This window comes from Paenirhodobacter sp. YD-8 (assembly GCF_056590935.1).
On the sequence record NZ_CM152649.1, the window covers coordinates 2,989,050 to 3,043,512 of the forward strand.

54 protein-coding genes and 2 riboswitches (2 of these 56 only partly in view) are annotated in these 54,463 nt (G+C 69.2%); of the genes, 17 read left to right on the forward strand and 37 right to left on the reverse strand.

Features of this window, described 5'->3' with window-relative positions:
- Window positions 1–1,717, reverse strand: the 5' portion of a protein-coding gene (scpA, locus tag AC0QTQ_RS14490; RefSeq protein WP_480257154.1) for a methylmalonyl-CoA mutase. It extends 413 nt beyond the left edge of the window; 1,717 of the gene's 2,130 nt are visible here — the first part of the coding sequence; the start codon lies at window positions 1,715–1,717; the stop codon falls past the left edge of the window.
- A 268-nt stretch (window positions 1,718–1,985) separates the two neighbouring features.
- On the opposite strand from scpA, the gene AC0QTQ_RS14495 reads away from it, so the two are divergent.
- Window positions 1,986–2,426: a DUF4174 domain-containing protein gene (locus AC0QTQ_RS14495; protein ID WP_480257155.1), complete on the forward strand. Its 441-nt coding sequence runs from the start codon at window positions 1,986–1,988 to the stop codon at window positions 2,424–2,426.
- Window positions 2,427–2,541: 115 nt separating this feature from the next.
- Here AC0QTQ_RS14495 and AC0QTQ_RS14500 read toward each other — a convergent pair whose 3' ends face one another.
- The 5 genes from AC0QTQ_RS14500 to AC0QTQ_RS14520 all read right to left on the reverse strand — a co-directional run bounded on the left by AC0QTQ_RS14500 (window position 2,542) and on the right by AC0QTQ_RS14520 (window position 8,198).
- On the reverse strand, window positions 2,542–4,548 hold the full coding sequence (locus tag AC0QTQ_RS14500) for an acetyl-CoA carboxylase biotin carboxylase subunit (protein WP_480257156.1): 2,007 nt from the start codon (window positions 4,546–4,548) through the stop codon (window positions 2,542–2,544).
- Between the two features lie 164 nt (window positions 4,549–4,712).
- Complete coding sequence (locus tag AC0QTQ_RS14505) at window positions 4,713–4,925, reverse strand: hypothetical protein (protein WP_128149400.1); 213 nt, start codon at window positions 4,923–4,925, stop codon at window positions 4,713–4,715.
- Window positions 4,926–5,277: 352 nt separating this feature from the next.
- Entirely contained in the window at window positions 5,278–5,673 is a 396-nt protein-coding gene (locus AC0QTQ_RS14510; protein WP_480257157.1) for a hypothetical protein, read from the reverse strand.
- A gap of 538 nt (window positions 5,674–6,211) precedes the next feature.
- Window positions 6,212–6,655, reverse strand: coding sequence for a DUF6497 family protein (locus AC0QTQ_RS14515; protein WP_480257158.1), 444 nt, complete (start codon window positions 6,653–6,655; stop codon window positions 6,212–6,214).
- Between the two features lie 10 nt (window positions 6,656–6,665).
- On the reverse strand, window positions 6,666–8,198 hold the full coding sequence (locus AC0QTQ_RS14520; RefSeq protein WP_480257159.1) for an acyl-CoA carboxylase subunit beta: 1,533 nt from the start codon (window positions 8,196–8,198) through the stop codon (window positions 6,666–6,668).
- Window positions 8,199–8,483: 285 nt separating this feature from the next.
- On the opposite strand from AC0QTQ_RS14520, the gene AC0QTQ_RS14525 reads away from it, so the two are divergent.
- From AC0QTQ_RS14525 to AC0QTQ_RS14535, 3 genes are all read left to right on the forward strand, one after another.
- Entirely contained in the window at window positions 8,484–8,834 is a 351-nt protein-coding gene (locus AC0QTQ_RS14525; protein ID WP_121532871.1) for a DMT family protein, read from the forward strand.
- An 83-nt stretch (window positions 8,835–8,917) separates the two neighbouring features.
- Entirely contained in the window at window positions 8,918–10,114 is a 1,197-nt protein-coding gene (locus AC0QTQ_RS14530; protein WP_480257160.1) for a multidrug effflux MFS transporter, read from the forward strand.
- Window positions 10,115–10,162: 48 nt separating this feature from the next.
- On the forward strand, window positions 10,163–11,557 hold the full coding sequence (locus AC0QTQ_RS14535; RefSeq protein WP_480257161.1) for a helix-turn-helix domain-containing protein: 1,395 nt from the start codon (window positions 10,163–10,165) through the stop codon (window positions 11,555–11,557).
- Between the two features lie 53 nt (window positions 11,558–11,610).
- Here AC0QTQ_RS14535 and AC0QTQ_RS14540 read toward each other — a convergent pair whose 3' ends face one another.
- The 6 genes from AC0QTQ_RS14540 to betI all read right to left on the reverse strand — a co-directional run bounded on the left by AC0QTQ_RS14540 (window position 11,611) and on the right by betI (window position 17,022).
- Window positions 11,611–11,856 carry an HP1242/YdcH family protein gene (locus tag AC0QTQ_RS14540; RefSeq protein WP_480257162.1) on the reverse strand — a complete coding sequence of 82 codons (246 nt, stop codon included), beginning with the start codon at window positions 11,854–11,856 and terminating at the stop codon, window positions 11,611–11,613.
- Between the two features lie 68 nt (window positions 11,857–11,924).
- Window positions 11,925–12,464, reverse strand: coding sequence for a DUF1003 domain-containing protein (locus tag AC0QTQ_RS14545; RefSeq protein ID WP_480257163.1), 540 nt, complete (start codon window positions 12,462–12,464; stop codon window positions 11,925–11,927).
- Between the two features lie 74 nt (window positions 12,465–12,538).
- Window positions 12,539–13,129, reverse strand: a complete 591-nt coding sequence (locus AC0QTQ_RS14550; protein ID WP_480257164.1) for a thermonuclease family protein — start codon at window positions 13,127–13,129, stop codon at window positions 12,539–12,541.
- A gap of 108 nt (window positions 13,130–13,237) precedes the next feature.
- Window positions 13,238–14,893 (reverse strand): choline dehydrogenase, encoded by a 1,656-nt coding sequence (gene betA / locus AC0QTQ_RS14555; protein WP_480257165.1) that lies wholly within the window; start codon window positions 14,891–14,893, stop codon window positions 13,238–13,240.
- A 99-nt stretch (window positions 14,894–14,992) separates the two neighbouring features.
- Window positions 14,993–16,444, reverse strand: coding sequence for a betaine-aldehyde dehydrogenase (gene betB, locus AC0QTQ_RS14560; protein ID WP_480257166.1), 1,452 nt, complete (start codon window positions 16,442–16,444; stop codon window positions 14,993–14,995).
- A complete protein-coding gene (gene betI / locus AC0QTQ_RS14565; protein WP_121532855.1) occupies window positions 16,441–17,022 on the reverse strand; it encodes a choline-binding transcriptional repressor BetI in 582 nt (193 codons plus the stop codon). The genes betB and betI overlap by 4 nt, the downstream gene beginning before the upstream one ends.
- A gap of 117 nt (window positions 17,023–17,139) precedes the next feature.
- On the opposite strand from betI, the gene choX reads away from it, so the two are divergent.
- The 3 genes from choX to choV all read left to right on the forward strand — a co-directional run bounded on the left by choX (window position 17,140) and on the right by choV (window position 20,013).
- Window positions 17,140–18,069, forward strand: a complete 930-nt coding sequence (gene choX / locus AC0QTQ_RS14570) for a choline ABC transporter substrate-binding protein (protein WP_121532853.1) — start codon at window positions 17,140–17,142, stop codon at window positions 18,067–18,069.
- 73 nt (window positions 18,070–18,142) lie between these two features.
- A complete protein-coding gene (gene choW / locus AC0QTQ_RS14575; RefSeq protein WP_121532851.1) occupies window positions 18,143–18,979 on the forward strand; it encodes a choline ABC transporter permease subunit in 837 nt (278 codons plus the stop codon).
- Window positions 18,976–20,013 (forward strand): choline ABC transporter ATP-binding protein, encoded by a 1,038-nt coding sequence (choV, locus tag AC0QTQ_RS14580; protein ID WP_480257167.1) that lies wholly within the window; start codon window positions 18,976–18,978, stop codon window positions 20,011–20,013. The genes choW and choV overlap by 4 nt, the downstream gene beginning before the upstream one ends.
- A 142-nt stretch (window positions 20,014–20,155) precedes the next feature.
- Here the strand turns inward: choV and AC0QTQ_RS14585 are convergent, their stop codons facing one another.
- The gene (locus AC0QTQ_RS14585; RefSeq protein ID WP_480257168.1) at window positions 20,156–21,076 is read right to left on the reverse strand and encodes a DMT family transporter; all 921 of its coding nucleotides are present in this window, start codon (window positions 21,074–21,076) and stop codon (window positions 20,156–20,158) included.
- A gap of 50 nt (window positions 21,077–21,126) precedes the next feature.
- On the reverse strand, window positions 21,127–21,744 hold the full coding sequence (locus AC0QTQ_RS14590; protein WP_480257169.1) for a LysE/ArgO family amino acid transporter: 618 nt from the start codon (window positions 21,742–21,744) through the stop codon (window positions 21,127–21,129).
- A gap of 80 nt (window positions 21,745–21,824) precedes the next feature.
- On the opposite strand from AC0QTQ_RS14590, the gene AC0QTQ_RS14595 reads away from it, so the two are divergent.
- The gene (locus tag AC0QTQ_RS14595; protein WP_480257170.1) at window positions 21,825–22,685 is read left to right on the forward strand and encodes a LysR family transcriptional regulator ArgP; all 861 of its coding nucleotides are present in this window, start codon (window positions 21,825–21,827) and stop codon (window positions 22,683–22,685) included.
- On the opposite strand, the gene AC0QTQ_RS14600 is transcribed toward AC0QTQ_RS14595, so the two are convergent.
- The 7 genes from AC0QTQ_RS14600 to mgtE form a co-directional block, all read right to left on the reverse strand.
- The gene (locus tag AC0QTQ_RS14600; RefSeq protein WP_121532841.1) at window positions 22,686–22,865 is read right to left on the reverse strand and encodes a hypothetical protein; all 180 of its coding nucleotides are present in this window, start codon (window positions 22,863–22,865) and stop codon (window positions 22,686–22,688) included.
- Window positions 22,866–22,994: 129 nt separating this feature from the next.
- The gene (locus AC0QTQ_RS14605; protein ID WP_121532839.1) at window positions 22,995–23,735 is read right to left on the reverse strand and encodes a YebC/PmpR family DNA-binding transcriptional regulator; all 741 of its coding nucleotides are present in this window, start codon (window positions 23,733–23,735) and stop codon (window positions 22,995–22,997) included.
- A 97-nt stretch (window positions 23,736–23,832) separates the two neighbouring features.
- Window positions 23,833–24,216: a lipoprotein gene (locus AC0QTQ_RS14610; RefSeq protein WP_480257172.1), complete on the reverse strand. Its 384-nt coding sequence runs from the start codon at window positions 24,214–24,216 to the stop codon at window positions 23,833–23,835.
- Between the two features lie 4 nt (window positions 24,217–24,220).
- Window positions 24,221–26,005 (reverse strand): SLC13 family permease, encoded by a 1,785-nt coding sequence (locus tag AC0QTQ_RS14615; RefSeq protein WP_480257173.1) that lies wholly within the window; start codon window positions 26,003–26,005, stop codon window positions 24,221–24,223.
- A 134-nt stretch (window positions 26,006–26,139) separates the two neighbouring features.
- Window positions 26,140–26,955, reverse strand: coding sequence for a TIGR00282 family metallophosphoesterase (locus AC0QTQ_RS14620; protein ID WP_121532833.1), 816 nt, complete (start codon window positions 26,953–26,955; stop codon window positions 26,140–26,142).
- Between the two features lie 153 nt (window positions 26,956–27,108).
- On the reverse strand, window positions 27,109–27,666 hold the full coding sequence (locus AC0QTQ_RS14625; protein ID WP_480257174.1) for a 5-formyltetrahydrofolate cyclo-ligase: 558 nt from the start codon (window positions 27,664–27,666) through the stop codon (window positions 27,109–27,111).
- Window positions 27,663–29,048 (reverse strand): magnesium transporter, encoded by a 1,386-nt coding sequence (mgtE, locus tag AC0QTQ_RS14630; protein WP_480257175.1) that lies wholly within the window; start codon window positions 29,046–29,048, stop codon window positions 27,663–27,665. Before mgtE ends, AC0QTQ_RS14625 begins: the two co-directional genes overlap by 4 nt.
- A 61-nt stretch (window positions 29,049–29,109) precedes the next feature.
- Between mgtE and AC0QTQ_RS14635 the strand changes: the two genes are divergently transcribed.
- Entirely contained in the window at window positions 29,110–30,048 is a 939-nt protein-coding gene (locus AC0QTQ_RS14635; RefSeq protein ID WP_480257176.1) for a hypothetical protein, read from the forward strand.
- Window positions 30,049–30,147: 99 nt separating this feature from the next.
- Entirely contained in the window at window positions 30,148–31,428 is a 1,281-nt protein-coding gene (gene guaD, locus AC0QTQ_RS14640; RefSeq protein ID WP_480257177.1) for a guanine deaminase, read from the forward strand.
- Between the two features lie 31 nt (window positions 31,429–31,459).
- Here guaD and tenA read toward each other — a convergent pair whose 3' ends face one another.
- The 6 genes from tenA to AC0QTQ_RS14670 all read right to left on the reverse strand — a co-directional run bounded on the left by tenA (window position 31,460) and on the right by AC0QTQ_RS14670 (window position 36,079).
- Window positions 31,460–32,137 (reverse strand): thiaminase II, encoded by a 678-nt coding sequence (tenA, locus tag AC0QTQ_RS14645; RefSeq protein ID WP_480257178.1) that lies wholly within the window; start codon window positions 32,135–32,137, stop codon window positions 31,460–31,462.
- A complete protein-coding gene (gene thiD, locus AC0QTQ_RS14650) occupies window positions 32,134–32,937 on the reverse strand; it encodes a bifunctional hydroxymethylpyrimidine kinase/phosphomethylpyrimidine kinase (RefSeq protein WP_480257179.1) in 804 nt (267 codons plus the stop codon). Before thiD ends, tenA begins: the two co-directional genes overlap by 4 nt.
- A complete protein-coding gene (thiE, locus tag AC0QTQ_RS14655) occupies window positions 32,934–33,545 on the reverse strand; it encodes a thiamine phosphate synthase (RefSeq protein ID WP_480257181.1) in 612 nt (203 codons plus the stop codon). The genes thiD and thiE overlap by 4 nt, the downstream gene beginning before the upstream one ends.
- Window positions 33,542–34,330 carry a hydroxyethylthiazole kinase gene (thiM, locus tag AC0QTQ_RS14660; RefSeq protein ID WP_480257182.1) on the reverse strand — a complete coding sequence of 263 codons (789 nt, stop codon included), beginning with the start codon at window positions 34,328–34,330 and terminating at the stop codon, window positions 33,542–33,544. The genes thiE and thiM overlap by 4 nt, the downstream gene beginning before the upstream one ends.
- A 67-nt stretch (window positions 34,331–34,397) precedes the next feature.
- A riboswitch (TPP riboswitch) is annotated at window positions 34,398–34,492 on the reverse strand.
- A gap of 30 nt (window positions 34,493–34,522) precedes the next feature.
- Complete coding sequence (gene bluB / locus AC0QTQ_RS14665; RefSeq protein WP_480257183.1) at window positions 34,523–35,248, reverse strand: 5,6-dimethylbenzimidazole synthase; 726 nt, start codon at window positions 35,246–35,248, stop codon at window positions 34,523–34,525.
- Between the two features lie 49 nt (window positions 35,249–35,297).
- Window positions 35,298–35,481, reverse strand: a riboswitch (cobalamin riboswitch).
- On the reverse strand, window positions 35,477–36,079 hold the full coding sequence (locus tag AC0QTQ_RS14670; protein ID WP_480257184.1) for an exonuclease domain-containing protein: 603 nt from the start codon (window positions 36,077–36,079) through the stop codon (window positions 35,477–35,479). Its footprint overlaps the riboswitch before it by 5 nt.
- A 233-nt stretch (window positions 36,080–36,312) precedes the next feature.
- Between AC0QTQ_RS14670 and AC0QTQ_RS14675 the strand changes: the two genes are divergently transcribed.
- The gene (locus AC0QTQ_RS14675; protein WP_480257185.1) at window positions 36,313–37,593 is read left to right on the forward strand and encodes a solute carrier family 23 protein; all 1,281 of its coding nucleotides are present in this window, start codon (window positions 36,313–36,315) and stop codon (window positions 37,591–37,593) included.
- Window positions 37,594–37,740: 147 nt separating this feature from the next.
- Here the strand turns inward: AC0QTQ_RS14675 and AC0QTQ_RS14680 are convergent, their stop codons facing one another.
- Window positions 37,741–39,939 carry an autotransporter domain-containing protein gene (locus AC0QTQ_RS14680; protein ID WP_480257186.1) on the reverse strand — a complete coding sequence of 733 codons (2,199 nt, stop codon included), beginning with the start codon at window positions 39,937–39,939 and terminating at the stop codon, window positions 37,741–37,743.
- Window positions 39,940–40,087: 148 nt separating this feature from the next.
- On the opposite strand from AC0QTQ_RS14680, the gene AC0QTQ_RS14685 reads away from it, so the two are divergent.
- Window positions 40,088–42,211, forward strand: a complete 2,124-nt coding sequence (locus AC0QTQ_RS14685; protein WP_480257187.1) for a sensor histidine kinase — start codon at window positions 40,088–40,090, stop codon at window positions 42,209–42,211.
- 69 nt (window positions 42,212–42,280) lie between these two features.
- Window positions 42,281–42,934 (forward strand): LuxR C-terminal-related transcriptional regulator, encoded by a 654-nt coding sequence (locus AC0QTQ_RS14690; RefSeq protein WP_480257188.1) that lies wholly within the window; start codon window positions 42,281–42,283, stop codon window positions 42,932–42,934.
- A 6-nt stretch (window positions 42,935–42,940) separates the two neighbouring features.
- Here the strand turns inward: AC0QTQ_RS14690 and AC0QTQ_RS14695 are convergent, their stop codons facing one another.
- The 3 genes from AC0QTQ_RS14695 to AC0QTQ_RS14705 form a co-directional block, all read right to left on the reverse strand.
- Window positions 42,941–44,278, reverse strand: a complete 1,338-nt coding sequence (locus AC0QTQ_RS14695) for an 8-oxoguanine deaminase (protein WP_480257189.1) — start codon at window positions 44,276–44,278, stop codon at window positions 42,941–42,943.
- 106 nt (window positions 44,279–44,384) lie between these two features.
- On the reverse strand, window positions 44,385–45,206 hold the full coding sequence (locus AC0QTQ_RS14700; RefSeq protein ID WP_480257190.1) for an inositol monophosphatase family protein: 822 nt from the start codon (window positions 45,204–45,206) through the stop codon (window positions 44,385–44,387).
- Between the two features lie 77 nt (window positions 45,207–45,283).
- Window positions 45,284–45,652, reverse strand: coding sequence for a helix-turn-helix domain-containing protein (locus AC0QTQ_RS14705; protein WP_121532801.1), 369 nt, complete (start codon window positions 45,650–45,652; stop codon window positions 45,284–45,286).
- A gap of 366 nt (window positions 45,653–46,018) precedes the next feature.
- On the opposite strand from AC0QTQ_RS14705, the gene AC0QTQ_RS14710 reads away from it, so the two are divergent.
- On the forward strand, window positions 46,019–47,005 hold the full coding sequence (locus AC0QTQ_RS14710) for an NADPH:quinone oxidoreductase family protein (protein ID WP_480257192.1): 987 nt from the start codon (window positions 46,019–46,021) through the stop codon (window positions 47,003–47,005).
- Here AC0QTQ_RS14710 and AC0QTQ_RS14715 read toward each other — a convergent pair.
- Complete coding sequence (locus tag AC0QTQ_RS14715) at window positions 46,978–47,844, reverse strand: LysR family transcriptional regulator (RefSeq protein ID WP_480257194.1); 867 nt, start codon at window positions 47,842–47,844, stop codon at window positions 46,978–46,980. The two genes, AC0QTQ_RS14710 and AC0QTQ_RS14715, sit on opposite strands and share 28 nt — an antisense overlap.
- A 112-nt stretch (window positions 47,845–47,956) precedes the next feature.
- Between AC0QTQ_RS14715 and AC0QTQ_RS14720 the strand changes: the two genes are divergently transcribed.
- Window positions 47,957–48,178: a DUF1127 domain-containing protein gene (locus AC0QTQ_RS14720; protein WP_121532797.1), complete on the forward strand. Its 222-nt coding sequence runs from the start codon at window positions 47,957–47,959 to the stop codon at window positions 48,176–48,178.
- A gap of 145 nt (window positions 48,179–48,323) precedes the next feature.
- Window positions 48,324–49,043, forward strand: a complete 720-nt coding sequence (locus AC0QTQ_RS14725) for a Bax inhibitor-1/YccA family protein (RefSeq protein WP_480257195.1) — start codon at window positions 48,324–48,326, stop codon at window positions 49,041–49,043.
- Window positions 49,044–49,112: 69 nt separating this feature from the next.
- On the opposite strand, the gene AC0QTQ_RS14730 is transcribed toward AC0QTQ_RS14725, so the two are convergent.
- The gene (locus AC0QTQ_RS14730) at window positions 49,113–50,099 is read right to left on the reverse strand and encodes a type I glyceraldehyde-3-phosphate dehydrogenase (RefSeq protein ID WP_480257196.1); all 987 of its coding nucleotides are present in this window, start codon (window positions 50,097–50,099) and stop codon (window positions 49,113–49,115) included.
- A gap of 87 nt (window positions 50,100–50,186) precedes the next feature.
- On the reverse strand, window positions 50,187–51,179 hold the full coding sequence (locus tag AC0QTQ_RS14735) for an MDR family oxidoreductase (protein ID WP_480257197.1): 993 nt from the start codon (window positions 51,177–51,179) through the stop codon (window positions 50,187–50,189).
- A gap of 167 nt (window positions 51,180–51,346) precedes the next feature.
- On the opposite strand from AC0QTQ_RS14735, the gene pth reads away from it, so the two are divergent.
- Window positions 51,347–52,057 (forward strand): aminoacyl-tRNA hydrolase, encoded by a 711-nt coding sequence (gene pth, locus AC0QTQ_RS14740; protein ID WP_480257198.1) that lies wholly within the window; start codon window positions 51,347–51,349, stop codon window positions 52,055–52,057.
- A gap of 6 nt (window positions 52,058–52,063) precedes the next feature.
- Here the strand turns inward: pth and AC0QTQ_RS14745 are convergent, their stop codons facing one another.
- The 3 genes in view from AC0QTQ_RS14745 to AC0QTQ_RS14755 are tightly spaced (at most 50 nt apart) and all read right to left on the reverse strand, a layout consistent with a single transcriptional unit that may run on beyond the window.
- Window positions 52,064–52,492, reverse strand: coding sequence for a VOC family protein (locus AC0QTQ_RS14745; RefSeq protein WP_480257199.1), 429 nt, complete (start codon window positions 52,490–52,492; stop codon window positions 52,064–52,066).
- 50 nt (window positions 52,493–52,542) lie between these two features.
- Complete coding sequence (locus AC0QTQ_RS14750; protein ID WP_480257200.1) at window positions 52,543–53,976, reverse strand: hypothetical protein; 1,434 nt, start codon at window positions 53,974–53,976, stop codon at window positions 52,543–52,545.
- A gap of 5 nt (window positions 53,977–53,981) precedes the next feature.
- Window positions 53,982–54,463, reverse strand: the 3' portion of a protein-coding gene (locus tag AC0QTQ_RS14755; RefSeq protein WP_480257201.1) for a HupA family protein. Its footprint extends 439 nt past the window's final position; only the last 482 of its 921 coding nucleotides appear in the window; the start codon falls outside the window, past its right edge; it ends in the stop codon at window positions 53,982–53,984.

A 54,463-nucleotide genomic window follows, 5' to 3' on the forward strand; every position in this document is an offset into this window, starting at 1 on the left:
CGAAGGTCTCGACGTCCTTCTGGATCTGCTCGAAGCCCGCATCGCCCTCGTAGGCCGCGCCATAGACGCCGGCGAGCGTCTTCACCTCGGCCCGGTGACGGCCGAACACCTCTTCCATCGCCATCGAGATCTCTCCAACCGAGGCGCGCGCACGCGCCGCATCCACCGCGGCCTCCAGCAGGTTGCCGCCTTCCTTGGCACGCCGGGTGATCTCGGCGAGCGCCGCCTGGCAGACCGCCTCGTCCCGCGTCGCCCGCATCTTGGTCAGCCGCGCGATCTGCGCCTCGCGGACCTTGACGTTGTCGATGTCGAGAATGTCGATCGGCTCTTCCTTGGCGAGACGATACTTGTTCACGCCGACGATCACTTCCTCGCCGCGGTCGATCATCGCCTGGCGCTTGGCCGCCGATTCCTCGATCTTCAGCTTCGGCATGCCCGAGGCCACGGCCTTGGTCATGCCGCCCATTTCCTCGACTTCCTCGATCAGCTTCCACGCCTCGTCGACCAGCTGCGCGGTCAGGCTTTCGACGTAGTAGCTGCCCGCGAGCGGATCGACGACATGGGTGATGCCGGTCTCTTCTTGCAGGATGAGCTGGGTGTTGCGCGCGATGCGGGCCGAGAATTCGGTCGGCAGCGCGATCGCCTCGTCAAGCGCGTTGGTGTGCAGCGACTGCGTGCCGCCAAGCGCCGCGGCCATCGCCTCGTAGGCGGTACGCACGACGTTGTTGTACGGGTCCTGCTCCTGCAGCGAGACGCCCGAGGTCTGGCAGTGGGTGCGCAGCATCGACGAGCCCGGCTTCTTCGGGTTGAACTCGGCCATGACACGCGACCACAGCAGACGCGCCGCGCGCAGCTTCGCCACTTCCATGAAGAAGTTCATGCCGATCGCGAAGAAGAACGACAGACGGCCGGCGAAGGCGTCGACGTCCATGCCGCGGGCGAGCGCCGTGCGGACATATTCGCGGCCGTCGGCGATGGTGAAGGCCAGCTCCTGCACCAGGTTCGCGCCGGCTTCCTGCATGTGGTAGCCCGAGATCGAGATCGAGTTGAACTTCGGCATCTCGTTCGAGGTGTATTCGATGATGTCCGCGATGATCCGCATCGAGGGTTCGGGCGGATAGATGTAGGTGTTGCGGACCATGAACTCCTTGAGGATGTCGTTCTGGATCGTGCCCGAGAGCTTCTCGCGCGGCACGCCCTGCTCCTCGCCGGTGACGATGAAGTTCGCCAGCACCGGGATAACGGCGCCGTTCATCGTCATCGAGACCGAGACTTTTTCCAGCGGGATGCCGTCGAACAGGATCTTCATGTCCTCGACCGAGTCGATCGCGACGCCCGCCTTGCCGACGTCGCCGACGACGCGCGGGTGATCGCTGTCATAGCCGCGGTGCGTCGCGAGGTCGAAGGCGACCGAGACGCCCTGCTGCCCGGCGGCCAGCGCCTTGCGGTAGAAGGCGTTGCTCTCCTCGGCGGTCGAGAAGCCCGCATATTGCCGGATCGTCCAGGGACGGCCCGCATACATCGTGGCGCGCACGCCGCGGGTGAAGGGCGAGAAGCCCGGCAGGGTGCCCAGATGCGGCAGCTCTGCGGTGTCCTCCTCGGTATAGAGGGGCTTCACCTCGATCCCTTCGAGCGTGTTCCAGGTCAGGCTGTCGAGCGGCCGGTCCTTGAGCTCCTTCTGGGCAAGTTTGGCCCAATCCTCTTTCTTGTTCGTCATCGAACGATCCCTTCTCTCAGCACCGCCCGGCCGGGGCCGGGTGGCGTCCCTTCAACCCTGCAGCCGCAGCGACGCCTTGCGCCACGGTCACGCTCCTCACCCCCGGCCCCGTCAACGGGCGGCCGGAAAATCCTTCGGCCCCCGCGCCGGGCCATGGCCCCCGCGCCGGCAAGCCCCTATAGTTGCCCCGAGGAGGCCCCGCATGAGACCCCGCATCAGACCCCGCATCAGACCCTTGTGCCTTTTGGCAGCAGCATCTTTCGCGCTGATGACGGTGCTGGCCCCGGCCCGTGCCGAAGACCCCGCCGACACCCCCGCGGCCGCGCCCGCCTTCGCCCCGGTGCCCGGGGCCGAAGCCGATCTTGCCACGTATGTCTGGAAAAAGCGCCCCGTCGTCGTCTTTGCCGACAGCACGGCCGACCCGGCCTTCGCCGAGCAGATGACCGCGATTGCCGAGCGCTGGCCGGATCTGGCGGCGCGCGACGTCGTCGTCATCACCGACACCACGCCCGAACCGATGAGCGCGCTGCGCCGCAAGCTGCGCCCGCGCGGCTTCTCGCTGGTGCTGATCGAGAAGGACGGCACCATCGCGGCGCGCAAGCCCCTGCCCTGGAGCGGGCGCGAGATCATCGGCGCGATCGACAAGATGCCGATCCGGCGCGAGGAGATCCGGCGCGGTGCCGGCAGCGGCATGACCACGGGATACTGACCCGAAAATGACGCCGGGGGCCTTGCGGCCCCGCGGCAGGTCGGAACGCATGCGCCGGCGGCCGCCGGGGCGGCGGGGCACTCGGCCCCCCTCCTCCGCGACGACCGCCGTTGCATCATTCGAACTCCATGATGATGTCGTCGACCTTGAGCGAGGCGCCGGGCGCCGCGTTGATCTTCTTCACCACGCCCGCACGCTCGGCCTTGAGGATGTTCTCCATCTTCATCGCCTCGACGGTGGCCAGCGCCTGACCTTCCTGCACCTCCTCGCCCTCGGCGACCGAGATCTTCACGATCAGGCCGGGCATCGGGCAGAGCAGATACTTCGAGGTGTCCGGCGGCAGCTTCTCGGGCATCAGCTGGGCAAGCTCGTGGGCGCGCGGGGTGCGGATGTGCACCTTCAGATCCGCGCCGCGCACACGCACGCGGAAGCCCATCGGGATCAACCCGACCTTCAGCACCAGCGGGTGGCCGCCGACGTCGAGCGTGGCGAGCGAATGGCCCGGCACCCAGTCCGAGGTGACGCGCTTGTGGCCGCCGTCATCCTCGAAGGTGATGGTCGAACCGTCGCGGTCCGCCGCCACGTTCAGATGGTATTCGCGGCCCTGCAGCGTCACCACCCATTCGTCGCCGACCTTGCGCTCGTGGTTGCCGAGCGTGCCCGAGATTCGGGTCTGACGGATTTCGGTGACGCGGTTCATCGCCGCGACCGCCGCTGCCACGTTGCGCAGCGTCTCCTCGTCGAGCTCGACGCCGTGGAAGCCGTCCGGATATTCCTCGGCGATGAAGGCGGTGGTGATGTTGCCCTTGATGAAGCGGTCATGGTCCATCACCGCCGCGACGAAGGGCAGGTTGTGACCGATGCCCTCGACCTCGAAGGTGTCGAGCGCAAGCCGCATCTCCTCGATCGCCTCGAGGCGCGTCGGCGCCCAGGTGCAGAGCTTGGCGATCATCGGGTCGTAATACATCGAGATCTCGCCGCCCTCGAACACGCCGGTGTCGTTGCGCACGATGCCACCGCGCGGCGTCGGGCCCTCGACCGGCGGGCGGTACTGGGTCAGACGGCCGATCGACGGCAGGAACTTGCGATAGGGGTCTTCGGCATAGAGCCGGCTTTCCATCGCCCAGCCGTTGATCTTCAGGTCGGCCTGCTTGAACGGCAGCTCGCGGCCATAGGCGACGTTGATCATCTGCTCGACCAAGTCGATGCCGGTGATCAGCTCGGTGACCGGATGTTCCACCTGCAGACGGGTGTTCATCTCGAGGAAGTAGAAGTTCTTGTGCCCGTCGACGATGAATTCCACGGTGCCGGCCGAGGTGTAGCCCACGGCCTTCGCCAGCGCCACGGCCTGCTCGCCCATCGCCTTGCGCGTCGCCGGGTCGAGGAAGGGCGAGGGCGCCTCTTCGATGACCTTCTGGTTGCGGCGCTGGATCGAGCATTCGCGCTCGTGCAGATAGACGCAGTTGCCGTGCTTGTCGCCGAGCACCTGGATCTCGATGTGGCGCGGCTGGGTCACGAACTTCTCGATGAAGATGCGGTCGTCACCGAAGCTCGACGCGGCCTCGTTCTTCGAGCTTTCAAAGCCTTCGCGGGCTTCCTGCTCGTTCCAGGCGATGCGCATGCCCTTGCCGCCGCCGCCGGCCGAGGCCTTGATCATCACCGGATAGCCGATCTCGTTCGAGATCTTCACCGCTTCCTCGGCGTCGGCAATGAGCCCCATGTAGCCCGGAACGGTCGAGACGCCGGCTTCCTTGGCCAGCTTCTTCGAGGTGATCTTGTCGCCCATCGCCTCGATCGCGCCCGAGGGCGGCCCGATGAAGACGACGCCTTCCTTCTCCAGCGCCTCGGCGAATTTCATGTTCTCGGACAGGAAGCCATAGCCCGGGTGCACCGCTTCGGCGCCGGTCTTGCGGATCGCGTCCATGATCTTGTCGATCACGATATAGGACTGGTTCGCCGGCGACGGGCCGATATGCACCGCCTCGTCGGCCATCTTCACGTGCAGCGCGTTCGCGTCAGCGTCGGAATAGACGGCAACCGTCTTGATCCCCATCTTGCGCGCCGTCTTGATCACGCGGCAGGCGATCTCGCCGCGGTTTGCGATCAGGATTTTCTTGAACATGTCAGTCCCTTCCCTCCAGGCGCGGGAAATCGTTCCGCGCCTTCTCAACATGATTGGTGATGTGATCCCCGAGAACGCACAATGCCACCGGGGGCTGTCCCCCGGTGGCATTGCTGGTCGGATGGCGTCGAGCGGCCGCGCCGGGGCGGGCCGTCAGAATGGTCTCAGTAGCCGCGCTTGTTGCACAGGCCCACGTCGTCGCACAGCGCACCGCCGGCCGCGCCGATCGCCGCACCGGCGATCGCGTTGTTGTCGGTCGCATCGGCGACGACGGCACCCGCCGCGGCGCCGGCAAGGGCGCGCTGGCCGTCGGTTTCCATGCAGCCGGCCAGAGCGGCACCAGCGAGCAGGGCGAGAAGAATCGGGGATTTGCGCATGTCGGAACACTGCCTCCATCGGGGGTTGTTATTGCGACGGAACCTAACGCAGCCCGATGTGAAGAAAAGTGCAATTCGCGCTCCCCCTCGGCCCGATCGGCAAGCCACCGCCGATGCGCGTCGGCATCGGCAAGGCGGCGCCGATCGGCGCGGAAACGGGGGTGCGGTCCGGCCGCAAGGCCGAACCGCGACGTCAAGGAAGGGGTGGGGATGTGAGACCGGGCGCCCGACTGGAAACGGGGGCTGGCCATGGGACGAGACTGCGCCGCCCGCACGGCTTTGGCAAAGCCATTCCGCCCGGCGAAAAGCCGGTCGGCGGCAAGCTGCCCATGGTGCGGAAGGAGCGGCGTGCTCATGACCAGTCGTCCTCGTCGTCGCCCTCGTCCCAGCTGAACGCGTCGGGATCGGAGAAGACCTCGGGGAACGAGGCCTGCGCGCGTTTCACGTCGATCTGCAGCAGCTGGTCATAGGACGCCGGGTCGAAGGGTTCCTCGGCGGCCACGACCTCGCGCCCGATCAGCCAGCTCAGCCGGCCGGCGTCGAGATTGCCACGCTCGAAGGGTTCCTCGCCGAAATAGTCCCACAGCGCGGCCATGAAGCCCGCGTCCGCCCGGCGGTCGGCCGGGGCGCGATCCTTGTAGCGCTCGCGCCGGATGATCTTCGTCGGGCCTTCCTTGTTCGCCCGCCGGATCGTGAAGTGATAGTCGGTGCCGGGCAAACGCCCGGGAAATCCGCGATGTTTCAGCATGTTCTGCCCTCCTGACGGATCAGTTCGCACGTCCGCGGTGCCGAAGGCAACCATTGCGACGCGCGACGGGAGGGCAGCCGGTCGCCGCGGCACAAGGCCTGGGCGGCGACCCGCGAAAAGCCGGGGGCGGCAGCGACGCCCCGCCCCCGGATCAGATCACTTGTATTTGCCGGTGTAGGTCGGTTCGGTCGTGACGGCCGGAGCGACCGGCTCGGTCTTCGGGGCGCAGGCGGCGACGAAGGCGAGCAGAGCAACAGCGATGAGAGCTTTCGACATTTTGTTCTCCAATGGGGCTGGAGCTGCCGCGGCGCAATCTTCCGCGGTTCCTTTTCCCCGATCATGCCAAGAGCCGGATGATTCCGGCCCGGTGTCACAATATCTTGCGTTTTCAGGGCGAAGAAGTGGCAAGATGCAATCTGCAGCCGCTGTGGCGCGGCCGCATCATTCCGATGCGGAAAAGCCGCAAGGCAAGCCGGCATGCGGCGCGGCGCCCGCGCGCCCGCCCCCTGCCCTGCTTTCCGGCTCCTCCCGCCACGCATCAGAACAACTCCCAAACGCAGGCCCCGTCCTCGATGGAATAGGCCTCGAAATACTGCACCGCGTCGTCATCGGTCTCCCCGAAGGGGACAAGCCGGTCCGACAGGCTGATGATGATCTGCGCCGGCCTCGATCCGGTTTCGGGCACGCGGGACAGTGCGAATCCATCGCACAACGCCTGCATGTCCGCCTGGGCCGCCTCCTGCGAGATCGGGCTCCCGCCCCCGATTCCGGGAGCGAGAAAGCGGAACCGAAGGGTCAGCCCGGCGGGCCCCTGCGAATCCCGGATCGTCTCGATCCAGTGCACCTCCTCGCCGGAAGGCACCGGAACCGGTGCGCCCTCCCCCGCCGCCCCGGCGGAGGCGGGCCAGGCAGGCACGATCCCGGTCAGGATGACGAGTGCCATCCCGCTCAGGCGTCGCATCTGCCCGGCCACGCGCCCCATTCCGCGCCCCTCAGAGCGGAATGTTGTCGTGCTTCTTCCAGGGATTCGCGAGCTTCTTCGAGCGCAGCGAGGCGAAGGCCCGGGCGACACGGCGACGGGTCGAATGCGGCATGATCACCTCGTCGATGAAGCCACGCTCGGCCGCCACGAAGGGGTTCGCGAAGCGGTCCTCGTAATCCTTGGTGCGCGCCGCGATCTTCTCGGCATCGCCCAGTTCCGAGCGATAGAGGATCTCGACCGCGCCCTTGGCGCCCATCACCGCGATTTCGGCGGTCGGCCAGGCATAGTTGAAGTCGCCACGCAGGTGCTTCGAAGCCATCACGTCATAGGCGCCGCCATAGGCCTTGCGGGTGATGACGGTGACCTTCGGCACGGTCGCCTCGCCATAGGCGAAGAGCAGCTTCGCGCCGTGCTTGATGACGCCGCCATATTCCTGGCCGGTGCCGGGCAGGAAGCCGGGCACGTCGACAAAGGTCAGGATCGGGATCTCGAACGCATCGCAGAAGCGCACGAAACGCGCGGCCTTGCGGCTCGAATCGATGTCGAGGCAGCCCGCCAGAACCATCGGCTGGTTCGCGACGACGCCCACGGTCTGGCCCTCGATGCGGATGAAGCCGGTGATGATGTTGCCGGCGTAATCCTTCTGGATCTCGAAGAAATCGCCCTCGTCGGCGATCTTCAGGATCAGTTCCTTCATGTCGTAGGGCTGGTTCGGGTTCGCCGGGATCAGGGTGTCGAGGCTTTCCTCGACGCGCTTCACGTCGTCGAAGAAGGGACGCACCGGCGCCTTCTCGCGGTTCGACAGCGGCAGGAAGTCGATCAGGCGGCGGGTCTCGGCGATCGCCTCGACGTCGTTCTCATAGGCGCCGTCGGCGACCGAGCTCTTGCGGGTATGGGTCGAGGCGCCGCCCAGTTCCTCGGCGGTGACGATCTCGTTCGTCACGGTCTTCACCACGTCGGGGCCGGTCACGAACATGTAGGACGAATCCTTCACCATGAAGATGAAGTCGGTCATCGCCGGCGAATAGACCGCGCCACCGGCGCAAGGCCCCATGATCAGCGAGATCTGCGGCACCACGCCCGAGGCCATGATGTTCTTCTGGAAGACCTCGGCATAGCCCGCGAGCGAGGCGACGCCTTCCTGGATGCGGGCACCGCCCGAATCGTTCATGCCGATCACCGGCGCGCCGTTCTGCAGCGCCATGTCCATGATCTTGCAGATCTTCTCGGCATGGGTTTCGGAGAGCGAACCGCCGAACACGGTGAAGTCCTGCGAGAAGACATAGACCATGCGGCCGTTCACCGTGCCCCAGCCGGTGACCACGCCGTCGCCCGACACATGCTCGGCTTCCATGCCGAACTCGGTGCAGCGGTGCGTCTTGAACATGTCGAATTCTTCGAACGAGCCTTCGTCCAGCAGCAGTTCGATACGCTCGCGCGCGGTCAGCTTGCCCTTCTTGTGCTGGGCGTCGATGCGGCGCTGCCCGCCGCCAAGACGCGCAGCCGCGCGCCGATCTTCAAGCTCGCTCAGGATATCTTTCATGGGGTCCCCTCCGACGTTTGGCGCACCGTATACTTGCGCAAGATTATTACAAAGCGGATTTGCGAAAATTTGCAAATTGTTGGCAGCGCCTCGCGTGCGAATTGCATATTCGCGAATTTCGGCGCCGACTCCTCCCGCCTTCCGCTTCGACCTGACGCAAGGTGATCCTGCCGGAAAGGACATGCAACCCCTTGCTTGCACGTCGCTCTCCGCCGTTGCGAAGGCTCTGGCGAGAGCGGCCGCGGCGCGCTAAGCCGAGCTGTCTCCCCTCGTCGCAGGTCCGCCATGTCGCTTCCCGCTCCGCTCATCACCGTGCTGCTGCTCACCGCCTCGAACCTGTTCATGACGGTCGCCTGGTATGGCCATCTGCGCTTCAAGTCGGCGCCGCTGATCGTCGCGATTCTGGTCAGCTGGGGCATCGCCTTCTTCGAATACCTGCTGCAGGTGCCGGCGAACCGGATCGGCTATGGTGCCCTGTCGGCGGCGCAGCTGAAGACCATCCAGGAGGTGATCTCGCTCACCATCTTCGTGCTGTTCAACGCCGTCTGGCTGGGCGAGGCGATCACCTGGCGCACCGTCGCGGGCTTCGTGCTGATCGTCGCGGGCGTCGCGGTGATCTTCACCGGCCGCAGCTGAGCCTCCCTGCCCCGCGCCCAGGCATCTTGTGCCGACACATTTCCGCGATGGACAAAGCCCGCCCCGGCCCCTAGCGCTGAGCCATGGCCTTCCTGAACCGTCGCTCCCCGCCCCAGATCGTCACCCTCGTGCTTGTCTCCGGGCTTGCCGCGCTCAGCATGAACGTGTTCCTGCCCTCGCTGACCGGCATGGCGCGGCATTTCGGCGTGGATTACGCGGTGATGCAGCTCGCCGTCTCGGCCTATCTCGGGGTCTCGGCGCTCCTGCAACTGGTGATCGGGCCGATCTCCGACCGCTTCGGCCGGCGCCGGGTGCTGCTCGCGGTCTATGCCGTCTTCACCCTCGCCTCGCTCGGCACGCTTCTGGCGCCCTCGGCCGAGACCTTCCTGGCCGCGCGTTTCGCGCAGGCGGTGATCGCCACCTCCTTCGTGCTGTCGCGCGCCGCGGTGCGCGACATGTTCCCGGGGCCCGAGGCCGCCTCGATGATCGGCTATGTCACCATGGGCATGGCGCTGGTGCCGATGGTCGGGCCGGTGGTGGGCGGCTTTCTCGACGTCGCCTTCGGCTGGCGGGCAAGCTTCCTGCTGCTCTTCGTTCTCGGCGCCCTCACCCTTGCCCTTGTCTGGGCCGATCTGGGCGAGACGCTGAGCGCAGGCGGCGTTCCCTTCCGCGACCAGCTGGCGGGCTATCCGGTGCTGCTGCGCTCGCACCGGTTCTGGGGCTATAGCCTGTCCGCGGCACTCGCCTCGGCGGTCTATTTCGCCTATCTCGGCGGCGCCCCCTTCGTCGGCGCGCAGGTCTTCGGGCTCAGCCCGGCCGAGGTCGGCTATTTCTTCGCAGTGCCCGCGAGCGGCTATGTGATCGGCAATTTCCTCTCGGGCCGCTTCGCCACGCGGCTCGGCATGGACCGGATGGTGCTGATCGGCTCCGCCTTCGCCACTGCCATTCTCGCGCTCTCGCTCGCGGCCGAGGCGGCGGGCCTGCACCACCCGGTGCTCTTCTTCGGCACCGTCGGGCTGACCAGCATCGGCAACGGGCTGTCGCTGCCCTCGGCCAATGCCGGGATGATGAGCGTGCGGCCCGAGCTTGCCGGCACCGCCTCGGGCCTTGGCGCGACGCTGACGATCGGTGGCGGCGCCATCGTTTCCTCGGCCGCCGGGCTGATCCTCGGCCCGGGCACCGGCGCGCTGCCGCTTGTCATGCTGATGGGGCTGTGCTCGGCAGGCTCGGTCGCGGCGATCGGCTGGGTCTATCACCGCCGTCGCCGCCTCGGGATTTGACGCCGAAGTTTTGCAAAGCTACGACTCGCTTTGCAAAGGGAGGGCGCGATGGCGACTCAGAAACTTTACGCCGGGGTGAAGCTGCGCGAGACGCGGGCGCGACTCGGTCTGACGCAGAAGGCCTTCGCCGACCGGCTGGGCGTTTCGCTGCCCTATCTGAACCAGATGGAGAACAACCACCGCCCGGTCTCGGCCACGGTGGTGCTGGCGCTGGCGGGCGAGTTCGGGCTCGATGTGACCGAGCTGTCGGCAGGCGATGCCGAGCGGCTGGTCAGCGACATGCGCGAGGCGCTCGCCGATCCGGTCTTTGCCGATGGCGCCCCGCCGCTCGCCGATCTGCGGCTTGCCGCCTCGAACGCGCCGGCGCTGGCGCGGTCGTTTCTCGAGCTGCACCGCGCCTATCGGCAGGCGCATGAACGGCTTGCCTCGCTCGACGAGGCCCTGGGCCGCGAGGGCGCGCAGACGGTCGTCAGCCCCTGGGAAGAGGTGCGCGACTTCTTTCACTATTGCGACAATTACCTCGATGCGGTCGACCGCGCGGCGGAACGCTTTTCCTGCCCCGGTGGCAACAGGATGGACCCGATCCCCCGGGCCATCGAAGCGCTGGCCAAGCGTGGGGTCGACGTGCAGTTTTCCGACATTTCGGCGCTGCGCACCCGCGAAGGCGAGACGCTGCGCATCTCCTCGCATGCCGTGCGGCCGACCCAGGCCTTCCAGCTCTTGCATCAGGTCGCGCTCATCACCCAGAACGAGCTGATCGACGCCACGCTCGACCTTGCGCGCTTCCAGTCCGAGACCTCGCGCGCCATCGCCAAGATCGGGCTGGCGAACTATTTCGCCGGCGCCGCGCTGATGCCCTACCGCGCCTTCCTCGAGGCCGCGCAGGAGACCCGCCACGACCTCGAGCGCCTCGCCGACATCTTCGGCGCCTCGATCGAGCAGGTGGCGCACCGGCTCTCGACGCTGCAGCGGCCGGGGGCGAAGGGCATCCCCTTCTTCTTCGTCCGCGTCGATCAGGCCGGCACCATCACCAAGCGTCACTCGGCGACACGGCTGCAATTCGCCCGCTTCGGCGGCGCCTGCCCGCTGTGGAACGTGCACCAGGCCTTCGAGACGCCGACCCGCTTCCTGCGCCAGCTTGCCGAGACCCCCGACGGCGTGCGCTATCTGTGCCTGGCGCGCGACGTGTCGAAACCCGGCGGCTCCTTCACCGCGCCGGTGCGGCGCTATGCGATCTGCCTTGGCTGCGAGGTCAGCCATGCCCGCGGCCTCGTCTATGCCGACGACATGGAACTGACGAACCCCCGCGCCTATCAGCCGATCGGCATTTCCTGCCGGATCTGCGAGCGCAAGGATTGCCACCAGCGCTCGGTGCCGCCGCTGGAACGGCGCCTGCGCGTCGACCCGGACCGGCGCGGCCTGCTGCCCTATGACATCGCCTGACGGAAAAGGCCCCGGGTTTCCCCGGGGCCTTGCCGTTTCGCCAAGCTGTCGTCTCAGACGTCGGCCAAGGCCAGTGCCCGCGCGATCTCGTCCTTGATCGCGGCACGCTGCTTGCGCAGCGCCACCTCGGCCAGCTCGTCCATCGCATCGACATGGGTTTCCGCGCGGTGCACACGGTCATTGATCGCGTCATAATCCTCGAGCAACTTCGCAAAGCGCGGGTCCGCGCCCTTGAGCGCGCGCAGCTTGTCGATCGCGAAGGGGAATTCTTCCTGCAGCGTGTGCGGCGTGTTGGACATCTGGCCTCTCCCTCTCTTAAGGTCACGAGAACCCTAGCCGGAAAGCGCCCGCCCCGCCTTGACCCGGGTCAAACCTGCGGCGGATTGCGCAACGCCGCGGCAATCTCGTCGAGCCGCCCCTCGAGTTCCTTGAACCGCCCCTCGATCGCCACCATCCGCATGTCGTCGATCTTCTCGTGCAGCCGCATGATCTCGAGCTCGGATTTCAGGTTCACCTCATAGTCATGCGCCGCCGCCTCCCGGTCCTTCTCGGCCTGACGGTTTTGCGACATCATGATCACCGGCGCCTGAAAGGCCGCGACCATCGACAGGATCAGGTTCAGGAAGACGAAGGGGTAAGGGTCGGGCGGCGCCATCAGCAGCACCGCGTTCAGCACCACCCAGGCCACGAGGCACCCGAGGAAGATGAAGATGAAGGTCCAGGAGCCGCCGAAGGCCGCCACCCGGTCGGCGACGCGCTCGCCAAGGCTGCCGTGCTCGACGCTCAGATCGCGCGAGATCGTCGCCTTCTCGGCCACCCGCTTCAGCACGCGCCGGTCGCGCTCGCTCAGCTCCTCGACCGGCTTGCCCAGAAGGCGCTCGGCCAACGCGCGCAGCTTTGCATCCATGACAGTCTCCCGAAACGACGTCCGGCAACTCTGCGCTGCGGCGCGGCCCTTGTCCACGTCGCCGTCGCGGTGCCTCAGTCGCCGGCGTGGCGCCAGCCCGCGGCGCGTGCCTCGGCCTCGGTGCAGAACCAGCGCTCGCCCGTCGCGGTGTTGATCCGGGTCCTGGCATAGCTGCGATCGTCCGGCAGGTGATAGATCCGCCCGCGCGACGAGATGTTGCCCTTGATCGCGCAGCCCTTGGGCACCGCCTGCACCGGCCGGGCGCCCGCACGCACCGCGGCGGGGTTCTCGGCCGCACCGGCCCAGATCCCGCGTCGGGCCGCCTTCGCCCGCCCCTCCTCGGCGACGTAATCGAGCGAATAGCGGCGATAGGCGAAGGCCATGCCGTCACGCACCATCGCCGCGCCAAGGTCGCGCCCGGCGACGGTGCAGCGCGCCACAAGCCGGCCGAAGCGGTCCTGCTCCTCGCCCGAACAGCGCACGGCCCGGCCCTGGACCAGGTCGCGCAGTGCCTCGGTCGCGCGTGTGCCACAGGCCCAGGGCCGGCCGGCCGCATCGGTGCAGCGCTGGTCACGTTCGGGCGCGTCGATGCCGAAAAGCCGCACCCGCTCGCCGGAAATCTCCAGCGTGTCGCCGTCGATCACCCGCACCGGGCCGTCGAGCATCGCCCCGAAGGCCGGTCCGGCGCAGAGGGCAAGGAGTAAACAAAACCTGAACATGCCCCAGATATGGCGGAACGCCCCCGGGATGCAAGCAAGATCCTGTGGAGCCCCTCAGCGCTGCGCGTGCCCCCAGGCGGGGTTGATCCAGGGTTCGAGGTTCTCGGCCGGAAGGCGCCGCCCCAGGATGTGATCGGCCATCTTCTCGCCGGTCATGATCGAGGGCCCGTTCAGGTTGCCGTTGGTGATGCGCGGGAAGACCGAGCTGTCGGCGACGCGCAGGCCCCGCACGCCGATCACCCGCCCCTCTGGGTCGACCACCGCCATCGGGTCCTCCGCCCGCCCCATCCGCGCCGTGCCGCAGGGGTGGAAGGCGCTCTCGGCATGTTCGCGGATGAAGCCGTCGATCTCGTCATCCGAGGCAACGGCCCGTCCCGGCTGGATCTCATGCTTCACATGACCGGCCATCGCCGGCTGGGCGAAGATCTCGCGCGTCAGGCGGATGCACTTGCGGAATTCGGCCCAGTCGTCGGGGTGCGACATGTAGTTGAAGCGGATCACCGGGTTCTCGCGCGGATCGGCCGAGCGCAGGGTGACCGCCCCGCGCGACTTCGACCGCATCGGCCCGACATGGACCTGGAAGCCATGCCCCTCGGCCGCCGCGCGCCCGTCATAGCGCACCGCGATCGGCAGGAAGTGATACTGGATGTCGGGGTATTTCACCCCGGCGTCCGAGCGGATGAAGCCGCAGGCCTCGAACTGGTTCGAGGCGCCGAGACCGCGCTTCGTCAAAAGCCATTGCGCGCCGATCGCCGCCTTGCCCCAGAGGTTCCAGTATTTGTAAAGCGTCACCGGCTGTTTTGCCGCGAACTGCATGTAGACCTCGAGGTGGTCTTGCAGGTTCGCCCCCACACCGGGCCGGTCCGCCACCACCGCGATGCCGTGCCCGGCCAGATGCGCCGCCGGCCCGATGCCCGACAGCATCAACAGCTTCGGCGTGTTGAGCGAGCTTGCCGCCAGCACCACCTCGGCGCGCGCGCGCAGCACCTCGACCTTGCCGCCGCGCTCGTATTCGACGCCCACGGCGCGGCCGTCCTCGATCACCACGCGCCGCGCAAGGCCGCGCACGATGGTCAGATTGCCGCCCTTCAGCGCCGGGCGCAGATAGGCATTGGCCGCCGACCAGCGCCGCCCCTGCCAGATCGTCGCCTCCATCGCGCCGAAGCCTTCCTGCTGACGACCGTTGTAATCGCCCGTCACCGGATAGCCCGCCTGCGCGCCCGCCTCGACGAAGGCGCCGAAGAGCGGATTTGCACGCGGGCCACGGGTGACATGCAGCGGCCCGGAATGGCCGCGCCAGGCGGCATCGCCGCCGTCATCGCCGCCGTGCCAGTTTTCCATGCGCCTGAAATAGGGCAGCACGTCGGCATAGCTCCAGCCCGTCGCGCCGCTCTCCGCCCAATGGTCGAAATCGCAGGCGTGCCCACGGACGAAGACCATGCCGTTGATCGAGGACGAGCCGCCGATCACCTTGCCGCGCGGCGTCACCAGAGACCGGTTGCCAAGGCCCGGCTCGGGCTCGCTCTTCATGCCCCAGTCATAGAGCGCCATGTTCATCGGATAGGACAGCGCCGCCGGCATCTGGATGAACGGCCCCGCGTCCGAGCCGCCATGCTCGACGATCACCACCTTGTGCCCGGCTTCGGTCAGCCGGTAGGCCAGCGCCGAACCACCCGAGCCCGCGCCGACGATCACATAATCCGCTTCCATCACGCATCCCTCCGGGCCCGGGGCCCCTGTTCATCTTGCCCGAAATACCTCGGGGGCCCGGGGGCGGCGCCCCCGGACATCCCCGTCCCGGGCCACCGCTCAATAGGGGCTGTCGACCGGCCCGGTGCCGACGTAGACCGCCTTCACCTGGGTGTAATGCTCGACCGCCGCACGCGAGTTCTCGCGCCCGAGGCCCGAGGCCTTGACCGCCCCGAAGGGCATCTCGACCGGGGTCAGGTTGTAGGCGTTGATCCAGCAGGTGCCGGCCTGAAGCTGCCCGATCACCCGGTGCCCGCGGGCGAGATCGGCAGTGAAGACCCCCGCCGCCAACCCGAATTCGGTGCCGTTCGCGCGCGCGATCACCTCGTCCTCGGTCTCGAAATCAAGCACCGCCATCACCGGGCCGAAGACCTCCTCGCGCGCGAGCGTCATCGCGTCGGTGACATCGGCGAAAACGGTGGGCTGCACGAAAAGCGGCCCCTCGTTGCCGGCGGACCCGCCGCAGACCAGCCGCGCGCCCTCGGCCCGTGCCTTCTCGATATAGCCCAGCACCTTCTCGTGCTGCGCGGCCGAGACCAGCGGCCCGAACTGCGTGTCCTCGGCCAGCGGATCGCCGGCGACGATCTTCGCCGTACGCGCGGCGAGCCGGCTCAGGAACGCCTCCTTCACCGAGCGCTGCACGAAGACCCGCGTGCCGTTCGAGCAGATCTGCCCGGAGGAATAGAAATTCCCCAGCATCGCGGCGCCCACCGCGCTGTCGAGATCGGCATCCTCGAACACGATCAGCGGCGACTTGCCGCCCAGCTCCATCGTCACGTGCTTCATCCCGGCGGCCGCCGCGGCATAGACCTTCGCCCCGGTCGGCACCGAGCCGGTGAGCGAGACCTTGGCGATTCGCGAATCGGTCGCCAGCGCCGCGCCGACCTCGCCGCGCCCCTGCACGACGTTGAAGAGACCCGCGGGCATCCCCGCCTCGATCAAAATCTCGGCAAGTTTCAGCGCGCCGAGCGGCGTGACCTCCGAGGGTTTGAACACCATCGCATTGCCAAGCGCGAGCGCCGGCGCGGCCTTCCAGCAGGCGATCTGGCTGGGATAGTTCCACGCGCCGATGCCAGCGCACACGCCCAGCGGCTCGCGAATCGTATAGGCGAAATCACCCCCCAGCGGGATCGTCTCGCCGGTCACCGTAGGGGCGAGCCCGGCGAAATATTCGAGCGCATCGGCGCCCGAGGGCCAGTCGGCGACACGCGTTTCCTGGATCGGCTTGCCGGTGTCGAGGGTCTCGAGGAGCGCCAGCTCCTCGCCCCGCGCGCGGATGATCTCGACCGCCTTCATCAGCACCCGTGCCCGCTCGATGGGGCGGCGCCGGCCCCAGTCTGCCTGCGCCGCGACCGCGCCCGCAATCGCCGCCTCGAGCACCGCAGGCGTCGCCGCATGCAGCCGCGCGATGACCTCGCCGGTGCCCGGATAGATCACCTCGATCGGCGCCCCGGCCGTGTCCTCGAGCCAGTCGCCATTGACGAAATGGCTTGCCTTCGGTTGTGCCTTCATCCCCGCACCTCCAGTTCACGATCCAGATATTCCGTAACGATTTTCAGGGCATAGGCCCGGTCCGGCGCGCCGTCGGCCAGCGCCGCGCGGATATAGACGCCGTCGATCAGCGCGCCGAGGCCGCGCGCCACCGCCTCGGCCCGCGCGCCCACCAGCGGGCGCAGCTCGTGGCGCAGGTTCGAGCGCAGACGGCGCTGATAGACCCGCAGCAGCCGGTGCGCCTCGGGCAGGGTCTGCGCCAGAACGTAGAAGTTCAGCCAGGCCGAGATCGTCTCGCGGCGGAAGCTGCCCGGTGCGAAGCTGCCCGAGACGATCGCGCGCAGCCGGCTCTCGGCCGTCGTCGCGGTCGAGAGCGCCCCGCGCACCTCGGCCCCGTAAAGGGTCAGGATCGAGCGCATCGCGGCGAGGAAGATCTGTTCCTTCGAGCCGAAGTAATGATGCGCCAGCGCCGAGCTCATTCCCGCCCGCCGCGCGATCTGCGCGACCGTGACTTCAAGCGAGCCCGCCTCGCCCACGGTCTCGATCGTGGCTTTCACCAGTGCTGCCCGTCGAATAGGCTCTGCCCCCAGCTTCGGCATGGTTTGCGACCCACCTTGAAAAAAGTCCTTGCCATCCGGAGCTACAGGCAAGTTTATTGACTCGTCAATCAACAAAAACGCCTGACCCTGAATCTGGGCTACCAACGGGAGACCAACATGATCCTTCGTTCCCTTCTTCTGGCCGGCACCGCCACGCTCGCCCTTGCCTCGGGCGCCGTGGCTGCGGGTTGCGACAAGGTGACCTTCTCGGATGTCGGCTGGACCGACATCACCTCGACGACCGCCGTTGCGACCACCGTGCTGCAGGCGCTCGGCTACGAGACCGACATCAAGGTGCTCTCGGTGCCGGTGACCTATTCTGCGCTCGCCTCGGGCGACGTCGATGTGTTCCTCGGCAACTGGATGCCCTCGATGGAGGCGGACCTTGCCCCCTATCGCGAGGACGGCACGGTCGAGACGGTGCGCACCAACCTGACCGGCGCGAAATACACGCTTGCGACCAATGCCGCGGGCGCCGCGCTCGGGATCAAGGACTTTGCCGATCTCGCCGCGCACAAGGCCGACCTCGACGGCAAGATCTATGGCATCGAGCCGGGCAATGACGGCAACCGGCTGATCCTCGACATGCTCGAGGGCGATGCCTTCCACCTGAAGGGCTTCGAACTGGTCGAAAGCTCGGAACAGGGGATGCTGGCCCAGGTCGCGCGCGCCGACAAGGCCGGCAAGCCGGTGGTCTTCCTCGGCTGGGAACCGCACCCGATGAACGCCAATTTCAAGATGACCTATCTCGCCGGCGGCGACGACTTCTTCGGCCCCGATTTCGGCGGTGCGGTGGTCGACACCAACGTTCGCAAGGGCTATGTCACGGACTGCCCGAACGTCGGCAAGTTCCTGAAGAACCTGTCCTTCTCGCTGCCGATGGAAAACGAGATCATGGGCAAGATCCTCGACGGCGGAGAAGAGCCCGCCGCGGCCGCGAAGGAATGGCTTGCCGCCCATCCCGATGTCGTGACCCCCTGGCTCGACGGCGTGACGACCAAGGACGGCGGCGACGCCACGGCCGCCGTCGCCAGCGCGCTGAAATAAGCGCAGCACTCGCCGGCCCTTCCGGCCTCCGGAAGGGCCTCTCCATCCAACCGCGGCGAAGGGAGATCGCGCGATGGATTGGCTTACAGCCAACAAGATTCCGGTCGGCAAGGTGGCGAAGACCATCTTCGACTGGCTCAAGGACAATGCCGGCGGCTTCTTCGACACGCTCGCCGCAATGATGCAGGCGCTGATTGACGGCATCCTGTGGGTGCTCGAAACACCGCATCCGCTGATCGTGGCCGGGGTGTTCACCGCGATCACCTGGCTGGTGCAGCGCAGCTGGCGCACCACCGCGCTGGTCTTCGCGGGGTTCCTGTTCATCCTCAACCAGGGCTACTGGAAGGCGACGATGGAGAGCCTGACGCTGGTGCTGTCGGCCTGTGTCGTGTGCATGGCGATCGGCGTGCCGATCGGCATCGCCGCCGCGCACCGCCCGCGCCTGTTCAAGGCGCTGCAGCCGGTGCTCGACCTGATGCAGACCCTGCCGACCTTCGTCTATCTGATCCCGGCGATCGTGTTCTTCGGCATCGGCATGGTGCCCGGGCTGATCGCCACGGTGATCTTCGTGCTGCCCGCGCCGATCCGGCTGACCCATCTCGGCGTCGTCTCGACGCCCGAGTCGCTGCTCGAGGCCGCCCGCGCCTTCGGCGCCACGCCGCGCCAGGTGCTGTGGAAGGTGGAACTGCCCTGGGCCACGCCGCAGATCATGGCGGGGCTGAACCAGACGATCATGCTCTCGCTCTCGATGGTGGTGATCGCCGCCCTCGTCGGCGCGAACGGGCTTGGCGTGCCGGTCGTGCGGGCGCTCAACTCGGTCAACACCGCGCTCGGCTTCGAGTCGGGCTTCATCATCGTCGTGGTCGCCATCATCCTTGACCGCATGCTGCGCCGGGAGGCCCGGAAATGAGCGATACCCCCCGTCGCATTGCCGTCGAATTCGACAAGGTCTCGATCGTCTTCGGCGACGCGCCTCAGGCGGCGCTGCCGCTGATGGATGCGGGCCAGAGCCGCGCCGAAGTGAAGAACGCCACGCGCCAGGTGCTGGGCGTGCACGATTGCTCGCTGAAGGTCGCCGAGGGCGAGATCCTCGTTCTGATGGGCCTCTCGGGCTCGGGCAAGTCGACACTCCTGCGCGCGGTGAACGCCCTGAACCCGGTCTGCCGCGGCGAGGTGCGCATCCTCGATGGCGACACCACGCTCACCTCGGTCACCCATGCCGATGCCCCGACGCTGCGCCGGTTGCGGCTGACCCGCGTCGCGATGGTGTTCCAGCAATTCGGCCTGCTGCCCTGGCGCACGGTGCGTGAGAATGTCGGCCTCGGGCTCGAACTCGCCGGGATGAAACCGGCCGAGCGACAGGCGAAGGTCGACGCGCAGCTTGCCCTCGTCGGGCTGTCGGACTGGGCGAACCGCAAGGTGGGCGAGCTTTCGGGCGGCATGCAGCAGCGCGTGGGCCTTGCCCGCGCCTTCGCCACCGAGGCGCCGATCCTGCTGATGGACGAACCCTTCTCGGCGCTCGATCCGTTGATCCGGGCGAAGCTGCAGGATGAACTGCTCGAGCTGCAGGCGAAACTGCACCGCACCATCATCTTCGTCAGCCACGACCTGGACGAGGCGTTCAAGCTCGGCAACCGGATCGCGCTGATGGAGGGCGGGCGGATCGTGCAATGCGGCACCGCGCACGAGATCATCGCCAACCCGGTCGACGATTACGTCGCCGATTTCGTCGCGCACATGAACCCGCTGGGCGTACTGACCGCCGATGACCTGGCCGAGCCGGGCCCGGCCGAGGGCACACCGCTTTCGCCCGACACGCCGGTGAAGACGGTGATGGAGCAGCTTTGCGCCGTCGATGCCGTGGCGATCGAGGGCGGGCGCCGGATCACCCGGCAAGGCGTGCTCGCCCGGCTCATCGCGCCGCAGGGCAGCGCCGCCGGCTGAGGGCCCAAGTATTTCTGCCAGGAAAAAGCCCCCCGTTCGCATCCCGGACGGGGGGTTTTGCTGTTCGGACCCGGCTTTTCCCTGGCCCAGGCCCTCGCGCGACGACGGGGGCATGCACCGGCGCCGGGCGCTCAGTCCCGGGTCAGACCTTGGTCTCGGGCACACTCGGCGTGGCGCGGCGCTTCAGCTGTGCCTCGCGCCAGGTCATGTAGCTGATCGCGCCGATGATCAGCGCACCGCCGAGGATGACCCAGGGGTCGATGCGCTCATCGAACAGGATCGCCCCGGCCGTCGCGGCCCAGACCAGCTGCAGGAAGGCCACCGGCTGGGTGACGGTGACCGGGGCGGCGGCAAAGGCGCGGGTCATGCAGTAATGGCCGAGCGTCGCGAACCCCGCGGTGGTGCCAAGCCAGGCGACCTCGGCCAGAGTCATCGGCTTCCACACCGCAAGCGCGAAAGGCGCGAGGTAAAGCGTGACCATCACCGTCATCATCGCCACCACGACGCTCGCCGGGGCAAGCGTCGTCAGCCGCTTCATCACCAGATAGGCGATGCCGAAGAAGAAGGCGGCGCACAGCTGCGCCAGATGGCCCGGCGCCACCTCTCGGATGCCGGGGCGCAGAATGATCAGCGCACCGACGATCGCCACGCCAACCGCCAGCCCGCGCCGCCAGGCAAAGCCCTCGCCGAGCAGAAGCGCGCCGCCGATTGTCACCACGATCGGGTTGAGATAGCCGATCGCGGTGACATCGGCGATCGGGATCCGCGCCATCGCATAGAACCACAGCAGCACCGCCGTCGCCTGCAGGAAACCGCGCAGCCCGAACAGCGCCCAGACCCGCGCCGGAAACCGGCTGCGCGCGATCTGCACGATCGCCGGGGCGACGAAGACCCAGCCCCAGAGGAAGCGGATGAACGAGCTTTGCGCCGCCGGCACCGCCGAGCCCAGGAAATGCACGATCACATTGACCGCGGTGAAGCTGAGCGTGGTGGCCAGCATCCACAGCACGCCCTGCACCGGGCGGTCCTGTCCATCGAAAGCGGGGGCGGATGTCGTGCTCATGCCCTTTTCTGCGACCTGCGACAGACGGCCGCAAGGCCGCGATTGTATGCTTACACGCCGCCCAGGGCGAGCCGCGCCGCGACCGAGGCGAGGATCAGCGCGACGCCCGCATCAAGGAGCCGCCAGGCCGCCGGCCGGGCGAAGAGCGGCGCGAGCAGCCGCGCGCCATAGGCAAGCGCAAAGAAGAACAGGACCGAGGCCGTCGCCGCCCCGGCGCCGAAGGCCAGCCCCTCGCCCGGGAACTGCGCCGAGACCGCCCCCAGAAGCACCACGGTATCCAGCCAGACATGCGGGTTCGCCCAGGTCAGCGCGGCCACGGTCGCCAGCACCGCGGCCAGCGACGGCGCCGCCCCCTGCCCCGCATCAAGCGCCGCGCCGCCCACCCAGGCCGCGCGCGCAGCGCGGATTGCATACCAGCCGAGGAAGGCGACACCGCCCCAGCGCAGCGCCTCGGCCAGCCACGGCAGCCGCGCCGTCACCGCGGCAAAGCCCGCGACGCCCAGCGCGATCAGCACCGCATCCGACAGCGCACAGAAGAGCGCCACCGCGAACACATGCTCGCGCCGCAGCCCCTGGCGCAGCACGAAGGCATTCTGCGCGCCGATCGCGACGATCAGGCCAAGGCCAAGGCGAAGGCCCGCCAGCGCGGCAACGAGGGATTGGGTCATCGGGCACCTCCGGCGAATTCCCTCGCATGGTCGCGCCTTCAGCGCTACTGAATTGAGCTAATCCGGATGAAGGAACGCTTATGTTCGACTATGCCGCGCTCGAGGCGCTTTCGGCCGTGCTTGCCACCGGCTCCTTCGAGGCGGCGGCGGCGCGGCTGCATGTCACCCCCTCGGCGGTGTCGCAACGCATCCGCACGCTCGAGGACCGGATGGGGGCGGTTCTCGTGATCCGCGGCACGCCCTGCACCGGCACCGAGGCGGGGCTGCGCCTGGCGCGCCACGCCGAGGCGGTGGCCCTGCTCGAGGCCGAGCTGACCCCGCCCGAGGCGCCGCCGGTGCTGCGCATCGCGGTCAATGCCGACAGTCTGGCGACCTGGGTGCTGCCGGCGCTTGCCGCGGTGCCCGACCGGCTCTTCGATCTGGTGATCGACGATCAGGACCATTCCGCCGACTGGCTGCGCCGCGGCGAGGTGGTGGCGGCGGTGACGTCCTCGGCGCGGGCGGTGCCGGGCTGCGACGTGCGCCCGCTCGGCGCGCTGCGCTATCTTGCGACAGCCTCCCCCGCCTTCATCGCACGGCATTTCCCGGAGGGGCTCAGCACCGCGGCGCTGGCCCGTGCGCCGGCGCTGGTCTTCAACGAGAAGGACGGGTTGCAGGCGGCCTGGCTGCGGCAGGTGACGGGCGAGAGCCCGCCGCTGCGCGCGCATCGCATCGCCTCCACCACCGCCTTCGTCGAGGCGGCGGAACTGGGCCTTGGCTGGGGGATGAACCCCGAGGTGCTGGTGCGCGGCGCGATCGCGGCGGGCCGGCTCGCGGCGCTTGCCCCCGAACCGCTCGCCGTGGCGCTGTACTGGCAAAGCGCACGCCGGCTTGCAGGCCCCCTCGCCCCGCTCACCCGCGCAATGCGGGCGGCGGCCGGCCGGGTGCTGCTGCCCGGCTGATCACTCCTCGGCGCTGTCCGCCTTGCGCGCGGCCGCCGCGGCCTTCATCCGCGCCAGAAGCTCGGCCTTGGTGTTGCCACCCGTGCCGAAGGGGTTCTTGTCCGAGCCCTTGGCGTTGTGTTCGGCATGGCGCGGCGTGTTCTTGCCGACCTTCGCCCCGCCCGATTTCGAATAGTCCATCTGTGCCTCCCGGCGCTGATCCTGAAATTCGAGTCTTTGTGCCAGGAAAAAGCAACAGGGTTTTTCCCGGCAGAAATACTCACGGCCCGACGTTTCCGCCGGGCCGGTCGTTCGTCATTTGCCGCGCGCTCAGAGCTGCGCCGCCACGTCCTCGGGGACGTCGAAATTGTGCGTCACCGTCTGCACGTCGTCGTCTTCCTCGAGCGTGTCAATCAGCTTCATCAGCTTCTGCGCGGTCTCGAGGTCGACCTCGGTGGTCACCTGCGGCTTCCAGATCAGCTTCGACTCGGTCGATTCGCCAAGGGTCTTCTCCAGCGCCTCGGACACGTCCGACAGGGCTTCGACGGCGCAGTAGATGTAATGGCCGTCCTCGTCGCTTTCAACGTCATCGGCGCCCGCGTCGAGCGCGGCCATCATCACCGTGTCGGCATCGCCCGCCGAAACCGGATAGCTGATCTCGCCCAGGCGGTCGAAGCCGTGGCTGACCGAACCGGTCTGGCCAAGGTTGCCACCCGCCTTGGTGAAGTAGCTGCGCACGTTCGAGGCGGTGCGGTTCAGGTTGTCGGTCATGCATTCGACGATGATCGCGATGCCATTCGGGCCATAGCCCTCATAGCGGATCTCGGTATAGTCGGCCGCATCGCCCATCTGCGACTTCTTGATCGCGCGGTCGATCACGTCCTTCGGCATCGAGACGGCCTTGGCCGCCTTCACCGCCAGACGCAGGCGCGGGTTCTTGTCCGGGTCCGGGTCGCCCATCTTCGCGGCGACGGTGATTTCCTTCGCCAGTTTCGAGAACATCTTCGAGCGGATCGCATCCTGCTTGCCCTTGCGGTGCTGGATGTTCGCCCATTTCGAATGGCCTGCCATGACCGTCTCCGTGGAAATTCCGTGAAATCCCGGCCTCTATAAGCCAGCGAGGGGGCGGGCTGCAAGCACCCGCCCCCTCCGCGCGCGCCGGCAGGGCTCAGAAATAGTGGATCGTGCTCGTGTGCGAGCGGTTGTCCGAGCTCTCGCCGGGCTGCGGCGTCTGCCAGACCCAGTGCCGCCCGTCGGCCGGACGATCGAGGGTGATCGTCGCATAGGGCTCGAACAGCGGGGCAAGCGCGGTGTTCGCCGCGATCGAGGGATGATGCACCACGACGGCGTAATCCATCGCCTGCGGGCAATCGGCAAAGCGGCCCGAGGGCGCGGTGCGGATGTCGGCGCGGCACACCGAACCGTCGAAGAAGTGCACGGCGAGCGTATCGGACAGCAGCGTCACCCGCGACGGGTTGGCGGGCGGCATCGAGCCGGCGGCACAGCCGGCAAGCAGCGCGGCGGGAAGAAGGGCGAAAAGCGGGCGACGCATGGTGTTACCCCTGAAGCGGCCAGAAGAAGGGAATGATGAAGGTGGCGGTCACCGCCAGGATCAGGTTCAAGGGCGCCCCGACCTTCAGATAGTCGGAGAAGCGGTAGCCACCCGGGCCATAGACGAGGGTGTTCGTCTGATAGCCGATCGGCGTCGCGAAGGAGGCCGAGGCCGAGAACATCACCGCGACGACAAGCGCGCGCGGGTCGAGCCCGAGCGTGTGGCCCAGCTGGATCGCGATCGGGGTCAGGATCACCGCAACGGCGTTGTTCGACACGATCTCGGTCAGGAAGGATCCGAGCGCATAGATCGCCAGCAGGGTCAGGAACGGCGGCAGGTCCTGCAGCCAGGGCGAGACGAAGCCCACGATGACCTCGACCGCCCCCGAATGCTCGAGCGCGGCGCCGACGACAAGCATGCCGAACAGCAGCGCAAGGGTCGAGCCCTCGATGTAGGACAGCGCCTCGTCGGCATCTACGGCGCGGGTGAGCAGGATCACCGCCACCGCAAGCGTCGACAGCAGCAGGATCGGCGCCACGTCGAAGGCCGACAGCGCCACCACCGCGACCATCGCGCCGACCGCGATCCAGGCGCGGTTGCGCCGGAACGCCCGCACCGTGGGTTTCGAGACATCGACGAGATCCATCTCGGCGGCGAGCCGCGCGATATCCTCGGGCGCGCCCTCGAGCAGCAGCGTATCGCCCACCACCACGACGAGATCGTCGAGCTGGCGGCCGATGTTCTGGTTTCGGCGATGCGCGGCCAGAACATAGACGCCATAGCGGCGGCGCAGGCGCAGCTCGCCCAGCGAGCGGCCGATCATCCGGCAGCCGGGCGAGATCAGCACCTCGACGGTCTCGGTCTGCACCGAGCTCAGCTTGTCGACCATGCGCAGGTCGGCGTTCTGCTGCAGCCCCATCAGCTCGGCCATCTCGGTGCGCAACACCACCCGGTCGCCCGCCGCCAGCACGGCATTGGGCAGATCGCGGCGCAGCGAGGCATCGCCGCGCAGCACATCGATGACCCGCATCCCCTCGCGCTTGAACAGCTCGACCTCGAGCACCGGCTGGCCGATCAGCGACGAGCCTTCGGGCAGCGCCACCTCGGTGAAGAACTTGAGCTTGCGGCGATCGCGCAGCAGCGCCCCCATCGAGGTGCGGTCGGGCAGGATGTGGCGCCCGATCAGCACCATGTAGAGCCCGCCGATCACCACCTGGATCAGGCCCGCGCCGGTGATCTCGAACATCGAGAACGGTTCCATCCCCTTGTTGCGGGCGACGCCGTCGACGATCAGGTTGGTCGAGGTGCCGATCAGCGTCACGGTGCCGCCGAGGATCGCCGCATAGGACAGCGGAATCAGCAGCTTCGAGGGCGAGACGCCGAGCTTGCGCGCCAGCATCATCATCACCGGCATCATCATCACCACGACCGGGGTGTTGTTGAGAAAGGCCGAGGCGGCGGCGATGGCGATGAAGATGCCGATCACCGCCAGCACCGGGCGGTCGTCGATGTGGCGTTCGGCCTGGCGGGTGAGCCAGTCGAGCGCGCCGGTGCGCACCAGCCCGCCCATCAGCAGGAACATCATGATGATGGTCCAGGGGGCGGTGTTCGACAGGACCGCCACCGCCTCCTTGTAGGGCACGAGGCCAAGCAGAAGCACAAGCGCCGCCCCGCCGATCGCGATCACCTCGGTGGCGAAGATCTCGCGCATGAAAAGCACGAACATCCCGGCGACGATGGCAAGTGTGAGATAGGCCTGGGCGGCCTGACTGAGCCCGAGATCGATCACTGAATGCCTCTTGGCTGCCCCCTGTTATGGCGGCGATACTACAAGTGCCCCTGCGCCCTGCAAGCGCACAAATCGGGGCGCACGGGAATTCTCCGCGTCGTGGAGGCAGTGCCTCGATTGCCGGCGATTTCTGCTCAAACCGGCGTCGAAGGCGGCAGCCGTCCGCCCACCCGCACCGGCAGCACGCGCGTGGCCTTGCCCGAGCGGTCGTCGGTCTCGACATAAAGCCCGCTCAGCGTCGCCTCTCCGCCAGCCGGGGTGAAACGGTCGCGCGCCATGCCGGTGATGAAGCGGCGCATCGGTTCGGCCTTTTCCATGCCGATCACGCTGTCATAATCGCCGCACATGCCGGCATCGGTCAGATAGGCGGTGCCGCCGGTCAGGATCATCGCATCGGCCGTCGGCACATGGGTATGGGTGCCGACGACGACCGAGGCGCGACCGTCGCACCAATGCCCCATCGCCATCTTCTCGGATGTCGCCTCGCAATGCACGTCGACGAGGATCGCCTGCGCCAGCCCGCCCAGCGGATGGGTGCGCAGCGTCGCCTCGATCGCCGAGAACGGATCGTCGAAGGGGCGCTTCATGAACACCTGGCCGAGCACCTGGGTGACCAGCACCTTGCGCCCGCGCCGGTCCTCGAACAGGCGCGCGCCCTTGCCCGGCGCGTCCTTGGCGTAATTGAGCGGCCGGATCACCCGCGGCTCGGTCTCGATGAAGCGCAGCATGTCCTTCTGGTCGAAGGCATGATCGCCGAGCGTCACCACATCGGCGCCGGCGGCGAGCAGCAGCTTGGCGTGCTCCCCCGTCAGCCCCATGCCCGAGGAGGCGTTCTCGCCGTTCACCACGACGAAATCGAGCCCCCATTCGGCGCGCAGCTTCGGAAGCCGCTCCGCCACCGCGGCGCGTCCCGCGCGCCCCATCACATCGCCAAGAAACAGGATCTTCATGCCGAAGCCATAGGCGGAAGCGCCGAAAAGGGCAATTCCTTTCCCGATCCGCGCTTCATCTTGCCCGAAATACCTTCGGGGGTCCGGGGGCAGACAGCCCCCGGGCGGCGGTCCGCGCGCTTAGCCCGCAAGGCTTGCCGCAGGAGCCGCGGATCAGGCCGGATCGGGCACGATCGTCTCGGCGTCGGTGACGATCAGATCGAGGGCCGCATCGGTGGGCTCGGTCGGCACCTCCTCGACCTCCTGCGCGGCAAAGGCGAAGCCGATCGCGGTGACCGGCCCCGCGGCGCGCAGCCCTTCGAGCGTGCGGTCGTAGAAGCCGCCGCCATAGCCGAGCCGGAAGCCGCGCCGGTCGAAGGCCAGAAGCGGCACGATCAGCACGCGGGGGGTGACCTCCTCGGCCACGGCGGGCACATGGGCGCCGAAGGCCCCCTCGACCATCGCGCAGCCGGGGGTCCAGCGGTGAAAGCGCAGGGGCAGTCCGGTGCCCTCGATCACCGGCACCGCGACCGGGCCGAAATGGGCGGCCATCGCCGGGCGCGGGTCGATCTCGGTGCGGATCGGCATGTAGCCCGCCAGCGGCGCGCCCGCGAAGGGTTCGAGCGCCTCGGAGAGCCGTGCGCAGGCCGTGCCCTGCCCCCGCACGAAGGCCTCGCGCCGCGCGGCAAACGCGGCCTTGCGGGCAAAGGCCTTGAGCTCGGCCAGCGTCACAGCAGCACCGCCGTGGCCAGGCCGAGGAAGGAGAAGAAGCCGAAGACATCGGTCATCGTGGTCACGAAGGTGCCCGAGGCGAGCGCCGGATCGGCGCCAAGCCGTTCAAGCGCGATCGGCACCACGATGCCCGCAAGCGCCGCGATGAACAGGTTGATGATCATCGCCGCGCCGATCACCAGCCCGAGCGCCGGCGTGCCGAACCAGATCCAGGCGACGATGCCGAGGCACAGCGCGAAGGTGCCGCCGTTGATCAGCCCGACCAGCACCTCGCGGCGGATCACGCGCCAGATGTTGCTGTCGGTCAGGTTCTTGGTGGCCAGCGCGCGCACCGCGACGGTCAGCGTCTGCGTGCCGGCGTTGCCGCCCATCGAGGCGACGATCGGCATCAGCACCGCCAGCGCCACCAGATGCCCGATCGAGGCCTGGAAGAGGTTGATGATCGAGGCCGCGAGCAGCGCCGTGCACAGGTTGATCGCCAGCCAGGGCAGGCGCTGGCGCGCGGTCTCGACCACGGTGTCGGAAATCGAGCTCTCGTCGCCGACACCGGCGAGGCGCAGGATGTCTTCCTCGTGCTCCTCATCCAGAACCGACATCGCGTCGTCGATGGTGATCACACCGACAAGCCGGTCGTGATCGTCGACGACCGGGGCCGAGATCAGGTGATACTGGTTGAAGGCATAGGCGACGTCGCCCTCCTCCTGCCAGGCCGAGATCGTGCGGAAACTGTCCTCGGTGATCTCGCGCAACCCCATGTCCCGCTTCGAGGCCAGCAGCTTGCCAAGCGTGACATAGCCGGTCGGGTGATGGCCCGGATCGACCAGGATGACGTGGTAGAACTGGTCGGGCAGTTCGTCGTCACGGCGCAGGAAGTCGATGGTCTCGCCCACCGTCCAGTGCTCGGGGGCGGTGACCACCTCGCGCTGCATCAGACGGCCGGCCGAATATTCGGGATAGGTCAGCGACTGCTCGACCGCGGCGCGGTCGGGCTCGTCGAGCACCTTCAGGATCGCTTCCTGCTGCGGCTCCTCGAGATCCTCGATCAGGTCGACGACATCGTCCGAATCGAGTTCGCGCACCGCCTCGGCCAGGACCTCGCGCGGCAGCGCCGCGATGACCTCCTCGCGGATCGACTCGTCCAGCTCGGTCAGCACCTCGCCGTCGATCTCGCGGCCCCAGAGCCGGACGATCTCGCGCCGCTCGTTGCCGCCGACCTGTTCCAGAAGGTCGGCGATGTCGGCGGCGTGCAGCGGTTCGAGCAGCTCGGTCAGACGCTCCGCGTCGCCCGCATCGGCCGCGGCAAGGATGCGGTCGACGAGCTCCCCGTCGAGGCCGTAATCCTCTTCCTCGCGCTCGATGTCCTCTGCCCGTTCTTCCGCCATGAAACCCCCGTTCCGATCTGGCCGCACCTTAGCCCGGGGCCGCGGCAGGCGCGAGGGGGCCATGGCGAAAAAGACCCGCGCCCACGGGCAAGGGCCGCCATCGGATTTGCATCCCGGGCGCTGGCGGGAGAGGATTGAAGAAAAGGAGGCGCAGATGCGAAACGGTCATGTCGGCACACGCGGTTTCGGCACCTTCGATGCAGGTGCCTGGATCACGGAAGGCGACGGGCTGCGCACAAGCGCCGAGGCGATGCGCGAGCTCTGGCGCGCGCGAAAGGCGGCGTTCGACACGGCCCTGAGCGCGTCCGGCGGCAAGACCGGGCCGGTGATCGCCCGCGACTGGAGCGCGATCACCGGGATGCCGCGCGCCTCGGTGCTGCTTCTGGCCTATGCCATCGAGATGTATCTCAAGGCGGGGGTGGTGAAAGCGTTTGCCGGATGTTCGGAAGCCTCGCTCGACAAATGCCTCCGGACCATCGGCCACCATTACGAAGACATCGCAACGGAGATCGAGTTCTCCCCGAACGCCGGCGATGCGGAACACTTCGAAGCGCTTGGCCAGATGGTCACGACAGGTGCGCGCTACCCGGTGGCGGTCGCAGCCGGCACCGCGCCCGGGTATCGTAAACAGGCCGCACTCGAGAATGCGCGCATATTTCCGATCTGGTCCGAGGGCAACTTTGCGGAATGGCTGGATCTTGCCGCCCGGCTGCGCGCCCATGCGCAGCAGATCGATGGGGATCCGGCCTGCGCCGCGCATTTCGGCAGCCAGCAGATCGATTCAGATGGCTGGATCGCCTGGCGCCGGGGCGGGCACCTGTCGCCCCGGATCACCTGGAAGCCCAGTTCGGAGCAACGGAAGGAAAAGACCGGCCGGGCCGAGCTGCACGCGATGATGAAGCGGGAGGCCGAGGTTTTCATGCTTCCCCTGCACGACTGGCCCCGGGCACGGATTTTCCTGATCGGCAAGAAGGATGCGCGAGACGACCTCGCCGAATGACTGCGCCTGATGACTGCGCCTGCGCAGTGCGGCGGGGGGCTGCCGCTTGCCGCCGCACTGCGGCACGCCTAGGGTGAAGCGCAAACAAAGGAGCCGGCGATGGAACTGCTGATCGGACAGGTGATCCGCTTCGAGGGCGACCCGATGGCCGAGGGGCCCGCCGCGGCGCGCCATCTCGCCCGCGGTGCGGTGGCGGTCGAGAACGGCAAGGTCGCCGCCGTGGGCGAGGCCGAGGCGCTGCGCGCCGCTTACCCGGCGGCGAAGGCCACCGACCTCGGCCGGCAGCTGATCTCGGCGGGGTTCATCGACGCCCATGTGCATTACCCGCAGACGCAGATGATCGCGAGCTGGGGCAAGCGGCTGATCGACTGGCTCAACAGCTACACCTTCCCGACCGAGACCGGCTTTGCCGATCCGCGCCACGCGGCCGACGTCGCGTCGCTCTATTTCGATCTGGCGCTGAGCCATGGCACCACCTCGATGTGCAGCTATTGCACGATCCATCCGGCGAGCGTCGACGCCTATTTCGAGGAGGCCCGTGCGCGCGGCATGCGTGTGCTCGGCGGGCGCACCTGCATGGACAGGAACGCCCCCGATGGGCTGCGTGACACCGCGCAGACGGCCTATGACGAAAGTGCGGCGCTGCTTTCGCGCTGGCACGGGCGCGACCGGCTCGGCTATGTCATCACCCCGCGCTTCTCGCCGACCTCGACGCCCGAGCAGCTGCGCGCGCTTGGCGCGCTCTGGGCCGAGCATCCGGACTGCCTGATGCAGACCCATCTGAGCGAACAGGTCGACGAGATCGCCTGGGTGAAGGGCCTCTTCCCCGAGGCGCGCGATTACCTCGACACCTACGAGGCCTTCGGGCTGCTGGGCGAGAACGGGGTCTATGGCCACGCCATCCATCTCGAGCCGCGCGAGATCGTGCGGCTGAAGGAGGTGGGCGCGGCGCTCGCCCATTGCCCGACCTCGAACACCTTCATCGGCTCGGGGCTTTTCGACATGGCGGGGATGACCGCCGCGGGGCTGCGGGTGGGGCTTGCCACCGACACCGGCGGCGGCTCGAGCTTCTCGATGCTGCGCACCATGGCCGCGGCCTATGAGGTGGCGCAGCTGCGGCACCATCCGCTGCATCCGGCACAGCTGTGGTGGCTCGCCACGCAGGGCTCGGCCCGGGCGCTGAAGATCGACGGGCTTGTGGGCAATATCGCGCCGGGGATGGAGGCCGACCTGATCGCCGTCGACCTCGCCTCGACGCCGCTCATCGCGCAACGTGCGGTGCGGGCCGAGAGCTTCTGGGAAGAGCTGTTCCCGACGATCATGATGGGCGATGACCGCGCCATCGCCGGGGTCTGGGTCGGCGGCACGCGGCAGCGCTGAGCGCCGCCGCCCGTTTCCTGCCCCCGTTTCCTCAGGCCACCCGCCCGACCTCGGGCCAGAGCTCGCGGTGATAGGCGCTGTCCCAGAACCGCCATTCGTGCCAGCAGGCGCGGAGAAAGGCGCGGTGCATCCGCGCCTGTGTCGCCGCATCCGCCGCCGCCCCGATCCGGTCGACCAGGGCCAGCATCCGCGCCACGCTGTCGTCGAAGGCCTCGCCGGCATAGGTGGCGATCCAGGCGGCATAGGGGTTTTCCGGCCCCGACTGGCCGGCGATCTCGCGGCCGATGTCGCGATAGATCCAGAAGCAGGGCAGCAGCGCCGCCACCGCCTCGGCGAAATCCCCAAGCGCCGCGCTGCGCAGCAGGAACGAGACGTAATGGTCGCAGGCCGCCGAGACCTCGCTGGCCGCGAAGGCCTCGGCCGAGACGCCGAAGAGCCCCATGTAATGCGCGTGCAGCCCGCGCTCGACCGCGACCGCGCCGGTGGCCGAGCCCGCGAGCTGCGCCACCGCCTGCCCGTCGGGCGCCTTCGCCGCGGCCAGCGCCAGCGCGCGGGCAAAGCCCTCGAGGTAATGCGCGTCCTGGATGATATAGCCGCGGAACACCTCGGCCGGCAGCGTGCCCGCCGCCAGCTCGCGGTTGAAGGGCATCTCGTGGATCTGCCGGCGCAGCCCCTGCGTCTGCGCGGCAAGGTCTTGGGTAAAGCTCATTCTGCACTCTCCTGAAGGGCGTAAAAATGGTTGACCGGCCCATGCCCTGCGCCGACCGACAGCCGGTCGGCACTGGCGAGCGCGGCGCTGAGATAGGCCTTGGCCTCGCGCACCGCGCGCTCAAGCGGCACCCCCGCGCCCAACCGCGTGGCCAGCGCCGAGGACAGCGTGCAGCCGGTGCCATGGGTGTTGCGGGTGGCGATCCGCGGCGCCTCGACCCAGGTCTCGCCGGTGGCGTCGAGCAGCAGATCGGGGCTGGTGGCGCCGATGAGATGGCCGCCCTTGAGCAGCACCGCCGCCGGGCCAAGCGCGCGCAGCGCCTGCGCCTGTGCCCGCATCTCGTCGGGGGACGTGGCTTCGGGCAGGCCCAGAAGATCCGCCGCCTCGGGCAGGTTCGGGGTGATGAGGCTGACGCGCGGGATCAGGGCGCGCAGCGCCGCCACCGCCTCGGCCTGCAACAGCCGGTCGCCGCTTTTCGCCACCATCACCGGATCAAGGACCACCGGGCAACCAAGCCCCGCGATGCCCTCGGCCACGGTGGCGATCACCGTGGCATCGCCCAGCATGCCGATCTTGACCGCGTCGATGGTAATGTCGTCCCGGATCGCCGCGATCTGCGCCGCGATCAGTTCGGGCGGGCACAGGCTCACCGCGGTGACGCCACGGGTGTTCTGCGCGGTCAGCGCGGTGATGACGGTCATCGCATAGCCGCCATTGGCCGAGATCGCCTTCAGATCGGCCTGGATGCCGGCCCCGCCGGAACAGTCCGAGCCGGCAATCGACAGGATATTCGGGATCATGCGTCTCTCCATGCGCTCAGAAGGCTGCGGGCGGCACCGGCCATGTCCCCGGCGCGCGAGATGGCCGAGATCACGGCGAGCCCCGCGCCGCCCGCGGCCTTGATCGCGGCGGCGTCGCGCGCGGTAAGGCCGCCGATCGCCAGGCAGGGCAGCGGGCTGCGCGCGGCGATCGCGGCAAAGCCCGCGATCCCGATCGGCGGCGCGGCATCGGGTTTCGAGCCCGTCGCATGCACCGGCCCGACGCCGAGGTAATCGACGCCCTCGGGCACCGCGGCAAGCTGCGCCTCGGCCTCGATCGACAGGCCCAGCACCACGCCCGGTCCGATGCGGCGGCGGATCGCGGCGGGGTCGCCGTCGCCCTGCCCGATATGCAGCCCCGGCGCGCCGGTCTCGCGCGCCACCTCGACCCGGTCGTTGATGACGAGCTGCGCGCCAAGCGGCGCCAGCTCGGCCATCAGCCGGCGCGCAAGCGCGGCGAAATCGGCATCGGGCAGGGTCTTGTCACGCAGCTGCACCCAGCCCGCGCCGCCGCGCGCCGCGGCCAGCGCCTGCGCGATCACGTCGTGCGGGGCATGGGCGTCGGTGATGAAGCAGAGCGGCGGGATCATGTGCACACGATCCGCGCGCGGGCGGTGAGCGCCTCGGGGGTGAGGGCGGCAAGCGCGTCGAGGAAGGCCACCTGGAACGAGCCCGGCCCGGCCGCGACCGCGCCGGCCTCTTCCCCCGCAAGGCCATAGAAGGCCAGCGCCGCGACGGTGGCCGCGAAGGGCTCCTGTCCGACGCAGAAGGCACCGACGACCCCGGTCAGCGCGCAGCCAAGCGCCGTCACCCGCGGCATCATCGCATGGCCATTCGCCACCTCGGCGCTTTGCCGGCCATCGGTGACGAAATCCACCGCCCCGGTCACCGCGACGACGGCCCCGCTGCGGCGGGCAAGGTCGCGTGCCGCGGCATGGGCCATGGCCACGGCATCGGTCGCATCCGCCCCCTTCCCTGCCGTCTGCGCCCCGGCCAGCGCCAGGATCTCGGAGGCATTGCCGCGGATCACCGTGGGCGCGCGCGACACGAGCCGCGCGCCCACCTCGCGCCGATAGCCGGTCGCACCGACCGCCACGGGGTCAAGCACCCAGGGCCGGCCCGCCGCGACGGCGGCCGCGGCCGCCTCTTCCATCGCCTGCACCCAGGGCGGCGAGAGCGTGCCGATGTTGACGGTCAGCGCCTGAGCGAGGCCCGCGAACTCGGCCGCCTCCTCGCGCGCATGGATCATCGCGGGCGAGGCCCCCGCCGCCAGCAGCACATTCGCCATCACGTTCATCGCGACGTAATTGGTGATGTTGTGCACCAGGGGCGCGGTCTGCCGCATCACCGCAAGGAATTTGCCCGGGTCTTCCATCGTGATCTCCTCCACATGCGCCGGGGCCGGGAGGGATCGGGAGAGACAGCGGAGGGCAGATGCGCTCCGGGTCTTCCGCGCGCCTCCCTCCGCCGGCATTATCCGGTTCAGGTTCTAAGGGTTCTTCTCAGCCCGGTTGCCCGAGCGCCCCTGTCGCTATGGCCAAAGACCTCGCATCCGGCCCGCCCGCTGTCAAGCACCCGAACGGTCAGGCGCCGCGGCTCCCCCGGCGGCAGGCTCCCACGCCGGCCCGCCCCATCGGTCGGTGCAGGTCATCTGGGCAAGCGCGTGGCGCGTCGCCCAGCCCCGCGCCTCGAGCTCGGGCGCGTCGAACAGCTCCGTCACATGGCCGAGGCAGAGATAGGCCACCGGCACCACATGCTCGGGCAGACCGAGGATGCGGCGCAGATCGGCATCGCGGAAGATGCTGACCCAGCCGACGCCGATGCCCTCGGCGCGCGCCGCAAGCCACAGGTTCTGCACCGCGCAGACGGTCGAATAGAGGTCGGTGTCGGTGTCATGGGTGCGGCCCAGCACCACCGGCCCGCCACGGCGCCGGTCGCAGGTGATGCACAGGTTGAGCGGCGCCTCGCTGATCCCCTGCAGCTTCAGCGCCGAATACAGCGCGCGGCGGCCGCCCTCGAACATCTCGCGGGCCTCGTCATTCGCACGCTCGAAGGCGGTGCGGATCTCGCCGCGCACGCCCGCATCGCGGATCACGAGGAAGTTCCACGGCTGCGACAGCCCGACCGAGGGCGCGGCATGGGCGGCGGCCAGAAGCCGCGCCAGCACCGCATCGTCGATCGGATCGGGCAGGAACTGCCCGCGCACGTCGCGCCTTTCATGGATGGCCCGATAGACGGCCTCGCGTTCGGGCGCGGAGAAGGCTCCGGCCGGCTTCAGTCCGATTGGCTGCATGACAAATCCCCTGCCTGACAGACCTGCGGCCCCGCCGCCGTCCGCGCGTCGGGGTCTGTGGCGTCCGGCCGGTCTTCTGACTTGGCTTCGCCCCGATGCGGCGCCTTCCCGGCCGAAGCCAGTGGCCATGCCGCCCGGTCCACCTTACAGCGTTGGGCACGTCACGGATCTGCACCGTGTTCCCGATTATCCCCGACGCAACGCGCCCGGGCACCGAACAGGTCCTGACTAGCCGCGTTGCACGCGCCGCGCAACAGGCGCGCGGGCGGGGCCCAGAAGCGCCTCGAAATCCAGCCCGGTGCGGCGCTCGGCCTGCAGCACCACCTCGGCCGCGGCGCGCGCATCTTCGCCCGCGTCGTGATGCTCGAAGCGCAAATCGAGCTGCGCCTTCAGATGGCCAAGCCCGTGCCCGCCATTGCCGATGAACTCGGGCCAGGCGCGGCGCGCGATCCGCACGCTGTCGCCCCAGCGCCAGCCGGGCGCCACCCGCCCGGCCGCACCATAGGCGCCCTCGATCGCGCGGCGGTCGAAGCTGCTGTGCTGGATGATGAGGTGGCGCGACAGCAAGGGTTCGAGCGGCGCGATCGCACGGGCGAAATCGGGCGCGCCCAGCACCTGCTCGGGACCGATGCCATGCAGCTGCACGTTGAAGGACGAAAAGCGCACCTGCGGATCCACGAGCGTGACCCAGCTTTCGATGCCGCCATCCGCCCGCACGCAGGCGATGCCGATCTGGCAGATGCTGGCGGCGTCCGAGCAGGCGGTCTCGACATCGAGCGCGACGAAGCGGAAGGCGCCTTCGGGCACGCGCATCAGGCCCGCGGCGCTCATGCCGCGCCCCCGCATCCCGCCTGCCGCCCGTTTCGCCTGTGCCGTTCCCGCATCGCCCGCCCCTGCCTGACTTCGCCCGCAAGATAGGCCGGCGCACCCCGCCGGCGCAACGCCGATCCCCGGCCCGGCCCATTCGTCGCAGCCGGTGACGGGGCGGAACCGCCATCGGGGCTGGCGCAAGCGCCCGCCGCGGCAGTATGGCGGGGCAACGCAACACAGACCCCGAGGAATCAATGTCCTATTTCCCGACATGGCGCCCCGCGACGGGCAATGTGGTGATGCCGGACGAACGGCTGCCGGCTGCCGCCTCGCTCACCATGGGCGTCCAGCACCTGCTGGCGATGTCCGGCTCGACCATCGTCGCGCCGATCCTGATGGGCTTCGACCCGAATGTGGCGGTGTTCTTCTCCGGCATCGGCACGCTTCTGTTCTTCATCCTGACCGCCGGCCGGGTGCCGAGCTATCTCGGCTCGTCCTTCGCCTTCATCGCGGTGGTGCTGGCGGTGACCGCCCAGCCCGGCGCGACGATCGCCACCGCGCTTGGCGGCATCGTCGCCTGCGGCGCGATCTATGCGCTGATCGGGCTCATCGTGATGGCCGTGGGCGCGGGCTGGGTCGAGAAGCTGATGCCGCCGGTCGTCACCGGCACCATCGGCATGGCGATCGGGCTCAACCTCGCGCCGGTCGCGGTGAACCAGCTCAACGCCTTCGGCACGCCGACTGCCGGGCACCTGACGGTCGCCCTGCTCACCGTGCTGTGCATGGCGCTGATCTCGAGCTATGGCCCGCGCGCCACCCGCCGGGTCTCGGTGCTCCTGGCGCTCGCCTTCGGCTATGCGCTGGTGCTGGTGCTGGGCAACGGACTTGGCTTCGTGCCGGGGATCGACTTCGCCAAGGTCGGCGAGGCCGCCTGGTTCGGCCTGCCGAAATTCGTGTCGCCCGAGTTCCACTGGTCGGCGGTGACCCTGATCGCCCCGGTGGCAATCGTGCTGGTGGCCGAGAACCTCGGCCATATCAAGGCGCTTGGCGCGATCACCGGGCAGAACATGGACCGCTTCATCGGCCGCGGCTTCGTCGCCGACGGACTGGCGACGATGGTCGCGGGCTCGGGCGGCGGTACCGGCGTCACCACCTATGCCGAGAACATCGGCGTGATGGCGATGACCAAGGTCTATTCGACCCTCGTCTTCGTGGTCGCGGCGCTGGTCGCGATCCTGCTCGGCCTGTCGCCGAAATTCGGCGCGCTCCTGCAGACGATCCCGGCGCCGGTTCTGGCCGGTCTCTCGGTCTCGGTCTTCGGGCTGATCGCCTCGGCGATGGCGCGGATCTGGATCGAGGCAAAGGTCGACTTCTCGGACCCGCGCAACCTGTTCACCGCGGGCGTCGCGCTGATCTTCGGTGGCGGTGACTTCACCCTGCGGATCGGCGAGTTCGCCCTTGGCGGCATCGGCACCTCGACGCTGGCGGCGCTGCTCCTCTATCAGCTGCTCGGCTTCGGCCGGAAGACGGCCTGAACCGCCGCCAGCCCATCGGCACAAAACGACAAGGACGGCCCCGCGGGGCCGTCCTTTCGATTTCCGGGCCGCCCCCCGCCCCTGCCGAGACGGGACGCGGCCCTTGCGCCGGCGCTGCGGGGCGGGCAGCGCCGGACGTTCGTGAACTCAGAACTCCACCCGCAGGCTGACGCTGCCGGCAAGCTGTGCATCGCTGCCGTTGCCGATCATCGTGCTGCCCGACAGCGACAGCAGCGTCGACGGCGCAAGGGTCACATCGAGGTCGACGCCGATCCGGCCCCAGTCCCGCGCCGGCGCCGGCACCGCCGCCGACACCGCGCCGACACCGAGGATCGTGCCGGTCATCGCCGGTGGCGCGCCATTGAAGCGGTGCACCCATTCGCCGGTCAGCTGGGCGCGCGTGGTCTCGTTCACCCGGAAACCGAAGCGGCCGCCAAGCCGCGCCTCGTCGACGTCGCTGTCGCGCGCCGCCACCTGCATCGGGAAGGCGCCGCCGGTCTCGGTATAGCCGTGGACATGCGCGGTGCCGGTGGTGAAGGCGATCCAGGGCGAGAAGCTCTGCCCCTCGCCGAAGCGCAGCATCTCGGCCCAGTCGGCGCGCAGCCGCAGCGCCCGCACGTCGGCGCGGGTCTTGCCGCGCGAATGGTCGATGCCGCCGCCGTTGCGATAGGCGCGGTCGAGGTCGAGATCCCAGTCGGCGCGATAGCCCGTCAGGCTGTAGGTGAAGGGCGTGCCGGCCGGGCGAAAATCGAGCTCGGCCACCAGATGCCGGCCCGTCGCCGCGCTGGTGCCGCCAAGCGCAAGGTCGGTCTCGGTGCGGTCGACACCCGCCCCGATCCCCGCCCGCACCGACGGGCCGAGATCGGCACAGAGCCCGGCCTCGGCACTGTAGATCCGGCGGTTGTCCTTGCCCGCACCAAGGTCGCCGGTGACCCAGCTGCAGGTTTTCGAGGCTTGCGGAAAGTCGGTCAGCGGCCGGTGATGGGCGCCGAACAGCGTCATCCCCGCGGCGCCGATCACCCCGTCGATCGCGGCGCCGGCCCCCGCCAGCGTGGCGCGGTACTCGTCGAGGCCGATCACGCCGGTGCCGCCACCACCGCCACCATCTCCGCCGCCCCCGGTATCCCCGCCGCCGTCACCACCATCTCCGCCACCGCCGTCGCCTCCGCCGTCACCACCTCCGCCGTCGCCTCCGCCGCCTCCGCCACCACCACCGTCACCGCCACCGTCGCCCGGGGTGACGCGCGCGATGTATTCCTGCGTGATGCCGTTGATCTGACCGGTGCCGATCACCACGTCGCCCGCGTCGCTGATCGCCCTCGCATCGGTGAAGCTGTCCTCGCCCACCGCGACGCCGCTGGCGCTGAGCCAGTCGGCAACGGTGCCCATGCCATCGGCCTCGGTCCAGCGCATGGCGACGGTGTCCTGCAGCGTCGGCACCCATTGCGACGGGCGCCGGGCCGAGCCGACGATCACGCTGCCGTCGCCATTCGTCGCCAGTGCCCGGCTGTCGTTGCCGTCGGGCAGCCGGCCAAGCCCCTGCAACCCGCCCGCCTCGGTCCAGCGGAAGGCCTCGCCATTGCCGCTGACGTCGTTCGAATAGCCCACCACCACGCGCCCGTCCGAGGAGACATCGGTGGCAAGACTGGCGCTGTACTGCATGCCCTCGTGGCGGGGCAGCACGCCAAGCGCCTGCATCCCCTGCCCCGCGTGCCAGACGAAGGCCTCGGTCGCGCGCGTCGCGGTCGAGCCGTGCCCGACGATCACGCTGCCGTCGCGGCTGGCGCGCATGGCCTGCGACCCCACGAAGCCGCCGCCGTTCAGGTCCTCGGCCGGACCGCCATCGACCCAGCGTACGGCATGGAGCCCGTAGCTGTCGGGAATGCTCGCCCCGACCGCCACCCGGCCGTCGCCCGAGATGCCATAGGCAATGCTGTTTTGCAGCGCGGTGTTGGTGGCGAGGTGGCCAAGTTCGGTCAGCGTCGTGCCGTGCCAGATCACCGCGACACCGCGCGCGGCATAGTCGGGGCGCGAAACGCCGACCACGGTGCCGTCATCAGCGATGCCCCACGCCTCGACCGCGGCGTCCCCCGGCCGGCCCGGCAGCGCCTCGAACCCCGCCGCGGTGATGCGATAGGCGCGCCAGGTGTAGGTGTCGAGACGCACCGTCGCCGCCACCCCCTGCCCGTCGGGCGACAGATCCATGAAGGCGGTGCCGATGATCCCCGCCGGCCGCCCCGCGATCGCACCGTCGGAGACCACCCCCGCCTGCTGGGCAAGCCCCGCCGTGCCGGCGCACAGCGCCGCGACCGAAACCCCGAACCTGAAAAACGCCGTTGCGCGCATGAAGGACTTTCCCCGAAAGACTGCCGTCGCGAGAGCCTAGCCGCGAGCCCCCCGCCGCGGCATCCCCGGATCACGGGAGGCGCGCCGCAAGACCACTGGCGGGAGCTCTGGCGCGCCGCTATCAAAAGCAGGCGCCCCGGGAGGTACGATGCCGATCTCGCTTCTGAAAAGCCCCGCCACGGCCTTCGCGCTTTTCGCGGCGCTGGCGCTGGCCTGCATGGCCCTCGCGGCCCTTGCCGTGGCACAGCTGCCCCGCACGAGCTTCGAGATCCGCCCCGGCGCGGCGGGTATGGTCGAGGTCACGGGCGCCGGCCCCTTCGACGAGACCGCCCCTGCCGCGATCGTCGCGCCGGATGGCAGCGCACGTCTGCTGGCGCCGATGGTGCGGTTCCTGTCGACGAGCGAATTCCGCGGCAGCCCGGCCGAGAACGCCGCCGAATGGCGCGACCGTGCCCGGCTTGCCGCGCTGCTGACCGAGCCCGGCCTTGCCCTGCGCCTGCCCGACGGGCGGCTTGTGCCGGCGCGGGCGCTTCCGGGGGGGCTCGCGACGCTGGCGCCAAGCGCGGTGCTCTCGCTCGGCATGGGGCTTTGCGCGCTGCTGATCGGGCTCTGGCCCGGGGTGGTGCGGCCGCGCGACTGGACCTCCCGGGCGCTGTTCGCGAACGGGGCGGCGCTGGCCGTGGTGACGGTGACGCTGGCGATCAACGTGCAGGCAAGCCCCGCCAGCGGGCCGGCGCTGCATTACTGGAACACGCAGGCGAATTACCTTGCCACCTATCTGTGGGCACTCGCGCTGCTTGTGCTGTTTGCCCGCCACCCCTTCCCGATCGTCCCGCGCGGGGCGCTTTACGCCGTCGCGCTCTGGCTTGTCGGGGTCTGGGTCGCCGGTGTCGCCCTGCCCTGGCGCGACGTGCCGACGCTGCATCTGCTCAATGCGCTCGGCCTCGGCGTGGCGATCCTGGCCACCGCGGGCCTGCAAGCGCGACGCGCGCGCACCGACCCGGCCCACCGCGCGGCCTTCCGTCTTGTCGGCGCGGCGCTCGTCATCTGCATCAGCCTGTTCACCGCGCTGAACTTCGTGCCGCAGCTGCTGATCGGACGCGACCTGCTGCCGATCCAGGTCACGGCCTGCGCTCTGCTTCTGGTCTATCTGGCGCTGGCGGTGGCAATCTCGCGCTACCGGCTCTTCGATCTCGGCAGCTGGGCGGTGAAGGCCGCCGTCGCGGCACTGGTGCTGCTCGCGGTGCTGGTCCTCGATCTGGTCCTCGTGCTGGCGACGGGGGCGGGCTGGACCCTGTCGCTGCCGTTCCTGGCCGCCGTCATCGCCTGGCTGCCCGCCCGCGAGATCCTGCTGCGCCGCTTCGACGCGCGGCGCAACCGGCGCGACATCCTGCTTCTGCGCGGCGCGAGCGAAGTGGCCTTCGCCGTCTCGTCGACCGACCGCGCGGCGCGCTGGCAGGCGCTTCTGGCCGCGCAGTTCGCGCCGCTCGAGATCACCCCCTGCGGCTGCGACGCGCTCGAGATCCGCGACGACGGCCGCCGGCTGGCCGTGCCCTCGCCGATCGGCGGCGCGGGGCTGCTGCTCGGCTTTGCCGGACAGGGCCGGCAGCTTTTCGGCAGTGCCGATCGCGCGGTCGCGGCCGCGCTGCTGACCCTCGTGCGCGAGATGGACGAAGCGCGCGCCGCCTATGACCGCGGCGTCGTGACCGAGCGCGCCCGGATCGCGCGCGATCTGCACGACGACGTCGGCGCACGGCTGATGACCTCGCTGCACCGCGAGGATCTGGCCGCGGTGCGGGCCGAGCTGCGCGAGGCGATGTCGGACATGCGCCAGATCATCGACGGCATGACCGGGCCCGAGCGGCCCTTGGGCGAGCTGCTCGCCGATCTGCGCCACGAGACGGTGAGCCGGCTGGCGCTGGCGGGGATCGGCGCCGACTGGCCCGCGGGCGCGGCCTTCGACGACACCCGCCCGGTGCCCGCGCCGCTTGGCCGGGTGCTGGTCTCGGTGCTGCGCGAGCTGGCAAGCAACGCCATCCGCCACTCGGGCGCGGCACAGGTGCAGGTCGGCTGCAGCCTTTCGGGCGGGACGCTGGCGCTGCGCTTTGCCGATGACGGGTGCGGCCTGCCGGCCGAGGGCGCGGCGCGGCCGGGCAACGGGCTGCGCAACATCCGCCGCCGGATCGAGGAGACGGGCGGCGAGATCGCGCTGCACAGCGCGGCCACGGGCACGGCGGTCGAGCTGCGCCTGCCGCTCGCGTCCCGTGGCTGAGGGATGGCGCGGGCGCGCACCGCGCGGCAGGATGCGCCAGCGGCCACTGACGAACCGAAGGGAGGCGCGATGGACGGGGACCGACAGGTGTTGATCGTGGAGGACATGGCGCCGCTGCGCCGCGCGATGGCCGAGCTGGCAGCGCGGATCTTCGGCGCCCGCCCGGGCGAGGCCGGCTCGCTCGCCGAGGCGCGCGACTGGCTGCGCCGGCACCGCGACATCGACCGGCCGTTGATCGCGCTTGTCGACCTCGGCCTGCCCGACGGTTCGGGCGATGCGCTGATCGCCGAGCTGGCGGGCGACACCAACGCCACGGCGATCGTCACCACCGTCTTCGAGGATGACGGCACGGTGCTGCGCGCGCTCGGCGCGGGGGCGCATGGCTATCTGCTGAAGGGCGAGGATCTGGCCGGGATCGAGGCGCGGCTTGCCGGGCTCGAACGCGGCGAGGTGGCGATCTCGCCGCGGATCGCACGGCGCCTGCTCGAGCGGCTGCGCAGCCCCGCCACGCCCGCCCCGGCCGACCCCGCCGTCGCCCTGACGCAGCGCGAAACCGAGGTGCTGCGCGCCATCGGCCGCGGCCTGACCATCCCCGAGGCGGCCCATGCCCTCGGCATCGGGGCGCAGACCGTGGGCACGCATGTGAAGAACATCTACCGCAAGCTGAACATCGCCTCGCGCGCCGAGGCGGCGATCGAGGCGGCGCGGCGCGGGCTGCTCTGAGCGGCCTCAGCCCGCCAGCGCGCGGGCAAGGCGGGTCTGCTCCTCGATCACCCGCGGCAGGTCGATGGTGGTCAGCCGGCCGTCACGCACCACCTGCCGGCCCTCGACGAAGAGGTGCCTGACCCGCGGCGGCCCCGCGAGAAGCAGCGCCGCGACCGGGTCCCAGGCGCCGGCCGCCTCGAGCCCCGAGACATCCCAGACCGCGATATCGGCGCGCAGCCCGGGCGCCAGACTGCCGCAATCGTCGCGGCCCAAAACCTGCGCACCGCCGAGCGTCGCGATCTCCAGCGCCTCGCGCACCGACATCGCATCGGCGCCGTTCTGCACGCGCTGCAGCAGCATCGCCTGCCGCGCCTCGCCGATCAGGTTGCCGGCATCGTTGCTCGCCGAGCCGTCGACTCCCAGCCCGACCCGCACGCCCGCGTCGCGCATCGCCCGCACCGGCGCGATGCCCGAGCCGAGCCGGCAGTTCGAACAGGGGCAATGCGCGACACCCGTGCGGCTGCGCGCGAACAGGTCGATCTCGGCCGTATCGAGCTTGACGCAATGCGCGTGCCAGACGTCATCGCCGGTCCAGCCCAGATCCTCGGCATATTGCCCGGGCCTACAGCCGAACTGCGCCAGCGAATAGGCGATGTCCTCGTCATTCTCGGCCAGATGGGTGTGCAGCATCACCCCCTTGTCGCGCGCCAGAAGCGCCGCATCCCGCATCAGCCCGCGCGAGACCGAGAAGGGCGAGCACGGCGCCACCCCCACCCGCACCATCGCCCCCGGGCGCGGGTCGTGGAAGGCGTCGATGACGCGGATGCAGTCGTTCAGGATCGCCTCCTCGCGCTCGACCAGACTGTCGGGCGGCAACCCGCCCGCGCTCTCGCCGATCGACATCGCGCCCCGCGTCGGGTGAAAGCGCAGCCCGATCTCACCCGCCGCGGCAATCGTGTCCTCGAGCCGCGCACCGTTCGGGAAGAGATAAAGGTGATCCGAGGTCAGCGTGCAGCCGCTCAGCGCAAGTTCGGCCAGCCCGGTCAGCGCCGAGACCCGGATCTCCTCCGGCCCCATCTTCGCCCAGATCGGATAGAGCGTGGTCAGCCAGCCGAAGAGCAGCGCATCCTGCCCGCCCGGTACCGCCCGCGTCAGGCTCTGGTAAAGGTGGTGATGGGTGTTCACGAGACCGGGCGTCACCACGCAGCCGCGTGCCGAGACCACCTCGCCCGCGCTGCCCAGCCCCTCGCCCACCGCGGCGATGACCCCGCCGCGGACCAGCACATCGGCGCCCTTCAGCTCGCGGCGCGCGCCGTCCATGGTGACGACGACCTCTGCGCCGCGGATCACGATCTCACGCATGCTCCCTCCCCCTTCCAATTGCCTCAAATATCCTCGGGGGGTGAATTTCGCGCAAGCGAAAGAGGGGGCGGAAGGCCCCCTCGCCCGGTCCCGGCCGGTGGTCCGCTCAGGCGTTGAGCACCGCCATCGCGGCGGCATGGATCTCGGCATTCGCCGCGGCCAGCACGCGGCCGCCGCGCCAGGCGGGGCCGCCTTCCCAGTCGGTGACGACGCCGCCTGCGGCCTCGATCACCGCGATCGGCGCGCCGACGTCATAGGGCTGCAGCCCGGCTTCGACGACCAGGTCGATCTGCCCCGCCGCGATCAGCGCATAGGCGTAGCAATCGGTGCCATAGCGGGTCAGCTTCACCTCGCGCGACAGGCGGGCGAAGGCCGCGCCCTCCTCGGCGGTGCCGACCTCGGGGAAGGTCGAGAACAGGATCGCATCGGACAGCTTGCGCGGCGCGCGCACGGCAAGCTCGGCGCGCCCCAGCGGACCGGTCACCTGCGCCGCACCGAAACCGCCGACGAAGCGCTCGCCGATATAGGGCTGATCGATCACCCCCAGCAGCGGCTGGCCCGGCCCCTCGGCGGTCTCCTCGGAGAGCGCGACCAGCACCCCCCAGGTCGGCGTGCCCGACATGTAGCCGCGGGTGCCGTCGATCGGGTCAAGCACCCAGGTCAGCCCGCTCTCGCCGCGCACGACGCCATATTCCTCGCCATAGATGCCGTCCTGCGGCCGCCGCGCGGCGAGGATCTCGCGCATCGCCCGCTCGGCGGCGCGGTCGGCCACGGTCACCGGGTCGAAGCGCTCGGTTTCCTTGGTCTCGGCGGCAAGCCCGCCCGCGGTGCGGAAATGGCGCAGGCTCTCGCGCCGGGCGGCATCGGCCAGCGCCTCGGCGGTGGCGATCAGATCGGCGGTTTCGGTGGACGACAGTTGCGGCGACATGGCACCCCTCCAAATGACAAGGGGAGCGGTAACCGCCCCCCTGCATCGGGTCAACCCCGCGGTTCCGCCGGCGGCTTTCAGGCCGCGTCGGACAGCACCTTCGCCAGCTCGAACAGGCGGCGGCGCTGCGCCTCGGGGATGGCGTAATAGGAGCGCACCAGCGCAAGCGCTTCCTTGTCGGCCATCAGGTCGGCTGCCGGAGCGGCCGCACCGGTCACCGGCGCCTCGCCGGCAAGACCCTCGAAGAAGAAGGAGACGGGCACCTCGAGCGCGTCGGCGATGTCCCAAAGACGGGAGGCCGACACGCGGTTCATCCCGGTTTCATATTTCTGAATCTGCTGAAATTTAATACCGACCTTGTCGGCCAGTTGCTGCTGGGTCATGCCGATCATCCAACGACGATGGCGGATGCGCTTGCCCACGTGGACATCAACCGGGTGTGTCATTCAATCGTCCTCAAGCCACTTTATTTTCTCTGGATATCACGGCTCAAAGCGGGGAATCCGGCGCAAAACCGCAAACCTATCCAAAAAGACAGGTCTCGTCGGCACCCCGCCGCAAGCCGACTTGTCCTTTTGGTCAGGTTCAAAGAAATCAGCCCAAGGGCGCAGTCGAGAAACTGATTTCGCGTTCAGCGTGTTTTGCATTTTGCAATGCAATTTGCAAATTCCCCCGGGGAAATTGTCCCAGCCTGCAACGCGGTTGATTCGTCGTTCCGACGAAGGGCGGTCTGGTCGGCTCCGCCTCCCGCCGCTATCCTGCCACCGATTTCGGCCGGCCCACCCGGCCCGACCAAGCGACCCGAGGAGACGATGCGCGCCATCCTGCTGAGCGAGACGAAGACCGCCCCGACCCTGACCGAGCTGCCCCTGCCCGCCCCGGGTCCGGGCGAGCTTTCCGTCGCGATCGCCGCCTGCGGGCTCAACTTCGCCGATCTGCTGATGATCGAGGGGAAATATCAGGACACCCCCGCCTGCCCCTTCGTGATGGGAATGGAACTGGCCGGCACCGTCACCGCGGCCGGTCCGGGCACGACGATCGCGCCCGGCACCCGGGTTGCGGTGTTCTCAGGCCAGGGCGGGCTGGCCGAGGCCGGCGTCTTTCCCGAGACGCGCTGCACCCCCCTGCCCGAGGCGATGAGCTTCGAGGCGGCGGCGGCGTTCCAGATCGCCTATGGCACCTCGCATGTCGCGCTGTCGACCCGCGCGCGGCTCGCGCCGGGCGAGACGCTCGTGGTGCTGGGCGCGGCCGGCGGCGTCGGGCTGACCGCGGTCGAGATCGGCAAGCGGATGGGGGCGCGGGTGATCGCGCTTGCCCGTGGGCCGGAAAAGCTGGCCGTGGCGCAGGCCGCGGGCGCCGATGTGCTGATCGACAGCGAGACGCCCGATCTCAAGGCCGCGCTGAAGGCCGCGGGCGGGGCCGATGTCGTCTATGACGCGCTTGGCGGGGCCGCGGGCGAGGCCGCCTTTGCCGCGCTGAAGCCGGGCGGGCGGTTCCTGGTGATCGGCTTTGCCGCGGGCGAGCCGCCCATGCTGAAGCTGAACCACGCGCTGGTGAAGAACCTCGAGATCCACGGTCTCTACTGGGGCGGCTATCTCACGCTCGATCCGAAGGTGCTGACCACGTCGATGGCCACGCTCTTCGGCTGGTTCGCCGAGGGCGGGCTGACGCCGCATATCTCGGCCCGCTTCCCGCTCGAGCAGACCGCCGAGGCGCTCGAGATGCTGCGCACGCGGCGCTCGACCGGCAAGGTGGTGGTGCTGACCGCGCCTCAGGCGGCGACGGCCGAGGGGCGGTAGGCGCGCACGATCTCGGCGCGCAGCGCATCGGCGATCGCGCCCCGGGCGCGGCCGCCATCATACAGACAGATGCAGGACCGGCCGAGATCGGGCAGCCCGGCCTCGGGGCCGAGCTCCATGCAGCCGGGCGGGTAATAGCCCTCGAGCCGCACCGAAACCCCCAGCCCCGCGGCGACGGTCGCATCAACCACCTGTTCGCTGTCGCCCTCCATCGCATTGCGCCAGGCGATGCCCGCCCCGTCAAGCGCGGCAATCGCGATCGGGCGGAAGGCGCAGATCTCGGCGAAGGCGATGCGCAGCGGCCGCTCGTGCTCGGCGCGCAGCCCCGGCGCGCCCAGCCAGACGAGGCGGCGCTCGTCAAGCACCTCGCCCCCCGGCCCCGGTGCGGTTTCCGTAGTCAGGATCAGGTCGAGATCGCCCGCCTCGTGCCGCACCCGCAGCTCGCGGCTGGCATGGGTGGTCAGGGTGATGCGCAGCCGCGGCGCCTGCACCGCCATCAGCCGCAAGATCGCCGGAATCTGCGGCGCCACGATGTCGGGCGGCACGCCGAGGCGGATCTCCTCGACCTCCTCGGTCAGGCCAAGCGCCTCGAGCGCCTCGTCGTTCAGCGCCAGCATCCGGCGCGCATAGGTGACCAGGCATTGCCCCTCGACCGTGGGCTCGAGCCGACGCGCGCGGCGGTTGAAGAGCGCGACGCCCAACGCCTCCTCGAGCCGGCGGATCTGCATCGAGACCGCCGATTGCGTCAGATTGAGCAGTGCGGCCGCACGGGTCACCGAACCGGCTTCGGTGACAACCAGCACGGCGCGCAGCGCGGCAAGGTCAAGGTTGCGGGGCATCATCACGATCCTTGATAGTAACCCGCACAATCTTTCGTTATGCTGATGGATACGTCAAGATGTATCAACTTTCGTGAAGATCAGGACACCGAGTTCACGAAAGGAGACGGAAATGATCCGCACCCTGCGCCTTTTCGCCCCGCTGCGCCGGTCGCGCAGCCTGCTTGCAACGCTGCTCGGCTGGCAGAGCCTGCGCCGCAGCCGGCGTGCGCTGACTTTCCTCGATCCGCGGCTGATGGCCGATGCCGGCATCGACCCGCGCGAGGCGATGCAGGAGACCGAGCGGCCGTTCTGGGATGCGCCGGCACATTGGTTCGACCGGCCCGGCCACTGAGCCGATCCCGGCCCCCGCTCCCGCCATCGTGTTTCTGCGCCTGCATTTTCCGGCCGGAAAGCGCTTGAAATGCGCCGCCCCGCTTCCAATATCGGGGCGGAAAGCGGCTTCAGGGGCCGCCAAAGGGACATGCACGGAGGTTTTCATGGCTGAGTTCGACACGATGCGCAAGGCCGCGGCGGGCCAGCGCTCCGCCTATATCGACGAGGGTCTGCGCACCCATATGAACAAGGTCTACGGGCTGATGTCGGTGGCGATGCTGATCACCGGCGCGGTCGCCTGGGGCGTGGGCTCGAACCCGCAGCTCGTCGCCGCGATCTTCGGCACCGGGCTGAAATGGGTGGTGATGCTCGCCCCGCTCGCGGTGGTCTTCGCCTTCGGCGCGATGATCAACAAGATGAGCACCTCGACCGCGCAGATGGTCTTTCTGGGCTATTCGGCGCTGATGGGGCTCTCGATCAGCTTCATCTTCGCCGCCTATACCGGCATCTCGGTCGCGCAGACCTTCCTTGTCACCGCGATCTCCTTCGCCGGTCTGTCGCTCTACGGTTACACCACCAAGCGCGACCTGTCGGCGATGGGGTCGTTCCTGATGATGGGCCTGATCGGTCTGATCGTCGCCTCGCTGCTCAACCTCTTCATCGCGTCGAGCGCGCTGCAGTTCGCGATCTCTGTGATCGGCGTGCTGATCTTCGCCGGGCTGACCGCCTATGACACGCAGAACATCAAGAACACCTATCTGCAGCTCGCAGCCTCGGACCATGATTTCGTCGGCAAGGCCGCGATCCTCGGCGCGCTGCAGCTCTACCTCGACTTCCTGAACCTGTTCATGTTCCTGCTGCAGTTCATGGGCGACCGCCGCTAACCGGCGCAGGACATCCAGACATGCGAAAGCCCCGCCATTGGCGGGGCTTTTTGCTGTGTGGGGGACGGGTCAGGCCATCCGGCAGGTCACGTCGAGCATCCGGTTCGAGAAGCCCCATTCGTTGTCATACCAGCCGAAGACGCGCAGCATCCCGCCCGCGGTGCGCTTCGTCTCGGGACAGGCCATGACCACGCTTTCGGGCCGCGCCCGCAGGTCGGTGCTGACGAGCGGCAGGTCGGTCGCGCCGATCACGCCCCCCGCGGCGCGGAAGGCGGCGTTCACCGCCTCGATCGTCGCCGGCCGCTCGGTGACGAGCGCCAGATCGACCGCCGAGACCGAGGCCGTGGGCACCCGCACCGCCTGCGCGATGACATGGCCCGCCAGATGCGGCAGCACCTCGTCGACAAGCCGCCCGGCCGAGGTCGTCGTCGGCACCATCGACAGCGCCGCGGCGCGCGAGCGGGCGAAATCGGCCGCCGGCGCGTCAACGGTGGGCTGGCTGCCGGTGTAGCAATGCACCGTGGTCATCGAGCCGGTGACCACGCCCCACTCCCGGTCGATCAGCCGCAGCAGCGGCGCGAGCGCATTGGTGGTGCAGCTGGCGTTCGACACGATGCGCTGCGCGCCGAGCTTCTCCTCGTTCGCGCCCAGAACCACGGTCAGCTCGGCCGCCTTCGAGGGGCCCGAGATCAGCACCCGCCGCGCCCCGGCCGCAAGGCCGCGGCCGGCGATCTCGGCGGTGTCGGCGCGACCGGTGCATTCCATCACCACGTCGACGCCCGACAGGTCGAGCCGGCTGAGGTCGGGCTCGTGATGCAGCGGGATCGCCACGCCGTCGATCACCAGCGCCGCGCCGTCAAGCCGTGCCTCGCCCGGCCAGGGGCCGAAGACCGAGTCCCAGGCGAAGAGATAGGCGCTGATCTCGGCCTTGGCGATGTCGTTGATGCCGACGATCTCGAGCCCGGGCCAGCGCCCGCCGCCCTTCGCCCGCTCGCGCATCAGCGCCCGCAGCACCGAGCGCCCGATCCGACCAAACCCGTTGATGAAGACCTTCATATCCGCCCTCCGGTCCGTGTCCGGCCTGCTTACGCCCGCCGCAGGCGGACCGGAAGGGCCGCGATTGCGCGGGTTACAATCGCACGGTCATTTGAGCACGATCACGGTGCGGCCGCGGGTCTCGCCGGCGACGATGCGGCGGGCAAGCTCGGGCAGATCCGAGAACGGCGCGGTGGTGGTCAGGCTGGCAAGCTTGGCCCGGTCGAGATGGGCGTCGAGGAACTCCCACGCGCGGCGGCGCTTCTCCTGCGGCGCCATCACGGAATCGACGCCCAGAAGCGCCACGCCGCGCAGGATATGCGGCATGACCGAGGCCGGCAGATCGGCACCGCCCGCAAGACCGCAGGCCGCAACCGCGCCGCCATAGACGGTCTGCGCCAGCACATTCGCCAGCGTCGTGCTGCCCACGGTATCGACCGCGCCCGACCAGCGCTCGGCCTGCAGCATCTTGCCCGGCGTGGCGAGGTCCGCGCGGTCGACGAAACCCGTCGCGCCAAGCCCCGCCAGGAAGTCGTGCTGCTCGGGCCGGCCGGTCGCCGCGGTGACGGCATAGCCGCGCGCCGCCAGAAGCGCGATCGCCACGGTGCCGACGCCGCCCGCCGCGCCGGTGACCAGCACCTCGCCCGCGCCGGGCCGGATCACACCCCAGTCCTCGAGCGCCAGCACGCACAGCGCCGCGGTGTAGCCCGCCGTGCCGATCGCCATCGCCTCTTCGGCCGTGAAGCCCGCGGGCAGCCGCGTCAGCTGGCCAGGTTTCAGCCGCTGGAACCGGCTGTAGCCGCCCCATTCGGTCTCGGACAGCCCCCAGCCGTTCACCACCACCCGGTCCCCCGGCCCCCAGTCGGGCGCGCGGCTTTCGACCACCGTGCCGGCAAGGTCGATCCCCGCCACCATCGGCAGGCGCCGCGCGATCCGGCCCTTGCCGCTGACCGCGAGCCCGTCCTTGTAGTTCAGGCTCGAGTGGCTGATCTCGACCAGCACGTCGTTGTCGGGCAGATCGGCGAGGGTCAGTTCCTCGAACCCCGCCTTCGGCTTGCCCTCGTGATCGCGGATCACCATCGCGGTGAAATGCTCGCCCATCCTTGCGTCCTCCTCCTGCCCGGCCGCTCCGGCCCGGTCCCTCCACGGCAGAATGGACCCGGCCGGGGGGCAACCGCAAGGCGAAGGATCCGCCGCGCGCGCCCTGCCCCCGGCGGGGCTGGAACGCGGCGCGCGCGCGGGCTAGAAGGCGCGAAAGGAGAACGCGCATGAAGCTTTGGGTCGGGCTCGGCAATCCGGGCGAGAAATACGCCGGCAACCGGCACAACATCGGCTTCATGGCCGTCGACCGGATCGCCGCGGACCACGGCTTCGGGCCCTGGCGCAAGGGCTATCACGGCCAGGTCAGCGAGGGGCGCTTCGGCTCGAACCGGGTGATCTTGCTGAAACCCGAGACCTACATGAACGACTCGGGCCGCTCGGTGCGGGCGGCGGCGGATTTCTACAAGATCCCGCCCGAGGAGATCACCGTCTTCCACGACGAGCTCGACCTCGCCCCCGGCAAGTGCCGGCTCAAGCACGGCGGCGGGCACGCCGGGCACAACGGGCTGCGCTCGATTCACGCCCACTTGGGCGAGGCCTATGGCCGGGTGCGGCTTGGCATCGGCCATCCGGGCGACAAGGCGCGGGTGGCGAATTACGTGCTGGCCGATTTCGCCAAGGCGGAACAGGCGTGGCTCGACGACCTGTTGCGCGGGATCTCGGACGGGGCGCCGGCGCTGGCCGCGGGCGACGAGAGCCGCTTCCTGAACGCGGTGTCGCTGCGCACCGCGCCGCCGCGCAGCTCGGCCGGAACGAAGGCCCCGAAGACCGAGGGCGCGGCCACCGCGAAACCCGCAGCCGAAGCGGCACGGGAGGCGGCGCCCGGGGAAGACACCCGCACGCCGCTGGAAAAGCTTGCCGACCGCTTCAGGCGGTGAGCCGGGTCACCAGTGCCCGGTGTTGGGCATGCTGAGCCAGGGCTCGGCCGGCGCCTTCGCCGCGCCGATCTGCAACAGCTCGATCGAGATGTTGTCGGGCGAGCGCACGAAGGCCATGTGACCATCGCGCGGCGGGCGGTTGATCGTCACCCCGGCCGCCTGCAGCTTCTCGCACATCGCATAGATGTCCTCGACGCCATAGGCGAGATGGCCGAAATGGCGGCTGTCGGAGGGCAGAGCGGCGTCGCCGTCCCAGTTCCAGGTCAGCTCGACCGGGCAGTCTTCCTGCCCCTCGGGCGCCATGAAGACGAGGGTGAAGCGGCCGCCCTCGTTGTCGATCCGGCGCGTTTCCTTCAGGCCCAGAAGCTCGAAGAAGGCCATGCTCTTTTCAAGGTCGAGCACCCGGACCATGGTGTGCAGATAACGGATTTTCATGTCTCACCTCCTGTCGCGCCGAAGCTAAGGCGCGGCGCCCGCCTGTCCAGTCAGAATGCCGAGCGCCAGCCAAGCGCCACCGACACCTCGCTGCGGGTGAAGCGGCTGACGTTGCTCGTCACCCCAAGCGCCTGCAGCTTCAGCTCGGGGGTGAAGGCGGCATAGCCGATCTTCGGCGACCACAGGCCCAGCTCGGCCCAGGCCATGTCATCCTGCCGCCCGCCCGCCGGCCGCATCCCGGCGATCGAGTAATCGGGATAGACCGTCGTCGCCAGCCCCGCCCCAAGGCTCAGATGCACCGGGCCGAGGGTCCAGCCCGGCTCGTAGCTGACCGAGCCCGACACCGCCCAGGACCGGGCCATCGCGCTCGAGCTGTCCAGCTCGCTCGCCGAGACCCCGAAGCCGAGCGTGCCGCCGGCGAGCCCGCGGCTCATGCCGAAGTTGAGCGCGCGCAGGAAATCGTCCCGCGACGAGTCGACCCACTCGCGCCGCTCGAACGAGGCCCCGAAGCTCAGCGTGGCGCCCTGCCCCAGGCTGCGCATCAGGTCGGCGCGCAGCTGACCGTAATCGTAATTCGGCCGTCCGCCCTGCCAGGACCGGCCGAGCTCGAGCTGACCGCGGCCGGTCAGATCGGCCGAGAGGCGCCGGGCATGAACCAGCATCATGCCAAGCGCTGCCGAGGAGAATTCGGAATTGTGGATCTCGACCGGATCGGGCGCGGGTGTTCCCGGCAGATAGGGCGGCACCATCTGCGGCCGCCCGGCAAGCTCGACCGCGCGGGCATAGGCCACGGCGCCAAGGCGGGTCTCGCTTGCCGCATCGCGCGCAAGGCGATAGCTGACATCGGCATTCAGCGTGGCGGCGACCCCGCGCAGCGCCATCGCATCGCCGCTGAGCCAGCCCACCGCGTCATAGCCATCGATGACATTGGTGCGCCCGTCGGCGCCGCCATTGACGTTGTCGGACGGCTTGATGCCGAAGCGCAACCGCCCGTCCCAGGGGTTGTCGGCGCGCAGGTGGCGGAAATCCTCGACCGCCACGGCGCGGTGTCTCGCGTCCGGTGCATACTGGATGGTGTGGCGCGCCCAGTATTGCGCCGCGAACCAGCGCCGGTCGGCAAGCGCGACCTGCGCGGCCAGGCGCGCGGCCTCGTAATGCTGACGCGCCGTTTCGGCACTGTCAAAGCTCGCCCGCGCGGCACGGCGCGCGGTCTCGGTATTGCCCGCCCGGAAGGTGATCTGACCGACGATGAAATGCGCGAGCGGGTTCTTCGGATCGCGCAGCAACAGCACTTCGGCCAGCTGCAGCGCCTCGGCCGTGCGCCCCGCCGCGGCAAGCTGCGACGCCGCAACCTCGAGCTGCGGGATCGTCGCCTGATCGACCGGAACCCGGGCCTGCGGGGCCTGCGCCGCGGCGCTTGCGGCAAGGACCGCGACAAACAGCCCGGCCAGAAGGCCGGGCCGCAGGATCGCACGCTGCCCCATCGCGGTCAGCGCGTCGCGGTCTGCGAGCAGACACCACCCGGATCGTTCGGGCCGCCGCAGCGCGACAGCACGAAGACGCCATGTTCCTGCTCGTCGGCAACGTCACGGATGACCTCGGTCAGGTGCACCAGCCCCGCCACCGAATTCGCCCCGCGCCCGCCGAAGACGCCGCCATAGGTGCCGACCGCCGCCTTGTCGGAATCTTCCGCGCTGCCTTCGAAGGTGCCGTTCTCGGCGATGTCGGTCGCCACGAGGATCACATCGCTCAGCGCCGTGTTGGTGTCCACCACCATCCGGTTGTAGATCGAGCCGTTGACGCTGTTGTCGGCAAAGTTCGCGTTCAGGAAGATGTTGCCCGACACGCGCGCCGACTGCGCCGGCAGCAGCGACGCGTCGGTGCCCGGCTCGGTCGGCAGAAGCACGCTCGTCGGGGAGTCCTGCGAGATGCCGCCGTTCAGCAACCCGGCATAGTTGCCGGCATAGGACA

Excerpts from the sequence above, each read along its gene's own strand:
- AC0QTQ_RS14710 (WP_480257192.1), top strand. The coding sequence starts at position 46,019 with ATGCGCGCCATCCTGCTGAGCGAGACGAAGACCGCCCCGACCCTGACC.
- AC0QTQ_RS14505 (WP_128149400.1), bottom strand. The coding sequence starts at position 4,925 with ATGCGCAAATCCCCGATTCTTCTCGCCCTGCTCGCTGGTGCCGCTCTG.
- AC0QTQ_RS14745 (WP_480257199.1), bottom strand. The coding sequence starts at position 52,492 with ATGAAAATCCGTTATCTGCACACCATGGTCCGGGTGCTCGACCTTGAA.
- AC0QTQ_RS14540 (WP_480257162.1), bottom strand. The coding sequence starts at position 11,856 with ATGTCCAACACGCCGCACACGCTGCAGGAAGAATTCCCCTTCGCGATC.
- bluB (WP_480257183.1), bottom strand. The coding sequence starts at position 35,248 with ATGCAGCCAATCGGACTGAAGCCGGCCGGAGCCTTCTCCGCGCCCGAA.
- AC0QTQ_RS14735 (WP_480257197.1), bottom strand. The coding sequence starts at position 51,179 with ATGGGCGAGCATTTCACCGCGATGGTGATCCGCGATCACGAGGGCAAG.
- AC0QTQ_RS14725 (WP_480257195.1), top strand. The coding sequence starts at position 48,324 with ATGGCTGAGTTCGACACGATGCGCAAGGCCGCGGCGGGCCAGCGCTCC.
- AC0QTQ_RS14690 (WP_480257188.1), top strand. The coding sequence starts at position 42,281 with ATGGACGGGGACCGACAGGTGTTGATCGTGGAGGACATGGCGCCGCTG.
- AC0QTQ_RS14510 (WP_480257157.1), bottom strand. The coding sequence starts at position 5,673 with ATGCTGAAACATCGCGGATTTCCCGGGCGTTTGCCCGGCACCGACTAT.
- AC0QTQ_RS14670 (WP_480257184.1), bottom strand. The coding sequence starts at position 36,079 with ATGAGCGCCGCGGGCCTGATGCGCGTGCCCGAAGGCGCCTTCCGCTTC.
- AC0QTQ_RS14720 (WP_121532797.1), top strand. The coding sequence starts at position 47,957 with ATGATCCGCACCCTGCGCCTTTTCGCCCCGCTGCGCCGGTCGCGCAGC.
- AC0QTQ_RS14515 (WP_480257158.1), bottom strand. The coding sequence starts at position 6,655 with ATGGGGCGCGTGGCCGGGCAGATGCGACGCCTGAGCGGGATGGCACTC.
- AC0QTQ_RS14715 (WP_480257194.1), bottom strand. The coding sequence starts at position 47,844 with ATGCCCCGCAACCTTGACCTTGCCGCGCTGCGCGCCGTGCTGGTTGTC.
- AC0QTQ_RS14600 (WP_121532841.1), bottom strand. The coding sequence starts at position 22,865 with ATGGACTATTCGAAATCGGGCGGGGCGAAGGTCGGCAAGAACACGCCG.
- betB (WP_480257166.1), bottom strand. The coding sequence starts at position 16,444 with ATGAAGGCACAACCGAAGGCAAGCCATTTCGTCAATGGCGACTGGCTC.
- tenA (WP_480257178.1), bottom strand. The coding sequence starts at position 32,137 with ATGAGCTTTACCCAAGACCTTGCCGCGCAGACGCAGGGGCTGCGCCGG.
- AC0QTQ_RS14520 (WP_480257159.1), bottom strand. The coding sequence starts at position 8,198 with ATGAAAGATATCCTGAGCGAGCTTGAAGATCGGCGCGCGGCTGCGCGT.
- AC0QTQ_RS14610 (WP_480257172.1), bottom strand. The coding sequence starts at position 24,216 with ATGCGTCGCCCGCTTTTCGCCCTTCTTCCCGCCGCGCTGCTTGCCGGC.
- thiM (WP_480257182.1), bottom strand. The coding sequence starts at position 34,330 with ATGGAAGACCCGGGCAAATTCCTTGCGGTGATGCGGCAGACCGCGCCC.
- AC0QTQ_RS14495 (WP_480257155.1), top strand. The coding sequence starts at position 1,986 with ATGACGGTGCTGGCCCCGGCCCGTGCCGAAGACCCCGCCGACACCCCC.
- AC0QTQ_RS14500 (WP_480257156.1), bottom strand. The coding sequence starts at position 4,548 with ATGTTCAAGAAAATCCTGATCGCAAACCGCGGCGAGATCGCCTGCCGC.
- AC0QTQ_RS14605 (WP_121532839.1), bottom strand. The coding sequence starts at position 23,735 with ATGGCAGGCCATTCGAAATGGGCGAACATCCAGCACCGCAAGGGCAAG.
- AC0QTQ_RS14685 (WP_480257187.1), top strand. The coding sequence starts at position 40,088 with ATGCCGATCTCGCTTCTGAAAAGCCCCGCCACGGCCTTCGCGCTTTTC.
- AC0QTQ_RS14730 (WP_480257196.1), bottom strand. The coding sequence starts at position 50,099 with ATGAAGGTCTTCATCAACGGGTTTGGTCGGATCGGGCGCTCGGTGCTG.
- AC0QTQ_RS14635 (WP_480257176.1), top strand. The coding sequence starts at position 29,110 with ATGGCGAAAAAGACCCGCGCCCACGGGCAAGGGCCGCCATCGGATTTG.
- thiE (WP_480257181.1), bottom strand. The coding sequence starts at position 33,545 with ATGATCCCGCCGCTCTGCTTCATCACCGACGCCCATGCCCCGCACGAC.
- pth (WP_480257198.1), top strand. The coding sequence starts at position 51,347 with ATGAAGCTTTGGGTCGGGCTCGGCAATCCGGGCGAGAAATACGCCGGC.
- AC0QTQ_RS14525 (WP_121532871.1), top strand. The coding sequence starts at position 8,484 with ATGTCGCTTCCCGCTCCGCTCATCACCGTGCTGCTGCTCACCGCCTCG.
- AC0QTQ_RS14705 (WP_121532801.1), bottom strand. The coding sequence starts at position 45,652 with ATGACACACCCGGTTGATGTCCACGTGGGCAAGCGCATCCGCCATCGT.
- mgtE (WP_480257175.1), bottom strand. The coding sequence starts at position 29,048 with ATGGCGGAAGAACGGGCAGAGGACATCGAGCGCGAGGAAGAGGATTAC.
- choV (WP_480257167.1), top strand. The coding sequence starts at position 18,976 with ATGAGCGATACCCCCCGTCGCATTGCCGTCGAATTCGACAAGGTCTCG.
- choW (WP_121532851.1), top strand. The coding sequence starts at position 18,143 with ATGGATTGGCTTACAGCCAACAAGATTCCGGTCGGCAAGGTGGCGAAG.
- AC0QTQ_RS14750 (WP_480257200.1), bottom strand. The coding sequence starts at position 53,976 with ATGGGGCAGCGTGCGATCCTGCGGCCCGGCCTTCTGGCCGGGCTGTTT.
- AC0QTQ_RS14550 (WP_480257164.1), bottom strand. The coding sequence starts at position 13,129 with ATGCTCGACGGCCCGGTGCGGGTGATCGACGGCGACACGCTGGAGATT.
- AC0QTQ_RS14545 (WP_480257163.1), bottom strand. The coding sequence starts at position 12,464 with ATGGATGCAAAGCTGCGCGCGTTGGCCGAGCGCCTTCTGGGCAAGCCG.
- guaD (WP_480257177.1), top strand. The coding sequence starts at position 30,148 with ATGGAACTGCTGATCGGACAGGTGATCCGCTTCGAGGGCGACCCGATG.
- AC0QTQ_RS14680 (WP_480257186.1), bottom strand. The coding sequence starts at position 39,939 with ATGCGCGCAACGGCGTTTTTCAGGTTCGGGGTTTCGGTCGCGGCGCTG.
- AC0QTQ_RS14585 (WP_480257168.1), bottom strand. The coding sequence starts at position 21,076 with ATGAGCACGACATCCGCCCCCGCTTTCGATGGACAGGACCGCCCGGTG.
- betA (WP_480257165.1), bottom strand. The coding sequence starts at position 14,893 with ATGGAAGCGGATTATGTGATCGTCGGCGCGGGCTCGGGTGGTTCGGCG.
- choX (WP_121532853.1), top strand. The coding sequence starts at position 17,140 with ATGATCCTTCGTTCCCTTCTTCTGGCCGGCACCGCCACGCTCGCCCTT.
- AC0QTQ_RS14675 (WP_480257185.1), top strand. The coding sequence starts at position 36,313 with ATGTCCTATTTCCCGACATGGCGCCCCGCGACGGGCAATGTGGTGATG.
- AC0QTQ_RS14590 (WP_480257169.1), bottom strand. The coding sequence starts at position 21,744 with ATGACCCAATCCCTCGTTGCCGCGCTGGCGGGCCTTCGCCTTGGCCTT.
- AC0QTQ_RS14535 (WP_480257161.1), top strand. The coding sequence starts at position 10,163 with ATGGCGACTCAGAAACTTTACGCCGGGGTGAAGCTGCGCGAGACGCGG.
- thiD (WP_480257179.1), bottom strand. The coding sequence starts at position 32,937 with ATGATCCCGAATATCCTGTCGATTGCCGGCTCGGACTGTTCCGGCGGG.
- AC0QTQ_RS14530 (WP_480257160.1), top strand. The coding sequence starts at position 8,918 with ATGGCCTTCCTGAACCGTCGCTCCCCGCCCCAGATCGTCACCCTCGTG.
- AC0QTQ_RS14620 (WP_121532833.1), bottom strand. The coding sequence starts at position 26,955 with ATGAAGATCCTGTTTCTTGGCGATGTGATGGGGCGCGCGGGACGCGCC.
- AC0QTQ_RS14700 (WP_480257190.1), bottom strand. The coding sequence starts at position 45,206 with ATGTCGCCGCAACTGTCGTCCACCGAAACCGCCGATCTGATCGCCACC.
- betI (WP_121532855.1), bottom strand. The coding sequence starts at position 17,022 with ATGCCGAAGCTGGGGGCAGAGCCTATTCGACGGGCAGCACTGGTGAAA.
- AC0QTQ_RS14695 (WP_480257189.1), bottom strand. The coding sequence starts at position 44,278 with ATGCGTGAGATCGTGATCCGCGGCGCAGAGGTCGTCGTCACCATGGAC.
- AC0QTQ_RS14595 (WP_480257170.1), top strand. The coding sequence starts at position 21,825 with ATGTTCGACTATGCCGCGCTCGAGGCGCTTTCGGCCGTGCTTGCCACC.